Raw genomic sequence first — 56,515 nt, 5'->3', positions numbered from 1 at the left:
GTCGTCGGCGTGCCGCTGCCGTTCATGAGTTATGGCGGCACGGCGCTCACGACGCTCGGCATCGCGATCGGGATGATCATGAGCGTCGGGCGGCAGCGGCGGTTGATGAAGAGCTGACCGCGCGGTACGCATCGCAGAAAGAAAAACGGCGCCGCGGCGCCGTTTTTTTTCGACTGTCCTTGCCGAACGCGGCCGCGCGGCGCGGTGTGGCGCGACCTCCGTTCACGGCGCCGGCGCGTGCGTCCCGCCCGGCTCAGCGCCGGCGCCCGACGCCGGCCCCTGCGCCTTCAGCCGCGCACTCAGCTCCTTGAATTTCAGCCCGGCCGTCTCGTCGCCCTGCGCGGCCGCCGCCGCGTAATACGCCCGCGCGATGTTCAGGTTCTGCGCGACACCGTCGCCCCCGCGCTCGTAGAACGACGCGGTCACGTACTGCGCGGTCGGCTCGCCTGCATCGGCGGCCTGCTTGTACCACGCGAATGCCTGCCGGTTGTCGCGCGGCGTGCCGCGCCCGTCGAGGAACTGGTTCGCGAGCGACAGCGCGGCCTGCACGTGCCCCTGCTTCGCCGCCCGCAGGAACCAGCGATGCGCTTCGGCCGGATTGCGCGCGACGAACTCGCCGTCGTCGAGCATGCGCCCGTACACGTACTGCGCATGCGACATGTTCGCGTCGGCCGCGCGCTTCAGCCAGCGCAGCCCTTCGTCGACGTTCGCCGTCACGCCTTCGCCCGTCAGCAGCATCATCGCGTAGTTGAATTGCGCGAGACGGTCGCCGCGCTCGGCCGCGTCGTGGAACTGCACCAGCGCCGCGCGATAGTCGCCGGCGTTGTAGTCGGCGACCGCCGACTGCGTCTCGCGCGATGGATCGGGCTTCGCTTGCGGCGCGCCCGGTGCGCCCGCTGCAATACACACGCCATAGACGCCGCACACGCACCACAGGCCGAGCATCGCGCCGATCCGCCTGCGCGCCCCGGCCCCACCCTGCACGCGCCTACGGCACGCGCCGTCGCCATCGTTCATGACCGTACCTCCTGCAGCGCCTGCCGCGTGGCGCGCAACAGCCAGCTGACGTCGGCCGACAGCGTGATCATCCGGTAGCCGGCCTCGCGATACTGGCGCGCGGCCGCCGTATCGCCCGCGAAGATGCCGACCGCGACGCCGGCCTGCCGGCCGGCCGCGAGCACGCGCGCCATCGCGGTTTCGACGTCCGGGTGGCGGATATCGCCGAGATGTCCGAGGCTCGCCGCGAGATCGGCCGGACCGACGAACAGGCAGTCGACGCCGGGCAGCGCCGCAATCCGCTCGACTTCGTCGACGCCGCGCGCCGATTCGATCTGCACGATCACCGCGACCTGCGCGTTCGCCGTCTGCACGTAATCTCGGCGCATCCCGAACGCTGCCGCGCGCACCATGCCCGCGACACCGCGCAGCCCGTCCGGCGATTCGGGCGACGGATAGCGCGTCAGCCGCACCGCGTGCGCGGCGTCGTCGACCGTCTCGATGCATGGAAACATCAGCGTGCGCGCGCCGGCATCGAGCGCGCGCTTCACGAGCCACGGCTCGCGCGCCGGCACGCGCACGACGGGTTCGCTCGGCAGATGGGCGGCCGCGATCGCGCGCAACTGCGATGCAACATCGCGGCTGTCGTTCGGCGCGTGCTCCATGTCGATGCAGAGCCAGTCGTAGCCGGCATGCGCGAGCGCTTCCGCGGCCGAGTCGCTGCCGAGCGACAGCCACAGGCCGTACAACGGGTCGTCGCCGTCGTGCAGGCGTTGTTTGAGGGAATTGGTGAGCGTGCTCATCGATACGGCCTCCTGGACGGAACGGCAATCGAACGGGACAAGCAACGGGCAAAGCGGAGCGCGACACGCCGGGCAGCGAAGCACGGCGGCGCCAGGACCGGGCCCTGGATCGTTGGTCGGCCGTGGATGGCCGATCTGACAGCGCCGGCCGCGCGATCGCGCACGGCCGCGTTTTCCGGCGCCACGCAACGATCATAGCGCGGCGTTACGCGGAATGTGGGAACGGACGGGGGCGGGACGAAGCCGCGGGGTGCGGCGTCAGGCAGCCCGCGCCGGCTGGCGGGGCTGCCGGGAAGGCGGGATCAGCGGCCGGGCTGGCGTTCGACGTCGGCCCAGCAGTTCGGCGTTTCGTACAGGCGCACGCGCTCGAGCCGCAGGTTCACGCCGTAGTGCGCGTCGTACACGTTCGCGAGGATGTCGAACGCGATCGCCGCGAGGTTCTCGACGGTCGGGATCCGGTCGATCACGACCGTCTTGTGGTCGGCCATCTGCTCGAGGAACGAGCGCACGACCTCGTCGCGGGCGTAAACCAGGAACGCGTGGTCCCACTTGCCGACCAGGTGCTCCATCGCGAGCGCCTTCACGTCGGCAAAATCCATCACCATGCCGCGGTCGGGCGCCCCCTCGGTATCGACGAGATCGCCGCGCAGCGTGACTTCGAGCACGTAGCGATGACCATGCAGGTTCCGGCACTGGCTGCGGTGATCGGGAATGCGGTGGCCCGCGTCGAATTCGAGTTTTCGGGTAATCAGCACGATGTCAAAAGCCGTGGCTCAGGGAATGTTCAGATATTTGTGGGTCTGCATCGACAGCCGCCACTGCGGATGACGCTTGCACCAGTCGATTGCGAGCTTCGTATTGAGGTCGCGCGACGGGCCGTCCATCGGCTGGACGAGGAAGTATTCGAAGTCGAGCTTCGCGTAGTCGGCCAGCCGCTGGTTGTCCTGCGGGATCACGACCTTCAGTTCGTTGCCCTTCGTGACGACGAGCGGCGCGTCGGCCTTCGGGCTCACGCAGATCCAGTCGATCGATTCGAGCACCGGCAGCGAACCGTTGGTCTCGATCGCGATCTCGAAGCCGGCCGCGTGCAATGCGTCAACGAGCGGCTGGTCGAGTTGCAGCATCGGCTCGCCGCCCGTGCAGACGACGAAGCGGTGCGCCTCGCCCTCCGGCCACAGGCCGGCGATCGTCGCGACGAGCGCTTCGGCGTCCTTGAACTTGCCGCCGTTCTCGCCGTCGGTGCCGACGAAGTCGGTATCGCAGAAGCGGCACACGGCCTCCGCGCGATCCTCTTCGCGGCCCGACCACAGGTTGCAGCCGGCGAACCGGCAGAACACGGCCGGCCGGCCCGCGTTCGCGCCCTCGCCCTGCAACGTGTAGAAAATTTCCTTGACCGCGTAAGTCATCGTGCTTCGTCCGGCTCGCGCCGCTCGTTGTCGATCAGAATCCGTTATTCATCCAGCGCTGCCGGCGCACCCGCGTCACAGCGGCGCTTCGGTCACCCGCTCGCCCTTCAGGTAAGCCTCGTAGCCGCGCTTGCGCAGCTTGCAGGCGGGGCATTCGCCGCAGCCGAAGCCCCATTCGTGCAATTCCGCGCGCTCGCCCACGTAGCACGTGTGCGTCTCGACGCGGATCAGTTCGACGAGCGCTTCGCCGCCGAGCTGCTCGGCGAGCTGCCACGTCTGCGCCTTGTCGAGCCACATCAGCGGCGTCTCGAGCACGATGCGCGTGTCCATCCCGAGGTTCAGCGCGACCTGCAGCGCCTTCATCGTGTCGTCGCGGCAGTCGGGGTAGCCCGAGAAATCGGTCTCGCACATTCCGCCGACCAGCACACGCAGCCCGCGGCGATAGGCGATCGCCGCGGCGATCGTCATGAACATCAGGTTGCGGCCCGGCACGAACGTGTTCGGCAAGCCGTTCGCCGCCGTCTCGATCTCGATCGTGCGCGTCATCGCGGTATCGCTGATCGCGCCGAGCACCGACAGGTCGATCATGTGATCGTCGCCGAGCCGGTCCGACCATGCGGAAAAATCGCGCTTCAGTGCTTCGCGCACGCCTTCGCGACACTCGAGCTCGACGCGGTGGCGCTGGCCGTAATCGAAGCCGAGCGTCTCGACCGTCTGGTAGCGTTCCAGAGCCCAGGCCACGCATGTGGCCGAGTCCTGCCCGCCGGAAAACAACACGAGCGCGCCGTCTTTAGCGTCTGTCCGAATCACCGTGATACTCCGTGAATGTGTAGGCTCGCGTCGCGCTGCGCCCCGGGGCCGGCTGCCGCCGGGCGGCCCGACGCGTGCCGGCCTGGGCCGGCTCGACCAGTATAGGCAGCGCAATCGGCCGCGAACGCGGCGGAGCGCTTATACCGCCCATCGCGCGGCATCGTTGCCGCGCGCCACGGCGGCGCCACGCTGGCAGCCTGCCGTGCGCATGAAGCGATGCGCTAAGTTATTGAGCGGACACGGATTTTATCATGCCATCTCGAATACTGCCGGGCTCGCGGGCCCGCGGACCTCATCACGCCAACCCCACCACAAACGAAAAACCCCAAGAACCTTCCGATTCTTGGGGTTTTAATTCTGGTGGCCTGGGACGGAATCGAACCATCGACACGCGGATTTTCAATCCGCTGCTCTACCAACTGAGCTACCGGGCCAACGAAGAATGAAAGTATATCGAGCTATTCGTACCCGAGCAAGTGTTTTCGCAAAATATTTTATACGGCGCCTTCGGACGGTTTCTTGCCGAGCTCGACACCGAGCTGCTTGAGCTTGCGATACAGGTGCGTGCGCTCGAGGCCCGTCTTCTCCGCGACGCGCGTCATGCTGCCGTTTTCGCGCGCGAGATGATATTCGAAGTACGCACGCTCGAACGCATCGCGCGCTTCACGCAACGGAATGTCGAACGGGATCGCGGCCGTCTGGCCCGCGAGGCCGAGCGCCGAAGCCATGTCGTCGCCGAGCGTCGGCAGCGCGGCCGCGGATGCGACCGCCGCCGGGCCCGCCGGCTGCCCCGCACCGGCCTTCGCCGCCGCGTTCGCGGACACCGGCGCCGCACCGCGTGCGAGGCCGTGCTCGACGGACTTCAGCAGCTTCTGCAGCGCGATGGGCTTCTCGAGGAAATCGAGCGCGCCGATCTTCGTCGCCTCGACGGCCGTATCGATCGTCGCGTGCCCGGACATCATGATCACGGGCATCGTCAGCAGCCCCTGCGCCGCCCACTCCTTGAGCAACGTCACGCCGTCGGTATCGGGCATCCAGATATCGAGCAGCACGAGATCGGGCGCCTGATTCAACCGGTATTCCCGCGCGGCCTGCGCGTTCTCCGCTGCCTCGACGACATGTCCTTCATCGCTGAGGATCTCCGAGAGCAATTCCCGGATGCCCATTTCATCATCTACCACCAGGATGGTTGCCATTTACGCTGCCTTTGTCTGCTCACTTGCTTTTGTCTTGGCGGGAGCCGTCCCGTCCTGCACGCCCGATTCGGCGCCTGGCGCATCGCTCGCCATCTGCAGGAACAGAATCGACACCTGCGCACCCTCGACGGTCTCGCCGTGCATGCGATTGCGCAGATCGATCCGCGCACCGTGCTCATCGACGATTTTCTTGACCGTGGCCAACCCCAGCCCCGTGCCCTTCGCCTTCGTCGTCACATAAGGCTCGAACGCGCGGGTCAGGATGCGCGCCGGAAAACCGGGCCCGTTGTCGGACACGGTAAGACGTACCGCGACGCGTGTTTTGCCCTCGGCGTCGGGATCGCCATATTCTACTGTCTTGGTTTCGATCAACACACGCGGATGCGCTGACTCCGCGACCGAATCCTGCGCATTCTGCAGCAGGTTGTGAATCACCTGGCGCAATTGCGTCGCGTCGCCGCGAATCACCGGCAGCGACGGCGCGAGCTCGGCGACGATCGCGCTCTTGCCTTCGCCCACCCCGTAGAGCCCGAGCACCTCGCTCGCCAGTTCGTTCAACTGCAGGTTCGCGAGCACCGCCGGCGGCGTGCGCGCGTATTCGCGGAAATCGTCGACCATCCGCTTCATCGCGGCCACCTGATTGACGATCATCGTCGCGCCGCGCTTGAGCACATCGGCGTCGGGCGGCGCGAGCTTGTCGGACAGCTTCATCTGCAACCGCTCCGCCGACAGCTGGATCGGCGTCAGCGGATTCTTGATCTCGTGCGCGAGCCGGCGCGCGACCTCGCCCCACGCGACCGAACGCTGCGCGGAAATCACGTCGGAAATGTCGTCGAACACGACGACGTAACCGGACGTCTGCGGATCGTCGGCCTGCCCCTCGATCGTCGATACGAGGCGCGTGCCGCGCACGAGCAGCGTCAGCGGATCGGCTTCGCCCGGCACCTCGATCGCGAACTGCTGCTGCCAATGGCCGCGATCGCCGCTGCCGCCGTCGGATGCCGCCTCGCGATCGGCGAACGCCTTGCGCACCATCGCGCCGAACCCGGCGGCCACGCCGATCCGGTCGAGCGTCGTGCCGATCAGCGCGTTGAACGGCTGCCGGAAGATCCGCTCGGCGCCGCGATTGGCCGTCGTCAGCCGGAACTGGCGGTCGAGCACGAACACGCCGGCCGTCAGGTTCGCGAGGATGCTCTCGAGATACGTCTTCGAATGCTCGAGCGCGATGCGGTTCTTCTCGACCGCGAGCCGCGCCTCGGACAACTGGCGCGTCATCGCGTTGAACGACTGCGTGAGAAAGCCGAGCTCGTCGCGCGTCTTGATCTCGCGCTTCGGCGTGTAGTCGCCTTCCGTGATCTCCTTCGTGCCCTGTGCGAGCAGGAACAGCGGCCGCGCGAGCTGCTGGCCGAGCGCAAGCGCGAGCATCATCGCGATGAAGGTCGCGAGGAACAGCGCGAGCGTCAGCGTGCCGATGTACATCTTGCGCAGCCCCGTGCGGCCAAGCGCCTTTTCCTGGTACTCGCGATACGCGCGCTGCACGGCATCCGCGTTGTGCGCGAGCGTTGGCGGCACCGGCTGCGTGAGTTGCAGGAAACGCTCCGCCGGCTGCAGCAGCGATGTCGTCGCATCGGGAATCGGACGCACGACGCGCAGCCGCAGCGCGCCCTTCGCGCCGTGCGCGCGCGGGTCGCCGTCGACTTCGCCCTCGATCGCCGCATACGCGCCGTGTTCGCGCGCCTGGCTCAGCATCAGCGGCGTCGGCAGGTCGTCCGGAATCAGCGCCGCGAAATTGCCCGACGCCTGCGCGACGATATGCAGGTCGGGTGCCGCGCCCGAGCCGCCGCGGCTCGGCTCGACGATCGTCGCGTCCTGCACGCCGAACTGGTCGCGCAGCCGCAGCAGCGTGAGCGTCGTGCCGTTCGTGTTCGCGTCGGCGCTCGCGAGCTGGTCGGACATCAGCCGCGCCTTCGTCTGCAGATCGGACAGCGACGCATCGAGCATCCCGCGGCCGAGATTCAGGCCGGCCGTCAGCGCCGTCTCGACGTTCACGTCGAACCACGACTCGATGCTGCGCGACACGAACTGGTACGACACGATGTAGATGATCCCGCCCGGCACCACGCCGACGAGCGCGAAGAACACCGCGAGCTTCGCGAGCAGCCGCGTGCCGAACTTGCCCCTCCTCAGGCGCACGACGATCATCCCGATCAGCCCGAGCACCACGAGCAGGAACACGAGCGCGACGACGATGTTCGTCGCGTACAGCCACGAGTAGTAGCGATCGAAGAATTCGGTGTTCGCGCTCGCGGCCGCGAGCAGCACGAGCAGCAGCAGTGCGGTGAGCGCGACGGTCGAGACGATCACGCGAACGAGGAGGCTCTTCCCGCTGGCCGCGCGGCGCACTTTATTTAGCACGTTCGGTCACCGTGAAAGTGAAGCGCTTCCAGTCCGACCCGAGCGTCCAGTCGCGGTTGTTCACCGCATCGACCTGGAACGGCTTCGGCATCAGCGCCGTATCGAGCTGCATCCGCACCGATGCCGTGTAGGTTTCGCCCGAGCGCACCTGGCTGCGGTCGATCACGTGCCACGACGTGATGTGCCTGATGACCGCAAGCGCATCCTTCAGCGACGGGAAACCGAGCTGCAGGCCGCCCGTCGACACGCGATACTCGCGCGTGAGCGGCTGGAACGACAGGCGGATCGTCTGCGACACCGATACCGGCTGTTCGTCAAGCCAGTACCAGCGCGCACGGCTCAACTCGAAATCCGTCGTGAAATACACCGGAATGCCTTTGTTGACGGCATCCTCGAGGCTCGGGTTCAGCTCGAAATCGAAGCGGGCATCGAGGCTCCAGCCGCTTCCGTCGGCCTGGAGCGACGCGCGCTGCACGGCGATCGACTCGGCATGCGCCGGCCGGACGACAGCCAGGCACAGCGTCAACGCGACCATCAGGACGGCCGCGAGCCGAAGTGGAAAAAGGTGTTTGATCGTCACCGTTTCTGAAACCGCGCGTAGAAAAATCCGTCGTGATCGGTGTTCTGGTCGAGTGCGCCGGCGGCCGCCCCTCCCTGCACTCCGCCCGGCAGCAGTTGGCCGGGGGCGTCCAATCGTACCGCATCTTCACAGGCCGCTTCAAACCAGCGGGCCTGCAATTCGCCTTCTTCGGGGAAGACCGAACAGGTCACGTAAAGCAGTTCGCCGCCCGGCTTCACGAGCGGCCACAACGCCGACAGGATGCGACGCTGTTCCGTGACGAGCGCCGGGATGTCGGCCTCGCGACGCAGCCAGCGGATGTCCGGGTGACGACGCACGATACCGGACGCCGAGCACGGCACGTCGGCCAGGATACGATCGAACGGGCGCCCGTCGTACCACGCGTCGGGCGCACCCGCGTCGCCGACGCGCACGTCCGCCGCGAGCGACAGCCGCACGAGGTTCTCGCCGATCCGCGCCGCGCGCGCGGCGTCGCTTTCCAGCGCAACGACTTCCGCATCGGCGAGTTCGAGAATATGACCGGTCTTGCCGCCGGGCGCCGCGCATGCGTCGAGCACGCGCATGCCGTCACGCGCGCCAAGCCATTCGGCTGCGAGTTGCGCACCGGCATCCTGCACCGACACGACGCCGTCGGCAAACCCCGGAATGCGATCGACCGGCAGCGCCGACGCGAGCCGCACTGCATGCTTGCCGATCGCGGTCGCTTCGATTCCGCTCGCCCGCAGCGTATCGAGATACGCGTCGACGCTCGCGCGGCGCGCATTCACGCGCAGCGTCAGCGGCCCCTGGCGCTCGCCGGCCGCGAGGATCGCCTGCCATGCGTCGGGCCATGCGCGCTTCACCGAATCGACCCACCACGCGCGGTAATTCCAGCGCGCGACGACATCGTCCTGCAGCGCCGCGACGAGCGCGTCGCGCTCGCGCAGGAAACGGCGCAGCACCGCGTTGACCATCCCCTTCGCGAACGCGCATTCGCGGCGGGCGCCGATCACGGTCACGGCCTGGTCGACCACCGTGAACGGCGGATACGCGGCCTCGTCCGCCGGATCGAGCAGCAGCGCGAGCGCGCCGGCAAGGACTGCGTGCACGTGCGCGGGCGGCGCCTTACTGATGAGCCGGCCGATCAGCCAGTCCGCACTGCCGAGACGGCGCATCGTCCGGTAGGCGACGTCCTGCGTCGCCCCGCGCGCAAGGGCCCGCGTACCGGACGCCATCTGCGCGAAAACCGCCGAGAGTGCCGCCGGCAGCGCGGTGCCGCGTCGTACCGCATCGACCGCCTGCGCGGCCGCGTCGAGCGCGAAGCCGAGCGAATCGGGCGCGAGATGCAGCGCGGACAGGCGCGCCGGGCGGCCGGAAGAAGACGGAGCGGTAGAACGGGTTCGTGTCATCGGAGCAAATTCGGCAAACAAGCGCGGCAAGCAAATACGGCAAACGGCAGGATCGCGGCACTCGCATGGCCCGCGGTCCCAAACCGGGCATTGTAGCGTGCGACGTTGCAGCCCCTTTGGCCCCTTTACGGCACGCACAAATGAAAACCCCGCAGCGCGAAGCGTGCGGGGTGGCGTGGCGGCCCCCGAGCGGCAACTGCCGCACGGGGTGCCGTGGCTCAATCGAAGCGGCCGGTACGCGCCATCTCCATCAAGCGCGCGATGCGCTCCTCGGTGGCCGGGTGCGTCGAGAACAGGTTCTGCAATCCGCCACCATGCAGCGGATTCATGATCATCATCTGCGCCGTGGCCGGATGCGCTTCCGCCGCCTGGAACGGAATGCCTGCCGCATAGCGATGGATCTTGTCGAGCGCGGTCGCGAGCGACTGCGGATCGCCGGAAATCTGCGCGCCGCCGCGGTCGGCCTCGAACTCGCGTGCCCGCGAGATCGCCATCTGGATCAGCGCGCCGGCGATCGGCGCGAGCAGCGCGACCGCGATACCCGCGATCGGGTTGGCCGGCCGGCCGTTCTCGTCGCGCCCGCCGAAGAACATCGCGAAGTTCGCGAGCGCCGAGATCGCGCCCGCCATCGTCGCGGTGATCGTCGAGATCAGGATGTCGCGATGCTTCACGTGTGCAAGCTCGTGCGCCATCACGCCGCGCATCTCGCGCTCCGACAGCACGCGCAGGATGCCCGTCGTCGCGGCGACCGCCGCGTGCTCGGGGTTGCGGCCCGTCGCGAACGCGTTCGGCGCATCCTCGTTGATCAGGTAGACGCGCGGCATCGGCAGGTTCGCGCGCGTGGCCAGCTCGCGCACCATCCGGTAGAACTGCGGCGCCGTGTTCTCGTCGACTTCCTGCGCGTTGTACATGCGCAGCACCATCTTGTCGGAGAACCAGTACGAGAAGAAATTCATGCCGAGCGCGAACAGCAGCGCGATCGTCATGCCGCGCGAGCCGCCGATCATCCCGCCGATCACGATGAACAGGGCCGTGATCGCGGCCATCAGCATCGCCGTTTTGACCCAATTGAACATACCCACTCCTTATCCGTCAGGGGACCCGCCGCACATCACAAGGCACGGCGGAAAATTGTAAGCGATTTGTTAGATAAGGTCTTGCCGGAAAAATTCAATCTCAGCGTTGCGATGCCGCAAGACGAAGGCCAAGGCCGACGAAAGCGCTGCCGACCGTACGGTCGAGCCACTTCCTGACACCCGGCTTGCCGGAAAAGCGCGCCGTGACACTGCCCGCAACCCAGGCGACGAGGCTGGTCCACACCGTGCTCATCGCGACGAACACGCCGCCGAGGGTCAGGAACGCCAATGTCTTGTGCGGGCTGTCGGCCGACACGAATTGCGGGAAGAACGACACGAAGAACAGCACCACCTTCGGGTTCAGCACGTTGGTCCAGAAACCCTGCATGAACAGCTGGCGCAGTGGCTTCGCGGCTTGCGCGGCCGCCTTGCCCGACGGCTCGCCCGCCTGCTTCGCGATGATCATCCGCACGCCGAGGTAGATCAGGTAGGCGGCGCCAACCAGCTTGATCACCGTGAACGCGGCAGCCGATGCCGCGAGCAGCGCGGTCAGGCCGAATGCGCAGGCGAGCGCGTGCACGCAGCAGCCGGCCGAAATGCCCAACGCCGACATCAGCCCCGCGCCACGGCCCTGCGCGACGCTGCGGCCGACGATATAAGCCGTATCGGGGCCGGGCGTGACGTTCAGCAGGAAGACTGCCAGCACGAAGAAGCCGAAATGGGTGATGCCGAACATGAAAACCTCGAAACCGGAGAGCGCAGGGAAATTCTACGCGCGCCTGCCGCACCGCGCGACTCGGCCGTCCGGCCGATTGCGCACGCCCGGCAGGCCGTGTCGAATAGCGGTCAGGCCGCCTCAGGCAACGTCGGTCAGCGCAAAACGCTGGCCCGCGGCGAGCGGCGAACCGGCCAGGAACTCGCGGGCGGGCAGCCGCTTGCCGCCCGGCTTCTGCAACTGCGTGACGCGCAGCGCACCGCTGCCGCACGCGACGACCACGCCTTCCGGCGCGGCTTCGACGATCGTGCCGGGCAGCGCGTCACCGCGCGCCGCCACGGGCTCGGCCGCCCACAGCTTGATCGCCGCGCCATCGAGCGTCGCGACGCCGCCCGGGAACGGATCGAACGCACGCACCTGGCGCGCGAGCACGTCGGCCGGCTTGCGCCAGTCGAGCGCCGCTTCATGCTTGCCGATCTTTTCCGCGTAAGTCACACCGTCGGCCGGTTGCGGCGTGGCCGGCAGCACACCGTCGCGCTCGAGCTGCACGAGCGCGTCGACGATCAGTCGCGCACCTTCGGCAGCGAGCCGGTCGTGCAGGGTCGCGGTCGTCTCGTCCGGCGCGATCGCGATGCGCGCCTCCTCGATCATCGCGCCGGTGTCGAGGCCGATGTCCATCTGCATCAGCGTGACGCCCGTCTCGGCGTCGCCGGCCTCGATCGCGCGGTGGATCGGCGCGGCGCCGCGCCAGCGCGGCAGCAGCGATGCATGAATGTTGATGCAGCCGCCACGCGGAATGTCGAGCACCTCCTGCGGCAGCAGCAGGCCGTATGCGGCGACCACCATCACGTCATGCGGAGTCGAGCGCAGCAGCTCGATCGCGTCGGCCGCCTCCGCCGGGTACTTGCCCGCGCGGCGCAGCGACGGCGGCTGCGCGACGGGCATCCCGTGCTCGACGGCGTAGCGCTTCACCGCGCTTGCCTGCAGCTTCATCCCGCGCCCGGCAGGACGATCGGGCTGGGTCAGCACGAGCGGCACCGGAAAACCGGCCTCGTGGATCGCGGCCAGGGCAGCCGCGGCAAATTCCGGCGTGCCGGCAAAAATCACGCGCAACGTATGGGTCATGACAGCTTTCAGGGTCGGGCAGGGCGAACGCGCGTCACATCGCGCGTTCGAGTTTCTTCATCTTCGTCTTGATGCGCGTCTGCTTGAGCGGCGACAGGTATTCGACGAACACGCGCCCCATCAGGTGATCCATCTCGTGCTGGACGCACACGGCCAGCAGGCCCTCGCAGTCGAGCTCGAAGGTCTCGCCCTGCTCGTTGAGCGCACGTACGCGCACATGATCGGGACGCTCGACTTCGTCGTAGATGCCGGGCACCGACAGGCAACCCTCTTCGTAGATCTGCTTCTCGTCGCTCGACCACACGATCTCGGGGTTGATGAACGCGCGCAGCTCGTTCTTTTCCTCCGAGACGTCGATCACGATCACGCGCTCGTGCACGTCGACCTGCGTGGCCGCCAGGCCGATGCCGGGCGCTGCGTACATGGTTTCGGCCATGTCGGCGACGAGCTTGCGGATCCGGTCGTCGACCTTGTCGACGGGCTTTGCGACCTTGTGCAGCCGCTTGTCGGGGTAATGAAGAATATTGAGTAAAGCCATGGCGTTCGGTATTCGGTGGGGCGGCATGCCGCATCGGCCATCCGGCCAGCTGGCGGTGCCGCCGGGATGCAATGAAGATGAGGCGGACGCGCGGCGAATCAATGCCGCGGATCACGCCTCCTGCAATTGGCCGGGCGCCTGCGCGCGCGGCCCTGTCGAGTATTTCGGATGATGAAAATTTTATCATGGCGCCACGCGGTCCGCTGGCCGCCGCATTCGAGGAGCGTCTCATGTCGCCGCAAGTGCTGACCACCTCCGCGCTGCGTGCGTGGTTGCAGCTCGCGCATGCGCCCGGCCTCGCACCCGCCGTGCTGCAGGCACTGCTCGACGCGTTCGGCTCGCCGGATGCGCTGCTGCGCGCGTCCGGCCAGGCGATCGCCGCAGCAACCAGCCCCGCCGCGGCCCAGGCCGTGCGCGCGAGCGAGCGCGGCGACCTCGACGCGCGCACCGACGCCGTGCTCGCCTGGCTCGACGCGCCGGGCAACGCGCTCGTCACGCTCAACGATCCGGCCTACCCGCAGCGGCTGCGCGACCTGCACGATCCGCCGCCGCTGCTATATGTAAAGGGCCGTCTCGACCTGCTGCACGCGCGCGGTCTCGCCGTGGTCGGCAGCCGCCACGCGACGCCGCAGGGTCTCGCCGACGCGACGCACTTCGCCCGCGAGCTGTCCGACGCCGGGCTTCCGATCGTGTCGGGCCTCGCGCTCGGAATCGACGGCGCCGCGCATCGCGGCGGGCTCGACGGCCGGTCAGGCACGGTCGCGGTGATCGCGACCGGCGCCGATCTCGTCTATCCGGCGCGACACCGTGCGCTCGCCCACGAAATCGCCGCTCGCGGCGCGATCGTGTCGGAATGGCCGCTCGGTACACCGGCCCGCGCCGCACACTTCCCGCAACGCAACCGGCTGATCGCCGCGCTCGCGATCGGCGCGCTCGTCGTCGAGGCCGCCCCGCGCTCCGGCTCGCTGATCACCGCGCGGCTCGCGAACGAACTGGGGCGCGATGTGTTCGCGATGCCGGGCTCGATCCACGCGCCGCTCGCGCAGGGCTGCCACGCACTGATCCGCGACGGCGCGAAGCTGACGGCGGCGCCGCTCGACGTGCTCGAGGAGTACGGGCTGGGCGAACCGGCGGTTCGCGCGGCGGGCGATGCATCGTGCACCGGAAATCAGCTCGCCAGCGCCGCCAACCTCCGCGGAACCGAGGCCGCTAGCGTCGCGCAGGCCGATCCGCTCGTTGCAACCGGCCCGCCGGCGCGAATCGAAGCATCGCCAGCGCGACCCCACAGCCCGTCCGAACAGGCCGTACTCGCCGCACTGGGATACGGCCCCGTCACCTACGAATGGCTCGCCGAACACAGCGGCCTGGCCGACGACGTGCTGCACGGCGCGCTGCTCGCGCTCGAGCTGGCCGGTCGCGTCGCGAGCGTCCCCGGCGGACGCTTCGCGCGCCTTGACGCAGCGCCCACCCCGGCCGCGCACGGCGTGCTACATTCCCCCGCATAGGGGCGGCCACGCCGCCAACGATATCCAAGGAAATCCATGCCCGCGCTGAACCTCGACACCGATGCGGATCGGATCGCCGAGCGCCTCGCCGATCCCGGCACGTTGCTCGTCGCCTGCCTGTGCGCCGAGTGGTGCGGCACGTGCCGCGACTACCGGGCGGCCTTCGACCAGCTCGCCGACGCGCATCCGGACGCCTGCTTCGCCTGGATCGACATCGAAACGCATGCCGACCAGCTCGACGACCTCGACGTCGAGAACTTCCCGACGATCCTGATCGAAGATACCCACACCGCACGTTTCTTCGGCACGGTGCTGCCGCATGCGGCAATCGTCGAGCGGATGCTGTCCGACCTGAGTGCGGTACCCGGTGCGCCGCACGCACCGAAATTGCGCAACGTCCTGACCGTCGAAGCCTGAATTCACGAGCCGGCCCGGTGGTTTTGCGCCCGTTCGCGCGCGCCGCCGCGCCGGGCGCTTGCCGCCGTTGCAGGCCCCCTCTATGATGAGCCGCTTTTTGCACGCCGAGCCGCCGTCGCGTCGGCGTGTGCTATAAAGCGGTCGTTAAAGGGACCCACAACCGGCGAACCCGGTCTACCAACACACACCTGTCATGTCCAAAGCACTGATCATTGCGGAAAAGCCTTCTGTCGCGAACGACATCGCACGCGCTTTGGGCGGCTTTACCAAGCATGACGAGTATTACGAGAGCGACGATTTCGTCCTTTCGTCCGCTGTCGGCCACTTGCTGGAAATCGCCGCCCCGGAAGAGTACGAGGTCAAGCGCGGGAAATGGAGCTTCGCGCATCTGCCCGTCATCCCCCCGCATTTCGACCTGAACCCGATCGCAAAAAGCGAGTCGCGCCTCAAGGTGCTCACGAAGCTGATGAAGCGCAAGGACGTCGACCGCCTGATCAACGCATGTGACGCGGGGCGCGAGGGCGAACTGATTTTCCGTCTGATCGCGCAGCACGCGAAGGCGAAGCAGCCGGTCCAGCGCCTGTGGCTGCAGTCGATGACCCCGCAGGCGATCCGCGACGGCTTCGCGAACCTGCGCAGCGACACCGACATGCAACCGCTCGCCGACGCCGCACGCTGCCGCTCGGAAGCCGACTGGCTCGTCGGGATCAACGGCACCCGCGCGATGACCGCGTTCAACAGCAAGGGCGGCGGCTTCTTCCTGACGACAGTTGGCCGCGTTCAGACGCCAACGCTGTCGATCGTCGTCGAACGCGAAGAGAAAATCCGCCGCTTCATCCCGCGCGACTACTGGGAAGTGAAGGCGGAATTCGCGTGCGCGGGCGGCTTCTACGAAGGCAAGTGGTTCGACCCGAAATTCAAGCGCGACGAATTCGATCCGGAAAAGCGCGACTCCCGCCTGTGGAGCCTGCCGGCCGCCGAAACGATCGTCGCCGCGTGCCGCGACCAGGTCGGCACGGTCTCGGAGGAATCGAAGCCGTCGACACAACTGTCGCCGCTGCTGTTCGACCTGACGAGCCTGCAGCGCGAAGCGAACAGCCGTTTCGGCTTCTCCGCGAAGAACACGCTCGGTCTCGCGCAGGCGCTGTATGAAAAGCACAAGGTGCTGACCTACCCGCGTACCGACGCTCGCGCGCTGCCGGAAGACTATCTGTCGACGGTCCAGTCCACGCTCGAGATGCTCAAGGAGAGCCACAACTACCTGCCGCATGCGAAGCAGGTGCTCGACAAGGGCTGGGTGAAGCCGAACAAGCGCATCTTCGACAACTCGAAGATCAGCGACCACTTCGCAATCATCCCGACGCTGCAGGCACCGAAGTCGCTGTCCGAGCCGGAGCAGAAGCTGTACGACATGGTCGTGAAGCGCTTCCTCGCCGTGTTCTTCCCGGCCGCCGAATTCCGTGTCACGACGCGGATCACCGAAGTCGCCGGCCATCACTTCAAGACCGAAGGCAAGGTGCTCGTCGAGCCGGGCTGGCTGCAGGTGTACGGCCGCGACGCCGAAGGCGCGGATGCGAACCTCGTGCCGGTGCAGAAGGACGAGAAGGTGAAGACGGACGAAATCGCCGCCGTCGCGCTCGTCACGAAGCCGCCCGCACGCTATTCGGAAGCGACGCTGCTGTCCGCAATGGAAGGCGCGGGCAAGCTCGTCGAGGACGACGAACTGCGCGAAGCCATGGCCGCGAAGGGCCTCGGCACGCCGGCCACGCGTGCGGCGATCATCGAAGGCCTGCTCGGCGAAAAGTACCTCGTGCGTGAAGGCCGCGAACTGATCCCGACCGCGAAGGCGTTCCAGTTGATGACGCTGCTGCGCGGGCTCGGCGTGAAGGAACTGACCGCGCCGGAGCTCACCGGCGAATGGGAATACAAGCTGTCGCAGATGGAGCGCGGCAACCTCGGACGCGACGCCTTCATGCAGGAAATCGCCCGCATGACGCAGCAGATCGTCAAGCGCGCGAAGGAATACGATTCCGACACGATCCCCGGCGATTACGCGACGCTCGAGACGCCGTGTCCGAACTGCGGCGGCCAGGTGAAGGAAAACTACCGCCGCTTCGCGTGCACGAAGTGCGAGTTCTCGATCTCGAAGATCCCGGGCAGCCGGCAATTCGAGATCGCGGAAGTCGAGGAGCTGCTGCGGGAAAAGACGATCGGTCCGCTTTCCGGATTCCGCAGCAAGATGGGCCGCCCGTTCTCGGCGATCCTGAAGCTCTCGTTCGACGACGAGACGAAGAACTACAAGCTCGAGTTCGATTTCGGCCAGGATACGGGCGGCGAGGAAGGCGAGGCGCCCGACTTCTCGACGCAGGAGCCGGTCGGCGCGTGCCCGAAGTGCAAGGGCCGCGTGTTCGAGCACGGGATGAGCTACGTGTGCGAGCACTCGGTGGCCAACCCGAAGACGTGCGACTTCCGCTCGGGCAAGGTGATCCTGCAGCAGGAAATCACGCGCGAGCAGATGGGCAAGCTGTTGGCCGACGGCCGCACGGATCTGCTGCCGAACTTCAAATCGTCGCGCACCGGCCGCAACTTCAAGGCGTTCCTCGTGAAGCAGCCGGACGGCAAGATCGGCTTCGAGTTCGAGAAGAAGGAACCGAAGGCTGCCGCCGCGAAGAAGACTGCGAAATCGGCGACGAAGGATGCCGAAACCGTGACGGAAGGTGCAGAAGAGAAACCGGCACCGGCTCGCAAGACCGCCTCGAAGACTGCAGCCACCAAGACGGCAGCTCGCAAGACGACGGCCCGCAAGACGGGCTCGTAACAGCCTGGACGCCGGGACGGGCTTTCTCCCGGCGCGTCCTGCTTCGGCAGGCAGCTATAAAAAACGCGGATCGACTGCTCGATCCGCGTTTTTTCTTTGTGCCGGCGGTAACCGACGCCCGGTCGCCCCGGCCGTCGCGCCGTTACAGCGGCGACGGCGCCGCGACGCGCGTGCGCGGCGAACGCGGCAGGCGCGGCGACAGGTTCGGGTCGGCCGATTCCGGTTGCTCGGCACGCGTCTCGACACCGATCGGCGCGAGCGCGGAGCTCTGCGCGGCCCACTGCTCACCCATCGTCGCGTCGGTCGCGTGGCTGAAATGCTCGACGAGGTGGTCGATGAACGTGCGCACCTTCGCGGGCAGATGGCGCCGGCTCGGGTAAGCGATGTTGATCTCGACCTGCGGCAGCCGGAAATCCGGCAGCAACCGCACGAGCGCACCGCGCGCGATGTCGCTGCCGATCAGGTAACTCGGCAGGATCGCGACACCCATCCCGAGCAGCGCGAACTGGCGCAGCATCGCGGTGTTGTTCGCGACAATCACGTTGGTCGGGCGCACACGCACTTCGCCGTCCTGCCCCGTGAACACACGCTCGTCGCCCCAGTATTCGGTCGGCAGGCTCAGGCTCGGATGCTCGGCGAGATGCTCCGGATGGGTCGGCACGCCGTGCTTCTCCAGATAGCTCGGCGTCGCGCACACGGTCATGCAGCCGGTGGTCAGGCGCCGCGTGACGATGCTCGCGCTGCGCATCTGGCGCGTGACGACGATGCCGACATCGAAACCTTCCTCGACCAGATCGACCTGCCGGTCGACCAGCGTGAGATCCGGCACCACTTTCGGGAAATTCTCCGTGTACGACTGCAACACGGGCGCGAGGTTATGCAGGCCGAACACGACCGGCGCGACGATGCGCAGCGTGCCGACCGGCTCGTGATTGCGCGCGACGACCATCTGCTCGACGTCTTCCAGCTCATCGAGGATCTGGCGGGCACGCTCCAGATAGACCTGGCCTGACTCCGTCAGGGAAAGGCTGCGCGTGGTGCGGTTCAGCAAACGCGTTCCGAGCCTGCCCTCCAGATCGGCGACGTGACGCGTCGCGACCGCGTTGGAGATATCCATTGCACTCGCGGCCCGCGCGAAACTGCCGAGATCTGCAACCTTGACGAACACGCGCATCGACTGCAAATGATCCATAAACGACTCCTGCCGCTGTTACAACTTCAAAAAGATGAAGCAAATGCGTAATTCTCCTACGACAGCGGAAATGATGCAGAGTTGCTCAACAAGGCCCCGGTTGACGATAAAAATAGTCAAAAATCCTCGCCCTCTGCGGATAGTTGATCCAATTATTCCGATTGGGACAACAATTGGGTGAACCTCGTCGTGTAAGCGGCCGAATCAGGAAGGACGTATTTGATGCGACACAACAGCGCACCCTTCTGCCCTTCCCGCGAGCGGCGCCGGGTCAGGCCGCCGCCAATTGCGGCGGAGCGTAACAACCTGTTAAAAAGACACCACGAAGGCGGCTGACATAGCATCATGTCGGCCCCGGCCGGGCGGGACGGGTGCGCGAGGTGCGCCGCCGCCACCGCCGCTTTCAACGCGCGACACCCGCTCATCATGAAAATTGCCATCCTCGACGACTACCAGGACGCCGTCCGCAAGCTGAACTGCTTCGAGATGCTTGCCGGCCACGACGTGAAGGTCTTCAACAATACGGTGCGCGGATTGGGACAACTCGCCAGCCGTCTGGCGGAAGTCGAGGCGCTCGTGCTGATTCGCGAACGGACCCCGATTTCGTCGCAACTGCTCGCGAAGCTGCCGAACCTGCGCATGATCAGCCAGACCGGCCGCGTGTCGAGCCACATCGATCTCGAAGCCTGTACCGACCGCGGCATCGCGGTGCTCGAAGGCACGGGCTCGCCGGTCGCCCCCGCCGAACTGACCTGGGCGCTCGTGATGGCCGCCCAGCGCCGCATTCCTCAGTACGTCGCGAACCTGAAGCAGGGCGCCTGGCAGCAGTCGGGCCTGAAGACGTCGGCCATGCCGCCGAACTTCGGCCTCGGCCAGGTGCTGCGCGGCCAGACGCTCGGCATCTGGGGCTACGGCAAGATCGGCCGGCTCGTCGCCGGCTACGGCAAGGCGTTCGGGATGAACGTGCTGATCTGGGGCCGCGAGCATTCGCTCGAGGCCGCGCGCGCCGACGGCTATACGGCCGCCGAAAGCCGCGAAGCGCTGTTCGAGCAGAGCGACGTGCTGTCGCTGCACCTGCGCATGCATGACGACACGCGCGGGATCGTGAAGCAGGAAGACCTGATGCGGATGAAGCCGACGTCGCTGCTCGTCAACACGAGCCGCGCCGAACTGCTCGAGGAAAACGCACTGGTCAACGCACTGTCGCACAACCGTCCGGGGATGGTCGCGATCGACGTGTTCGAGAGCGAGCCGATCCTGCAGGGCTACAGCCTGCTGCGAATGGAAAACGTGATCTGCACGCCGCACATCGGCTACGTCGAGCGCGAGAGCTACGAGCTCTACTTCAGCGCGGCGTTCCGCAACATCCTCGCGTTCGACGACGGCGACATGTCGAGCGTTGCCAACCCGGAAGCGCTGACGCCGATCCGCAAGCGCTGACCGCGCGGGCCGCGCATGCCGCGGCCCCGCTCCTCCATTCCCGATCGTCAGGCGGCCACGCGGCCGCCCGTCATCGCATCGACGCGCGTGAGGAAATGCTCGCCGTCGCGCCGACCGAGATCGTACGCATGCCGCATCTGCGACGGGCTCGTGTAATCCCAACTCGAAATCGGCACCTTGCTCGAAGGCTGGACGTACAGCCGACGCTGCTCGCCATGCGCGACCGTGAACATCTGCGGGCGCGGATACAGCCGCGTGACGAGCACCAGCACGTCGCCCGGCGTCGGGTCGAGCGCGTCGACCGGCACGTTGTCGACCATCCCGCCGTCGAGCACCGGCCGGCCGCCGCGGCGCAGCACCGGCGTGAACGGCGGCGTGCAGGACGACTGCAGGATCAGGTCGGCGAGTTCCTCGACTTGCGTGCAGGCCTGCGCACGCACGAATTCGGGCCGAAAACCGAGCGTGCGCCCGAGCGTCGGGTGCAGCGTCTTGCGCACGTACTTCTCGATGTTGTACGCGACGAGACCGGCGGCGACTGCGCTGCGCGCACCGAGCCAGCGCGGCACATGCGACACGCCGATGCGGATCTCCGGCGCCGCGGCAAGCTTCGCGAACGGTTCGCCGTAGATGTCGAGCAGCGCCTGACGATAAATCCGGTAATGCGGAAACACGGGCTCGCGCCCGAACAGGTTGCCCCAGTACGCGTTCTTCCGGTTGTGGCGCAGCGCCTCTTCGTAATAGCGCATCACCCAGGCGGCGTCGCGTGTATACAGCATGCAGGCGGTTGCCGCGCCGGCCGAGATACCGGTGATCACGCGCGGGCGCAGGCCGAGCGCCGGCTGTGCGACGTCCCAGAAGCCGGCCTGCCACCAGCAGCGATTGCCGCCGCCCGCAAAGACGATCTGGTCGAACATCGCGCCGCTCAGCTGACGAGCGCGTAGGTCGACGTCGCGTGAACGGCCATCTTGCCGTCTTCGTCGAACAGCTCGACTTCGCCGAATACGAGATTGCGGCCCATCCGCAGCACGCGCGCGGTGACGAGCACGTCGCCCTTGCGCACGGGACGCATGAAGTTCGTGTTCAACGACACGGTCGTCATCGGCCGGAACTCGCCGAGCGCGGCCGAGATCGCGACCACCATCGCGGTATCGGCGGCCGCCGTGAACACCTGGCCGCAGATCACACCGCCCGAATGGCGGAATTCGCCGGAAAACGGCAGGCGCAGCGTGACGCTGTCGTCGCCGATCGACACGGGGACCAGACCAAGCGAGCGGACCCAGGGGGCCAGCAGGCGATCCAGCAATTCGCGGACTGCGTTTTCGTCCATCTTCGAAAGCCCAGAAAGCGTTGCGCGACCGCCGCGCAACACGTGTGGCGTCATCATACCGGGAGCACGAAAACTGCGATCGCTCGTTATCGGGCCGGCAGCCACCGTTGTCGTGACGAAATATTCTCAGGAAATTTGCAGAAAGGACTTGCCAAGCCTGAAATGCTCGTGCATAATCTTTCTTCTGTTGGGGGCGTTAGCTCAGTTGGTAGAGCAGCGGACTCTTAATCCGTAGGTCGAGTGTTCGAGTCACTCACGCCCCACCAGGAATTTCAAAGGCCGGTCAGCGCAAGCTGACCGGCCTTTTCCGTTTACGCCGCTTTCCTGCCGTTGTTCATTTACGCCGCCTCGCTTCGCGTTGCGCGCCCCCCGTGGTACGCGAGCGCACCCATCTTCCGCATCGTTTCCGCTAGAATCGTCCGACAAATATCACACGACCGGCGCAGGGGCACTGTCGTTCGCCCGCCGGCACTGAGAGAGCATGGGACGTCAGACATGGAAGCATGTGAACGGGACGCGACCATTCAGAGGGCCTGGTTGCGCCGATATCGGCCGGTTCGGCGGGTCACGCCATCCCCCCGATCAGGCCGGAATCCGCAGTGCGAAGCACGAAGAACCGGATCCGGTCATGCCGGGTAGGGACGCACTCGTCGCGATGGCGCTCGGCGTCGTGCTGCTCGTCCTGGCCGGCATGCTTGCCGTGACGGCCGGGCAGGCGACCGGCCAGCTGGTCCGCGCACCGGGCACGGTCGTGCGCATCGTGCAGGACAGCGACGCGATGCGCGCGTACCGGCCGATCGTCGCGTACCTCGCGAACGACGGCCAGCGCCGCGAAGTGGCCGGCAATACCGCATCGACCGTCCCCGCCTACGACATCGGCGAGAACGTCGAGGTATGGCTCGACCCCGGCCACCCCGAACGCCCCGCGCTGATCGACGATTTCGCACAACGCTGGTTTCCGGCGATCGTGCCGGCGCTGCTCGCCATCGCATCGTTCGCGATCGGCGGCCTGCTGATCGCCGGCGAGCGCCGCCGCCGGTCGTCCGCCCCGCCGCCGGCCCGCCGCGCCCGCAAGCACGTGCGCAGCCGCTGGGATATCGCGATCGTGCTGATTCCGATCGCGATCGGCACGGGCTTCATCGCCGGCGCCGGCGCGGCCGGCCTGCGCCAGTGGCAGGTCATCCACCACTATGCGCGTTCCACCGGCCATGTCGTCGAGATCGCGAAAAACGCGCACTCGCCCCGCGCGCGCACGTCGCTGTATTCGGCGATCGTCGCGTTCACGACCGACAGCGGACGCCAGATCAAGTTCGCGCAGGGTTCGGCGTCGTCGCATCCGGGCCTGCACGAAGGCGAAGCGGTCGACGTGCTGTACGACCCCGTCACCCCCGAGCGCGCGGTGGTCGACCGCTTCTGGGATCACTGGGGCCTCACGGCCATCCTGTTCGCGATCGGCGCGCCGTTCCTCGCGGCCGGGCTGTTCATCGCCGCGACGCTATGGCCGGAACACCCGCCGCACGAAGCCGCGCCATGACGTTCGCGTGCCGGCCGCGCACCGCGCGGCACGACGACCGGCTCGGCGCGCGCGTCACCGCTCCCTGAACGCCTCCACTTTCGCGCGGTTCCCGCAGGTGCGCATGTCGCACCAGCGCCGCCCGACGCCGCGCCCGCGATCGACGAAGAACCACGTGCAACGGCCGCACTGGCGCACGCGCGCAAAATCGTCGCTGCGCAGCAGATGCTCGAACCCGAGTGCGGCCGCGTCGACCCAGCGCGACGCGACGCGTGCGTCGGGCCGCCACGCGAACCGGCCGTCGGCCGCATCGAACGCGCTGCGCCCGATCGCCTCGCGGATCGCAACGGCGAGCCGGCCCGCCGCGCGCGCGCCGGCAGTGCCGCCACTGCCGGCCGTCAGGTGTGCGATCGCGGTGTAAGCCTCCTCGCGAAAGCGATGCAGCGCGACCAGTGCGTCGGCGTCGTCCTGCCGCGCATGACGCAGAAGCCGCGCCAGATCGGCCGGCGCCAGCAACCCCGATCGCTCCGCCCACGCATGCACGGCCGGCCAGTCGACGAACTTGTCCGCGTCGCGCGTCTTGCCCGTGTCGGCCACCGTGTTGAGGAAGTCGAGCGCCGGATGGCCGCCGACAAAATCGGCTGCCCCCCATTCATGCGCATGTCGCACGGGTTCGTGTCGAGTAACCATTTATTTTCACCTATCGGTTTCACGCCCGGACGATCCGGAGTAACCTGTTAACAACCAAAACAGGTTAGCACGGAGATGCCGATGCTCGAACTCGCCAACCGCTTCATTTTCGAAGGCCACCGGATTGCCTGGGGAACGTTCGGCGAAGGCCCGCCGCTCGTGCTCGTGCACGGCACGCCGTTTTCGTCGCAGGTGTGGCGGCGGATCGCACCGTGGCTCGCGCGCCGTCATCGCGTGTTCTTCTACGACCTGCTCGGCTACGGTCAATCCGACATGCCGGATGCGGACGTGTCGCTCGGCCGCCAGAACGCGCTGTTCGGCGCGATGCTCGACGCGTGGAACATTTCGCGACCGCACGTACTCGCGCACGACTACGGCGGCGCCACCGTGCTGCGCGCGCACTTCCTCGACGGCGTCGCCTATGCGGATCTCACGCTCGTGAACCCGGTCGCGATTGCGCCGCAGGGTTCGCCGTTCGTGCGCCACGTCGCGCAGCACGAAGCCGCCTTCACCGGATTGCCCGCGTATGCGCATCACGCACTCGTGTCGGCCTATCTCGGCAACGCCGTCGCCCGGCCGCTGAGCGACGAGGCGCTGTCGATCTACCGCGCGCCGTGGCTCACGCCAGCCGGCCAGGCCGCGTTCTATCGCCAGATCGCGCAGATGCGCCAGCACTACATCGAGGAAGCCGAGGCCCGTTATGCGCCACCGGACTTTCCGGTGCGCATCGTGTGGGGCGAGGACGACGCGTGGATTCCGCTCGAACAGGGGCAGGCGCTGGCCGATCGCATCGCCGGCGGCCAGCTGATCAGGGTGCCGCGCGCGGGCCACCTGGTGCAGGAAGATGCGCCGGAAGCGATCGTCGCGGCGGTGCTCGACCGGCCAGGGAAAGGTTGACGCCGCCTGTACCGCGTGTCGCTTGTCGCGTGCCGCGTCAGAACACCGGCACGCCCTGCGCGAGCGTCGAGATGAACTTCGCGGTGCGCGGATCGCGCGGGCCGCCGAACAGGTCGCGCGATGCACCGGCCTCGACCACGCGCCCTTCCGCGAGAAACACCGCGTCGTACGCGATCGACGCGGCCAGGCGCAGGTCGTGCGTCGCCATCAGCATCGTCGTGCCTTCGCGCGCGAGCTGGCGCAGCACCTCGACGACTTCGACGGACAGCTCCGGATCGAGTGCCGACGTCGGCTCGTCGCACAGCAGCACCTGCGGCGACGGCGCAAGCGCACGTGCGATCGCGACGCGTTGCTGCTGGCCGCCCGACAGCGTGCCGGGCCACGCGTCGGCCTTGTTCGCGATACCGACCTTCTCGAGCAGCGCGAGCGCGCGTTCGCGGGCCCGTTCGCGCGGCCAGCGCTGCACGGTGACGAGCCCTTCCATCACGTTCTGCACGACGCTCAGGTGCGGAAACAGCTGAAAGTTCTGGAACACCATGCCGGTCTGGCGGCGCACCGCGAACACGGCGTCGCGCGCCGGCCGGTGCGCCGGCGAGAAGTCGATGCGGGCGTCGCCGACCGTCAGCGCACCTGCCTCGGGTACTTCGAGCAGGTTCACGCAACGCAGCAGCGTGCTCTTGCCGCTGCCGGACGGCCCGATCAGCGCCGTCACGCTACCGGGCTGCAAGGCGAGGTCGATCCCGTGCAACACGCGCTGCGTGCCGAACGACTTGTCGATGCGTTCGAGCCGGATCATCGCAACTCCGCCTGGAACAGCGCGTGACGGCCGAAGCGGGTTTCGAGGCGACGCTGCAGCGTGGACAGCACCGAACTGAGCAGCAGATAGATCAGCGCGGCTTCCGTATAGAGGATCATCGGTTCGTAGGTCACGGCCGCGATCCGCTGCGCGGCCTGGAAGATCTCCGGCACGGTCAGCACGGCCGCGAGCGACGTGTCCTTCACCAGCGAAATGAACGAATTCGACAAAGCCGGCAGCGCGACGCGCGCGGCCTGCGGCAGGATCGCGCGGCGCAGCGCCTGCGGGCGCGTCATCGCCATCGAGTACGCGGCCTCCCACTGCCCCTTCGGAATCGATTCGATCACGCCGCGGATCACCTCCGCGTTGTACGCGCCGACGTTCAGCGAGAAGCCGATCACGGCGGCCGTCAGCGGATCGAGCACGATGCCGACGCTCGGCAGGCCGTAGAAGATCACGAACAGCTGCACGAGCAGCGGCGAGCCGCGAAACAGCCAGATGTAGAACCGCACGGCGGCCTGCGCCCAGCGCGGCCCGAACAGCCGCACGAGCGCCGCGCCGAACGCGAGCAGCAGACCGATCGCGAACGACGCGAGCGTGAGCGGAACCGTGAACACGAGCCCCGCGACGAGCAGGGGCTTCAGCGATTCCGCCATCAGGTGAAGCCAGGCCGGCATCGTTCAGCCTCGCGTCACGGCTGCGACACGTCGCGGCCGAAATACTTCTGCGAGATCTTCGCGTAGGTGCCGTCGGCCTTGATGTCCGCGAGCGCCTTGTCGATCGCGGCCACCAGCGCGGGGCTGCCCTTGCGCAGCAGCACGCCCGATGCATCGCTGGCGCCGCCCGCGTCGGTCGCCGCGATCTTCAGTTTCGCGTCCGGCTTGTGCTTGCGGAAATCGAGGTACGACAGCGAATCGTTGATCGTCGCGTCGACGCGCCCCGAGCTCAGCAGGTCGATCGATTCGTTGAAGCCCTGCACCGGCACGACGTCCGCGCCATGCGCGGCCGCGAGCTTGCCGAAATTGCTGGTGAGCGTGTTCGCGGACTTCTTGCCCTTCAGGTCGTCGAACGAGCGGATCGTCGTGTTGTCCACGCGCACGATCAGCACCGCGCGCGACGTGATGTACGGCGTGGAGAAATCGTATTTCGCCTTGCGTGCGTCGGTGATCGACACTTCGTTGACGACCGCGTCGTAGCGGTTCACGTCGAGGCCCGCGATCAACCCGTCCCACTTGCCTTCGACGAACTGCGGCTTCACGCCGAGACGCTGCGCGATCGCGGTCGCGATGTCGACGTCGAAGCCCGTCAGCTTGCCGGTCTCGTCGTGGTACGTGAACGGCGCGTACGTCCCTTCGGTACCGACCCGGAACACGCCGGACGACTTGATCTGCGACAGGTCGTCGGCCGCCAGTGCGCTCGTGACCGAAACGGCCTGCAGCATGGCGACGACCAGGATGGAGCGAAGGATTTTCATGGTGCGGACCCCGAATGATTGGAGGGATTGATCCCGCGGCACGCGCGTGCCGTTCGAGAAGTCCGCGAATTCTACCGACGCGTCGAGGCACGGCAAAAACGCAAATCGGCTATCGATATGAGCCGATCGAATAACGCGTCGATCAACGCGCCGCTCAACGCACCGATCGACGCGCGCACCGGCCGCGAAACCGGTGCGCGCGGCTTACACACCGCTTACCACGGCAGCGAATACGTCTTCGTGTTCGTGAAGCTCTTCATCGCTTCCTGCACGCCTTCCTTGTACCCCAGCCCCGAATCCTTCACGCCGCCGAACGGCGTCAGTTCGAGCCGGTAGCCCGGCACTTCGCGCACGTTCACGCTGCCGACTTCCAGCTCGGTGATGAAGCGCGTGATGTGATCGAAGCGGTTCGTGCACACCGACGACGACAGCGCATAGTCGGTGCTGTTCGACATCCGGATCGCTTCGTCGATGTCGCGGAAACGCATGATCGGCGACACGGGCCCGAAGGTTTCGTATTTCACGAGCGGCATGTCGGGCGTCACGCGATCGATCACCGTCGGCGAATACAGCGCGCCGTCGCGCACGTTGCCGACCAGCAGCCGCGCTCCGCGCGCGATCGCGTCGTTCACCTGCCGCTCGCAGAACTTCGCGGCCGCTTCGTCGATCACCGTACCCATGTCCACCGACGGATCGGCCGGATTGCCGTACGGCCACGCGCGCGTTTTTTCGACGACCAGTTCGGTGAAGCGATCGGCCACCGACTCGTGCACGAGCATCCGCTTGATCGCGGTGCAGCGCTGCCCCGAGTTCCTGTACGAACCCGATACCGCGAGCGTGCTCGCTTCGTCGAGATCGGCGTCTTCCATCACGATGATCGGGTCGTTGCCGCCGAGTTCGAGCACCGCGCGCCGGTAGCCCATCCGCGCCGCGATCGACTTGCCGATCGATACGCCGCCCGTGAACGTGATGAGGTCGATCGCCGGGTTCGTGATCAGCTCGTCGGCGATTTCCTTCGGGTCGCCGGTGAGCACCTGCAGCATCTGCGGCGGCAGGCCCGCTTCGTACAGGATGTCCGCGAACAGGTAGCACGACAGCGGCACCTTCTCGGACGGCTTCACGACGATCCGGTTGTTGGTCGCGATCGACGGCACGATCTTGTGCGCGACCTGGTTCATCGGGTGGTTGAACGGCGTGATCGCCGAAATCACGCCGAGCAGCGGGTCGCGCTGCGTGTACACGCGGCGCTTCTTGCCGTGCGGGGTCAGGTCGCACGAGAAGATCTGCCCGTCGTCCTTCAGCACTTCGCCGGCGCCGAACGTCAGCACGTCGGCCACGCGGCCCGCCTCGTACGTCGAATCCTTGATGCACAACCCGGCCTCGGCCGTGATCAGCGCCGCGATCTCCGCCGTGCGCGCACGCACGATGTCGGCCGCGCGGCGCAGGATCGCCGCGCGATCATGGCGCGTGAGCGCCGGCCGGTATGCATGCGCGGCCGCGAACGCGCGCCGCACGTCGTCGAGCGTCGCCTTCGGCACGGTGCCGACCAGCGCGCCGTCGTACGGGTTGCGCACTTCGATCACCGCGTCCCGATGAATCCGTTCGCCGTCGATTCGCAGTGCTTCGCGACGAATCTCGCGGACGTCCGTCGATGCTGCAATGGCGTTCATGAGTGTGTCCCCTTGCGGATGCGTACGCATCACTGCAGATGGTTGAGCGCGATGTCGATGATGTCGAAGTTGCGCAGCCGCGCACGGCCCGTGACGTCGCCGGCGACCGGCTTGCTGAAGATCAGCGGCACGATCTGCTCGGAGATCCCGCCGTGCGAACGCAGCGGCACGTCGAGGCCCGACAGGTCGTGCTTGATGCGGCGCGTGCCGAGCACGACGTCCTGCTTCGAGATCACGATCAGGTCGCCCATGCGCGCGGGTGGCAGCTCGAAGCGCGCGCAGCCCTCGGCGCCCGTCAGCACGACCTCGATGCCGTCGACCGCGGCGAGCCGCGCACGCAGCGCCTCGGCATCGGCCGACGCCGGCACGTAGACGGTCGCGAACGAGCCGAGCGCGCCGTGGTGCACGACGTACGGATCGGTGATCGGCAGGATCACGCGCGCCGCGTCGTGACCGAGCCACTCGTCGAACAGCTCCTGCAGGTAGATCACGTTCGGCTCGCCGGTTTCATCGTCGTGCTTCGCGTTCATCCCGTGGTCGGCCGTGATCGCGACGATCGCGCCGAGTTCGTCGAGGCGCTGCAGGTACGTGTCCATCATCGCGTAGAACGCGTTTGCGCCTTCCGTGCCGGGCGCGCACTTGTGCTGCACGTAGTCGGTGGTCGACAGGTACATCAGGTCGATCGGGCGCGTCTCGAGCAGGCGCACGCCGGCCGCGAACACGAATTCCGACAGGTCCGCGCTGTACACGCTCGGCACGGGCTTGCCGACCAGCTCGAGCACGTTGTCGATGCCGTTTTCCTCGACGGTCGCCTCGTCGGCCTTTTCCGACGAGAAGCAGATGCCCTTCAGCCCCTTGCCGAGGAGGCGGCGCAGCTTGTCCTTCGCGGTGACGACCGCGACGCGCGCCCCCTGCTCGGCGAAGGCCGCGAGCACGGTGGGGGCGACCAGGTACTTCGGATCGTTCATCAGCACCTCGGCGCCGGTGTCGCGATCGTAGAAATAGTTGCCGCTTATCCCGTGCACGGCCGGCGGCACGCCCGTCACGATCGACAGGTTGTTCGGGTTCGTGAAGCTCGGCACCACGCACTCGCCCTTGAGCGCCGTGCCCGGTTTCAGCAGCGTGCGCAGGAACGGCGCGACGCCAGCCTCGGCGGCTTCCTCCAGGTATTCGTATGCGCAGCCGTCGACACAGACGACCACCACCGGCCGGCTCATCCAGTTGTAGCGACGGCCGTTCACTTCCACGGACACAGGCGTTTCAGTCATGACGTTCATTCCTTTCGGTTCGAAGGGTAGAGCCGTCGGCGCCCGCGCCGCGCCGAAGGGAGGTGCTTTCCATGCTCGACATTAAAATTGATGATATGTTGATTGTCAACAACATGCAGACGACAGAAAGCAAAACAACGCAGCAGCAAGAGGGCTGGTCTCCACTCATCCGCCGTGTGCCGCGGCGCCACTGTCAAGGGGTCTGAAGATGAACGAAGTGCCGGTAAACAGGCGTTTGGATGCATGGCCGGCGGGCGCGGCCCGTCTCGCGCTGGCCACGCTGATGTCGCTGTTCCTGCTCCTGCCGCTCGCGCTCGTCGTGCAGAAATGCTTCGTCGATGCCGACGGGCGATTCGTCGGCGCGCACAACTTCGTCGATTACCTCAAGGACAGCGGCCTGCTGCGCTCGATGCTGCATTCGCTGACGGTCGGCGCGCTCGTCACGATGATCGTCGTGCCGATGGCGTTCATGTTCACGTTCGCGTATGCGCTGACGCGCTCGTACATGCCGCTGAAGAACGCCGCGCGCCCGATCGCGCTCTTGCCGCTGCTCGCGCCGACGCTGTTGTCCGCGACGTTGTTCATCTACCGGTTCGGCAACGCGGGGCTGCTGAAGCCGCTGCTGCACGGCCATTCGATCTACGGGCTGCCGGGCATCGTGCTGAGCAGGGTGTCCGCGTCATTCCCGCACGTGCTGATGATCCTCGTCACCGCGCTGTCGCTGGCCGACGGCCGGCTCTACGAGGCCGCCGACGCGATGGGCACGCGCCGCCTGCGCCACTCGAAACGCCTGATTGGAATCCGACGATATCCCAAAAAATGATGCGCCTTCTGTTATTCGCCGCACTCACCATGACGATCGGTGCGTGCTCGAAATATAAAGACGAGAAGTGGACAGCGCTTCAGAACATGCCTGCGTTTGCCGAGCCAAACGACGATAGAACCCAGCCGATCTTTACGGTCAGGAAAGGTGAATCCTGTGTTCCATTGACGGATCGTGTTGCCAAAATTTACGCATACACACAAGTGCACTGCGAATCCGGCACGGGCTGGGTTCTGGACGATGCCTTTGATAAACGACGCGGCAAATGATCGCCTGCCGGCGATCCTTGCATTCAGCCCGCGCGCCCTCGATTTCGACCGGAGCTACGCTTGTCCCATGCGACAAGCAAGCCAGCCGAAACTCGCCATGCAAGAACGGAAGGCGGTGAGCGCCCGGTCAACGCTCTTTCGTCATCAATGTGCGATGACGCGCACCGCCCCCACTCACGCGCCGGCCTTCTCCCGCGCCGCCTTGCCCGTCGCGGGCAGCCCCTGCTCGTGCGTACGGCGCATCCGCGCAAGGCCATGCGAAACGTGCTCGCGCACCAGCGCGACCGCCTGCTCCTCGTCGCCCCGCGCGAGCGCCTGCACGATCTTGTCGTGCTCGGCGGCGGACACCGCGATCGCGTCTTCCTCGGCCTCGATCGCTGCCTGGCGCAGCAGCCCGAGCTGGCGCACCAGCCGGCGGTAGGTATCGGTGAGGTGCGTATTGCCGACGCCGACGACCATCGCGTCGTGGAACTGCACGTTCAGCTCCGTATAGCGCGTGACATCGTGGGTCTTCGCGGCGTCCTTCATCGACTGGATGATGCCCTTCAGCACCTTCAGCGTGTCGGGCGAGATGCGCTTCGCGAGCGCGCGCGCGACCGACTCGTCGAGCATCGCGCGCACTTCGTAGATCTCCTCGGCCTCGCGCAGCGGCACGACGCGCACCGTCACGCCGCGGTTCTTCTCGTTACGCAGCAGGCCGGCCTGTTCGAGCGCCCGGAACGCTTCGCGCACGGGGCCGCGCGACACGTTCAGCCGGGTCGCGATCTCGACTTCGTTGAGCTTCTCGCCGGGTGCGTATTCGCCGGAGACGATCGCGCGCTCGAGCATGTCCTGGACGATCATCGCGAGCGACTGGCTTTGCAGGAGTTCGATGGCGCTGAGCGCGTTCGGGGCTGTCATGGTCGGGCAGGCAGCAAGGCTGCGGTAGGGAACGAGGGCGCCATATCGGCGAATGATCCTTGTATACCCTCGGCCCGACACATTGTCAACAGTTTTCAGTTTCCAAAAGCCAATCCCACGTACCGGGATGCAATCGGGATGCAATCGGGATGCAGCCGGCAGGCGGTGCTCGCGCGGCGGGCCGACCTCACCCGCATCGCGCGACGCGTGACGGCCGTCAGGCCGTCGCGTGCTTCACCGGCCCCGGATCGCTGTGGCTCGGCCGGCCCGTCTCGACGTGGCCCGCGAAGCGGCGCACGACCTTGTCGTCGCCGCCGCGCAGCGTCGTCGCGGTAATCGTCAGATCGTACCAGCCGTGGCTCGACGACAGCGCGAAGTGATCCTCGACGCGTTCGCCCGGTTCCAGCGTGTAGGTGCGCGCATGCGCATGGCTGTACGCGTTGTCGACCGTCACGCGGCAGGTTGCGCGCCCGCTGTTGCGCAGTTGCAGGTACACGTGACGGTTGCGCACGTCGTAGCCGATCCGCGCTTCGGGGTTCGCGTGCCGCCCGTCGGCCGCGAGCCGCGTGTTGCCCTGGAACTCGCACAGATAGCCGTTCGGGCCGTATGCCGCGAGATGGTAATCGCCGCGTGCAGCCGACGTGTTCCACGTGTCGACGAAGCGATCGTGCGCGGACACCGCATAACGACGCGGCGGCGTTGCCGGATTGCGGCGGTCGTACACGTAGAACGCCGCACCCGCGTCGCCAGTGTTCGCGAAGTCGAGCGACACGCTGTCGTCATGGCCGCTCACGCGGCTGTGCACGAACAGCTCGTACGGCAGCGCCCGCGCCGGCCGCGTGCCGGGTTCCTGCGCCGGCATCGCCTGCTGCGCGGGCACCTGGTACGCCTGGCCAGCCGTCGCGATGTGCTGCGGCACCGTGAAGCTCACCGTGCGCGTGTCGGGGCGCGCGGAGAAGTCGAACGCCGACGTGAGGTCGCCGCAGATCGAGCGGCGCCACGCGCTGATATTCGGCTCCTTCACGCCGAAGCGCGCTTCGAGGAAACGCAGCACCGACGTATGGTCGAACGTCTCCGAGCAGACCCAGCCGCCCTTCGTCCACGGCGAGATGATGATCAGCGGCACGCGCGGCCCGAGGCCGATCGGCTGGATGCCGCCCGGGTCCGCGCCCGGCACGAGCGGGCTCATTTCGCCCGGGTACCTGTTCAGGTCGAGCAGCTCGTCGCCGAGATTCGACAGCAGGTTCGACGACACGATGCCCTGGCCGCCCACGCCGCTCGTGACCGGCGGCACCGGCGGCACGACGTGGTCGAACAGCCCGTCGTTCTCGTCGTAGTTGAGGATGAACACCGTCTTCGCCCACACCTCCGGGTTCGACGTCAGCGCCTCGAGCACCATGTTGATGTAGAACGCGCCGTCGGTCGGCGACGCCTGCGGGTGCTCGCTGTACTTGTACGGCGCGACGATCCACGACACCTGCGGCAGCCGGTTCGCCTGCACGTCGGCCTTCAGCTCGGCGAGCGTGTGGTCCGACGCGCCCTTGTCGACCAGCGGGCCGCTCGCGCCTTCCTTCACCTGGAACTTCTTGAAGAACATCAGCGAGTTGTCGGTGTAGTTGTCGGTCGGGTCGCCCGGGATGCCCGTGCCGCCCTGGTACACCTTCCAGCTGATCTTCGCGTGCTCGAGGCGCTCGGCGTAGGTCGTCCACGTGTAGCCGTTCACGTCGTCGCGCTCGCCGATGCCCGGGCCGTTCGGCGGGGTGCCGTAGATGTTGCGCGGGTCGACCGTGCCGGTCCACAGGTAGATGCGGTTCGGCGCGGTGTCGGCGTGCGCTGAGCAGAAGTACGAATCGCAGATCGTGAACGCGTCGGCCAGTGCGTAGTGGTACGTGAGGTCCTGGCGCTTCAGGTAGCCCATCGTCAGCACGTCCTGCTTCTGGTTCACCCACTGGTCCCACTGGCCGTTGTTCCAGGACAGGTGGCCGCTGCTCCAGCCGTGGTTGGTGCCCGGCTGGAATTCGGTCGTCTGCTTCGGATCGAGGTAGAACGGCAGCACGTACGGCGCCGACGGATCGAGGCCGCGCGAATGGTAGTTCTTCGTGAACACCGATGCCGGCGGCTGCTGCCACACCGGCGCGCCGCTCGGCAGCAGATGCGGGCGCGGGTCGTTGAAGCCGCGCACGCCGCGCAGCCCGCCGAAGTAATGGTCGAACGAACGGTTTTCCTGCATGAAGATCACGACGTGCTCGACGTCGCGGATCGTGCCCGTGCGGTAGGCGGCCGGCATCGCCAGCGCATTGCGGATCGCGGGCGGGAAGCCCGCGTAGGCGGCCATCGCACCGGCCGACTGCGCGGCGAGGCGCAGGAAATCGCGTCGATTGTTCGAAGACATGAAGGGAACCCTGTTGTCGGTAGGAATGGGGTGCCGGTCGAGCGGGGCCGGCGGTCGGTGTGTTACGCGCTATTACCCCGCACCGGCATGTCCCGGCCGTGACCGGTTCCAGCAGGTTTCTTGCGCTCACCCCCAGCTTTTTTTCGAAGCGGCGCACGACGCGCCTTTCATGCGGCCGACACACGCATGCGCTACGCTGACGCGCGATGAAGAGGGGAGAAGCCGAGTCGTGTTCGATCAGCTGAAGGCGTTCCACGCGACCGTCCGGCAGGGCAGCATCACGCGCGCCGCGCGCCACCTGGGCGTGAGCCAGCCGACGATTGCCGCGCAGATCCGGCAGGTCGAGCAGCTGTACGGCGTCGAGCTGTTCTACCGCAGCGGCCGCAAGCTCGAGGTCACCGAGACGGGTATCGAGCTGCTGCCGCTCGTCGAGAAGATGATCGCGCTCGAGGCGCAGGCCGACATCATGCTGCGCAACGTCGGCGGCCTGTTCGAAGGTCATCTGCGGATCGGTGCGACGGGGCCGTACTACATCATGGACGCGGTCGGCCGCTTCTCGAACGCGCATCCGTCGATCGCGCTCACGTGCCGGATCGGCAACTCCGAGGAAATCCTGCAAGCGCTGCAGGAATTCCGCATCGATCTCGCGGTATCGTCGCAGCGCAACGACGCCGAAGGCCTCGAACGCAAGGTGATCTCGACCGACCCGCTCGTGCTTGTCGTGCATCGCACGCATCCGCTCGCGCGTTTCGACGCGATCGATCCGGCGCAGCTCGCCGACGTGCGGCTGCTGATTCGCGAGGAAGGCTCGGTGACGCGCCGCTGCACGGAGACGATCCTCGCGGCGGCCGGTGTCGCGGCCGTATCGATGGCCGAGATCGGCAGCCGCGAAGCGATCCGCGAGGCGATCCTGCACGGCGTGGGCGGCAGCCTGTTTCCGCTCGGCGAGGCCGAGCGCCATCCCGACCTGCGCGTGATCGCGCTGCGCGGCGTCGACACGACGATCGACGAATACGTGTACTACCTGAAGGCGCGCCGCCAGAGCCCCGCGATCGACGCGTTTCTCGCGTGCATCCTGCCGGCCGACGGCAACACGGCTGCGGCGACCGCGGCGGCCTCCGCAGCCGGGGCGGATGAAGCAGGACGAACGGCGCGGCCGGCGAACGCGCGCTGAACTGCCGCGCGTTCGCCGGTTCCGCACTTTGCCGGCGCTTTTCCCGCGCCTTCCCTCGTTTTTCCTCGTGCCTTCCTTCTGTCGTTGCGCTCACCTCATTTCGGCAGTGCCGGAATCATCCACGTCAGCACGTGCTGCTGCAGGAACACCAGCACGCCGAGCAGCAGCGTGAGGATCACGCTGTGCCAGAAGGTGCGCGCAAACACGACACCTTCCTGCCCTTTCAGGTCCGTCGTCGACACGCCCGTCGCGATGTTCTGCGGCGAGATCATCTTGCCCATCACGCCGCCCGACGAGTTGGTCGCGGCCATCAGCACCGGATCGAGGCCGAGCTGCCGCGCGGCCACGACCTGCAGGTTGCCGAACAGCGCGTTGCCCGACGTGTCGCTGCCGGACAGGAACACGGCGATCCAGCCGAGCGACGCGGACACCAGCGGGAACAGCGCCCCCGTCGACGCGACGCCGGTGCCGAGCGTATAGCTGATTCCCGAGTAGTTCAGCAGGTACGCGAGCCCGACGATCATCATCACCGTGACGATCGCGATCCACGTCTGCCGCCAGGTCTTGACCACGCACTCGAGGAACGCGCCGGCGCCGGTGCGCGTCAGCGCGGCCGTGATGATCGCCGAGAGCAGGATCGCGGTGCCCGTGCCGAGCGGCTGGAAGTCCCAGATCGCCGCATACGGCTTGTGGTACAGCGACACGAACACCGCGTTGTGCAGGCCCGGCCACTTGATCTTCACGTCGCCGATCGCCGCGACGTTCGCGTGCACCCACACGATCACGACCACCGACACGACGAGCCACGGCAGCCAGCCGCCGAAACCCGCGCGGGCGGCACCGGCCGTTGCAGGCACGCTGCGCGCGAGCGCGTATTGCGGATCGGGTTGCGGCTTCCACACCTGGAGGAAACCGATCGTGACGATCAGCGACGTGAGCGACGACAGCACGTCGGTGAGCTGGTAGCCGAGGAAGTTCGACGTGACGAACTGCGCGATCGCGAAACTGCCGCCCGACACGAGCAGCGCGGGCCACAGCTTCGAGATCGAGCGCAGCCCGCCGTACGCGCCGACCACGTAGAACGGCAACAGCAGCGCGAAGAACGGCAACTGGCGGCCGACCATCTGCGCGAGTGTCGCGGGCGGCAGCGACGTCACCGCGCCGAGCACGGTGATCGGCACGCCGAGCGCGCCGAACGCAACCGGCGCCGTGTTGAACAGCAGCGTATAGGTGAGCGCTTCGAGCGCGGGGAAGCCGAGCGCGATCAGGAGTGCGCTCGTGATCGCGACCGGCGTGCCGAAGCCGGAGATCCCTTCGAGCAGGCAGCCGAACGAGAACGCGACGACGAGCAGCACGAGGCGCCGATCGTCGGGCAGGTTGTCGAGCATCCACTGCCGGAACTGGTCGAAGCGGCCCGACTTCACCGCGATGTTGTACAACAGCAGCGCGTTGAAGACGATCCACATCACCGGCACGACCGCGAGCGCCATGCCCGCGCCGACCGCGTTGAACGCGAGCCCGGCCGGCATCCCCCATGCGCCGATCGCGACCGCGAGGCCGGCGACCAGCCCGGCGAGCGACGCCTGCCACGCGGGGCGGCGCAGCACGCCGAGCGCGATCAGCGCGACGGCGATCGGAATCGCGGCGACGAGGAAGGACAGCAGCAGCGAGTTGGCGACCGGCGTCAACGGCTGCGCGAAGACAATGCCGGGCGGCAGGGCGTCGGTGGGATTCATCGCGTCTCCAAAGTCGACCCCGGGGCTGGCGCGGCGGCGCCCCCGGATTCGGTGCAAAGCGGTCCTTCCGCAATCGCGACGGCGCTCAGGCGCTTGTGCACGCAACGACGTCGCACGGCCAACCGACCGGTCGCTTAAAAGAGGTTAGGAGGCGCGGGGCGCTTGTACAAGGAGGACAAGCCCGATGCGTGCCGACCCGATACGGGCCTGCCGCCGCAGGCTGACAGGCAGCGGGCGGGCCGCTGTCGCGTTCGACAGGATGCCCGTCACGCGCGGCTCACCCGCGCAATGTTGCACATGCGGCAAAGGTGCCTGACGGCGGGCGGGATGTTTCGTCTGGCGTCCGAAGCCTAGACTGGCTGCATCGATTCCGCCCGCGCCGGCCACGGCACGGCACCGGAACCTCACGGAGTGAACACGATGAAGACGATGAAGACGATGAAACAAGCCGTATGCGCATGCGTGCTGATCGGCGCGGCCTTCGCCGCGCACGCGCAGGCCGCGTCGACGCTGACGCGCGCCGAGGTCCGCCAGGAACTCGTGGAGCTGCAGGCCGCCGGCTACCGGACGAGCCTGGCAAGCAGTCCCGACTTTCCGGAAAAGATGCAGGCGATCATGCACCGTGCCGCGCAGGCACGCGGCGGGGACGCCGGCTACGGCAGCGACGGCAGGGCAAACGTGGAATCGGGCAAGCCGGCGCTGCCGCACGCGATCGATCGCGGCACGTACGCACACCACTGACGGTGGATCGACCCGGATCGGGGGCGCCACGGCGCACACCGACCGGCGACGGAGGACGCATCGCGCACCGCGCCGACCGACGCGGTGCGCGTGCGCCAGGCATCACACGCTGAAGCGGTTCAGCGTATATGCGCGATAGGCCGCGACGAATGCGTCGAACGATCCGGCCTCCTTCGCTTCAAGCTCGGCCTGCTCGGCGAGCGACTTCGCGGCGAGCGCCTGCTCGGTGCGCAGCGTCTCCGCCGACGGCGGGTGCGCGCGGAAATGCGCGGCATGCGCTTCGCTCTGCGCCAGCGCGAACCCGAGGAACGACTGCCCGTGCTCGCGCATCGTGCGCAGCACGCGTGCGGACGGCGTGCGCTCCGGATCGGCGAGCTTCTCGCGCTGCGCGGCGATCGCGCGCGCATGTTCGTCGCCGCCGCGGATTTCGTCGAGACGGCGGCCGACGGTTTCGATATCGGTCATCAGCTCGTCCGCCCACGCCTGCAGCGTGATCGGCGCGCCGTCGCGCTGCAGCGTGAGCCCGGGCTTGCGCCCTTCCATCGTCACGCTGCCGAAGTTCGCGTTCGCCTCCTGGTACGCGGGGCAATCGAGCACCGGGCTCTCGTCGAGCGCGCACGCGAGCAGGAAGGCGTCGATGAAGCGCGCGGTTTCCAGTGCGATGCCGGTCGGCTCGAACGGATCGATGTCGAGACAGCGCACCTCGATGTACTGCACGCCGCGCGACGCGAGCGCATGCAGCGGCCGCTCGCCCGAATACGTGACGCGCTTCGGCCGGATCGTCGAATAGAACTCGTTTTCGATCTGCAGCACGTTCGTGTTGATCTGGATCCACTCGCCGTCGCGATGCGTGCCGATGGCCTCGTACGCCGGATACGGCTCGCTCACGGCCTTCGACAACGCGTCGAGATAACCGGGCAGCGTGTTGTAGTCGACGTGCAGCGCGGCCTGGGCAGTCGTGTTCGAGTAGCCGAGATCGCTCATCCGCAGGCTCGTCGCATACGGCAGGTACAGCGTATCGGCGTCGAACGTGTCGAGCTTGTGCGGTTTGCCGCGCAGGAACTTCGTGTCGAGCGCGGGCGATGCGCCGAACAGGTACATCAGCAGCCAGCTGCGGCGACGGAAGTTGCGGATCTGCGCGAGATAGCGCTCCGACTGGTAATCGACGAGCGTGGCCGTCGATCCTTCTTCCGCATGCAGGCGCCGCCACACTTCCTCGTGCAGCGAGTAGTTGTAGTGGATGCCGGCGATGCACTGCATCGTGCGGCCGTAGCGATACGCGAGGCCGCGCCGGTACACCGTCTTCAGGCGACCGATGTTCGACGTGCCGTAGTCGGCGATCGGGATCTGGTCGTCGGCCGGCAGCAGGCCCGGCATCGAGTCGTTCCACAGCATCTCATCGCCGAGCGATGCATAGACGTAGCGATGCAGATCGTCGAGGCGTTCGAGCGTGATCGCGGCGTCACGTTCCGCGGGCGTGATCAGCTCGATCAGCGCTTCGGAATAATCGGTCGTCAGTGCCGGATGCGTGAGCGCCGAACCGAGCGCGCGCGGATGCGGCGTGAACGCGATCATCCCGTCGCGCGTCACGCGCAGGCTTTCCTTTTCGATGCCGCGCAGGCCGTCGGGCAGATGCTGCCGCGTCGGGCCCGAGCTCAGTGCTTCGAGGCGATTCAGCAGCAGTTCGGACTGGCGGTGAGTCATGGTGTTCGACATGGAGACGCAAGTGCGTGACGGCCGCGCGCAGAACGCCGCGCGCGGCCGGCTGGATTGTTGGTCGCTTCGTTGGTAGCGGGCACTTTAACATCTCGCCGAAACCCGCGCTTGAGGTGGCGCCGGGCATGGTGCGCGGGCCGGAGCGGGCCGCCGGACGGGCCGGCCGCGGCGATCGCCGCATCTCCCGACGGTTCCAGGCGGCGACGACGGGCACGCCGGTTGAGCGCATTCGTCCGACGGAACGTGACGCGCGAACGGGTGACGGCAGGTGCAACCGTGCCGCCGAATCGGCCGCGGAGAGAGGCGAAAGTGTGCGTCGTGCGCCCTGCATCGGGCGGACGACGGATTCGAGAAATGGCTGTGACGGCCGAAGTCCGGCCGGTCGCCTGCGAACACCGGCACGGCCCGCGCGACGGGTTGCATCGCGGCTACGCCGGGTCGCACCCGGCCGCGAAACTCGGTGATCGGCAGTTGCCCTCACCCGCCGCGCGCGCCGCCCGCCCGGTCGGCCACTTCGTTCCACAAATGCAGCGCCGCGTACGCGCGCCACGGCCGCCAGCCTTCGGTGCGGCGCTTCTGGGTCGCGAGCCGGTCGAGCGCCGGATCGCGCGCGGCGATCGACTGCATCAACACGAGATCGGAGGCCGGCCAGGCATCCGGATCGCGCCACGCGCGCATCGCGATGTATTCGACGGTCCACGGGCCGATGCCGGGCAGATCGAGCCACGCACCGCGCAGCGTCGCGAGATCGGCGTGCTCGCGATCGACCGGCACGTCGCCGGCCGCCACCGCGCGCGCCGTGCCCGTCAGTGCCGCCACCCGCTTGCCGGGCATCCCGATCTTGTCGAGATCGCAGGCGGCCAGCGCCTCCGGCGTCGGAAAACGCCATGCGGGCGCACCGTCGTCTTCATGAACCACGCGCTCGCCGGCCCGCTCGACGAGCCGGCCGACGATCGTCGTCGCGGCCTTCACGCTCACCTGCTGGCCGACGATCGCGCGCACGGCCAGCTCGAACCCCGACCATGCACCCGGCACGCGCAGCCCCGGCGCGGCCTCGACGAGCGGCGCGAACCACGGATCGCGCGCCAGCCCGCTGTCGATGGCGGCCGGATCGGCGCCGAGGTCGAACATCGTCGCGACGCGCGCGGCGAACGCGTCGTCGACATGACGCGCGACCGCGCCTTCGACCGTCGCGACCAGGCAATGCTTGCGCGGATGTTTCGCAACCGTGAGCCGGCCGGCGTCGCCGTGCAGGTCGACGATGCGGCGATACACGCCGTCCGCCACCTGCTCGACGCCCGGAATCGCACGCCCGCTGAAGAAGCGCAGGACGCGCGCCCAGTCGTAAGGCGCATTGAATCGCAGTTCCATTTGCGCGGACGGCGGCACACGGCCGCCGTTCACGATGGACGTAATCGTCGTTCTTGCGATGCTCAAACTGCGCTGCCCTCCGCAACGGATTCGGTTTCATCGTCGTGCACGTGACGCGCCTCGGCGGCAAGCAGCGTCGCCTTGCGGCGCACGCCCCAACGATACCCGGACAGCGCGCCGCCCTTTTGTACGACGCGGTGACACGGAATCGCGAGCGCGACCGGGTTCGACGCGCACGCGGACGCGACGGCGCGCACCGCACGCGGCGCACCCAGCGCCTCGGCGATCTCCGAGTAGCTGCGTGTTTCGCCGTACGGAATATGCGTCAGCGCTTCCCACACGCGCTGCTGGAAGGCGGTCGGCGCGATGTCGAGCGGCAGGTCGAACGCGTGCCGCGTGCCGTCCAGGTACGCGCGGATCTGCGCGACGAACGGCGCGAGCCGTGCCGACGCTTCGACCAGCTCGGCGCGCGCGAACGCGTCCTTCAGCTCGCCGACGAGCGCGGCCGGTTCGTCGCCGAACGCGATCCGGCAGATGCCCTGCCCGGTCGCCGCGACGAGCACCGTGCCGAGCGACGTCGAGGCGGTCGCAAAGTCGATCCGCAGGCCGGCGCCCTGGCGGCGGAACGCCGACGGCGCCATCCCGAGCTCGCGCGGTACCGACGCATAGAGTCGCGACGGCGAGTTGAAACCCGCGTCGACGGCCGCCTGCGTGACCGGCTGCCCGCTTTGCAGCGCCTGCCGCAGCGCGGCGCCGCGCTGCGCGGCCTGGTACTGCCGCGGCGACACGCCGACCACGCGCTTGAAGAGCCGCTGAAGATGAAACGGGCTCACGTGCACGGCATCGCTCAGCTGCTGCAGCGTGAGCCGCTCGGCATGCGCGTCGAGCACCGCGCACGCGCGGTTGACGATCTCGAGCTCGCGCGGCAGCCCTTCCGGCTGGCAGCGCTTGCAGGGCCGGAAACCGGCCGCGCGCGCGGCGGCCGGATCGGCGAAGAAGGACACATTTTCGCGACGCGGCAGCCGCGACGCACAGGTCGGACGGCAGAACACGCCGGTCGTACTCACGGCATAGAAGAACGCGCCGTCCGCATGCGGATCGCGCTCGGTCACGGCGCCCCAGCGGGCATCATCGGTCGGATAGGCGGTTTTCATCTGAACCTCGCACTCTCTAGTGTAGATGGTGCCTACTCTAGACATCGGCACGTGCCGTCGCGCCCTGAATCTTGCTCTGTGATTCGCCCCGGATAATCAGGGGCGCATCACCCGGAAATAAGTCCGGCGAAACGCGCGCGCCGGCTGCTGCAGCGCGGTTTTCGTCACCGTCCCGTCACCCTTTTGCTGCACTGCGGATGCGACAAATCGCCGTCCTGACGTTTTTTTGCATTCGGAATATTGCGCCGCACCATCGCCGTGTGTATAGTTGGAACTGTCTCCTCCATGTCTCCTCCTGATATGGATTAAGCCCGTTCCGCTCCGCGTGAACGGGCTTTTTTTCGTCCGTCGATTGTGCCGCGTTCCGGCAGGCGGCGCAGGCGCGATGCGTCTACACTCGATGCTCGTCGACTGCGAAGGAGCGCCTGTCCATGAAACCCACCATCCGCGCGATCGATCACATCGTGCTGCGCGTGACCGACATGGCCGCGATGACGCGCTTTTACTGCGACGCCGTCGGCTGCCATGTGGAAAAGGAACAGCCCGACCTGGGCCTCGTGCAACTACGTGCCGGTGATGCACTGATCGACCTGCTGTCGGTCGGCGGCCCGATCGACCGCCCTGACAGCGGCCCGCCCGGCACGGGGCGCAATCTCGATCACCTGTGCCTGCGCGTCGAGCCGTTCGATCCCGACGCATTGACCGCCCATTTCGCCGCGCATGGCGCACGGCCGGGCGCGCCTGCGGAACGCTACGGCGCCGGCGGCTACGGACCGTCGATCTACCTGTTCGACCCGGAAGGCAACATGCTCGAATTCAAGGGGCCGCCGGCCGTGATCGGCTGAACGCGGCCGGCGCGCGGGCCGTCATGCATCCGCGCGCGCCTTCAGCACCGTCCATTCGACCGCGACCGGATCGTGGTCGGCGCTCGAGATCCACGCGGTGCCGTCCTGCACCGTGCACTGCAAGCGCATCGAGCGCTCCGCGAGCCGCCCGAGCGCGGCCGCGACGCCGTCGGCCAGCGACAGCACCTGCACGTTGCGCAGCCGCTCGACCTTGCTGCGCACGCCCTGCCACCAGATATCCGACGTCTTGCCGCCATACGCGATCACGGTGACCTGCCCGGCGCGGCCGGCCGCCTTCGAGATGCGCCGCTCGTCGGGCTGGCCGGCTTCGATCCAGACGTCGATCGCGCCCGTCAGGTCCTTCTGCCACAGATCGGGCTCGTCGACGTCCGACAGCCCCTTGCAGAATTCGAGCCGCTCGTGCGCGAACAGCGCGAACGCGACGATGCGCACCATCATCCGGTCGTCGGTTTCCGACGGATGGCGCGCCACCGTCAGCGCGTGATCGGCGTAGTAATGCCGATCCATGTCGGCGATTTGCAGTTCGGCTTTGTAGATCGTGGATTTCAGCGCCATGCGGATGCGGCCCGGGCGGGCATTCGGTTCGGTCGGGCCGTGATGATACCGAATGCGCGCCGTCCGGCGCGTGTCATGCGTCACCCACAGCGCAACGGCCCGGCATGAGCCGGGCCGTGTTCGGTTGGCGCCGCCGGCTCATCGGGCCGGCGCGCTCGCGCGTCGTGCGACTGCGCGGTGAATGAGCGGTCACTGCTTGACGAAGCGCGAATCGGTCCAGAGACCCTGCTGGTCGCTGTTGTCGGCGCTGACGAACTGCACGTCGCCCTGGTCGACCGACACGACGCGAAAACGCTGGCCTTCCGGTACCGACAGGCAACGGTAGTCGTCGAAGTATTGCTGCTTCGCCTGCGACTTGCCGTCACGTTCGTGACTCAGTACGGAATCCAGATTGTCTTTCGACAGGCAGCCCCATGCATTCTTCGTCAACTGGATTTCCTGCGTCGGCTTGACGGCCGAATCGCCGCCCGCCTGGGCAACCGACACCGCGCAAAATACGCCGACGAGGCCAAAAAGGATACCGGTACGCTTCATCATGTTCTGTCTCCAGGCTTGCGGGCACCAGGCTTGGGTTAGCTATGTGTTTAAAGGTGATCGTGAACCCGCGTTTTTCACTTTAGAAGACCGGCAAGCGATAGCAAGCACATTTGTTGTGCGACCGCAATAGCGGCGGATTGTCGCACCCCGTGCGCAGCCTGTTTTTCGCGCGGCACGCGCGGCGGGCAACACCCGTTGCGTGGCGGGCAGGCCCGTCACGCCGGGCGGAAAGCGTTATCCGGCAGGGCTTTCATCCAAGTTACATTGCGGCGATTGAACGGTTTGGATAATCCATTTCGCCATCCGGATCATTTTGATGCGCCGCACATAAAGTCATTCGAAACGAATCGACTTTACCGCAGCGCGGAATCGCAAATACCTGATACAAGAAAAATGCCAGGTATAAGCGAATCCGTATTTATCCGTAGTTCCCCGAATGTATTCGGTGCCCGCGAAAACCCGCTGCAAGCGCCTTTCGCCAGCGCGTTTACCCTGCCTTGTTCGGACTGGATTGCTGGTGTTCGAAATAATCGCGTTGAAAGATGCACATGCGATAAGCGTTGTGATACGCGCCGTTTCCGAAAAATTCTTCCTTCAACTCGGCCTCGTGCTGGAATCCGCATTTTTCGTACACATGAATCGCCGCCGCATTCGACGTATCGACGATCAGATACAGCTTGCGCATGTTCAGCACCTTGAACGCGTACTCGATCGCGAGGCGCGTCGCCTGGCCCGCATAACCGCGCCCCTGGCATTGCGGCGCGATGATGATCTGGAACTCGCCGCGGCGATGGATGTAGTCGAGCTCGATCAGTTCGACGAGGCCGACCAGTTCGCCTTGCGCGTCGACCGCGACGAAACGGCGCTCGCGCTGGTCGTGCACGTGGCGGTCGTACAGTTGTGACAGTTCCGAGAAGGTTTCATACGGCTCCTCGAACCAGTAGCGCATGATCTTTGCGTCGTTGTTCAGTTCGTGGACGAAGCGCAGGTCCTGGCGCTCCAGCGGCCGCAGCGCAAGCGTGTTGGTATCGTTCTGGAGTTGCATGTTCATGTCCTTTTTGATGCCGGCGCATGTGCGGCAAGGCCGCTTCCGCGGCCTGTTTCGCACTGTAAGAAGTTGAACGCGGGCGAAGTTCAGAGCCTAGAATGGGAGCAAGGGTTCCTGCCACCGCAAGGAGGCTATCGTGATCGAGCAAGTGATACTCGGAATTTTCCTCGTGCTACCGCTCGTGATCGTGGCGGCGCTGTTTTCCGACGAACTGTGGCAGGAACATCGGCGCCAGCATCCGCGCGACGAAAACGCACCGCACATCGACTGGAAGCATCCGTGGCGCCGCGTGCGACGCGGGCATTGAGTCGACTGGCGTTCATCCGCGGGGCGCGCCGGCCTGGCCGCCCTGGCGTGTGAACGCATGACGCGCCCCGGTACGCATCCGGTTACACGCCCGAATTCCGCCTCGATCCGATTCCCGCTCAACCCGCTCACTCAGCGAGACGCCGCCGTGAACGACCAGCCCGCCCAGCCTCCGCACGACATTCCCAACGAAACGATCGACCTGCAGATCGCCGACGTGCTGGCGGCCGTCCGCTATCCGGCCAACAAGGATGCGATCGTCGATGCCGCGCGCGACGCGGGCGCCAGCAACGAAGTGCTGTCGATGCTCGACGGCCTGCCCGAACAGGACTACGCGGACGTCGACGCCGTCACGCACTGGGTTGCCGGCAACTTCGGTCCCGGCCTCGGGGTTTGAGCGCGCAACCATAACGCGATAGGATCAGGCCGCACCGGTCGCGCAGCGGCCGGCTGCCTGTCGCCCGGCGCAAGACCGGGCGTTTCCGCGTACGTGCCCGGGGAACTCCATGGAAGGCATCCTGATCCAGCACACGACACGCCGTCAGCTCTGGTTCGGCACACTGACGGCGCTCGTCATCGTGCTCGCGCTCGGGATCGCCGCGCCGCACGCGAACGTCGCGCTGCCGGCCGTCGAGCCGTTCATGCCGATGTGCGCGCTCACCGTGTTCACCACCGCGAGCATCGCGGCGTTCTTTCTCGGCGCGCAGTTCACCGTGACCCGCCAGCCAGTGCTCGGCGCACTCGGCGGCGCCTACGCGTTCACCGCGCTCGCCGTCGCGCTGCAGCTGCTCACCTTTCCCGGCGTATTCGCGCCGCACGGGCTGTTCGGTGCGCAACCGCAAAGCGCCGCGTGGATGTGGATCTTCTGGCATGCCGGCTTCCCGAGTTTCGTGATGGTCGCGCTGCTCGCGCGCGCGCGGCTGGCGCGCGCACCGGTCGGCGCACGGCAGACACGGTGGTGGACGCTCGCACTGATCGGCGGGCCGGCTGTCGTCGCGGGATTGCTGTGCCTGTTCGCGCTGAACGTGTCGCTGCCGCCCGCGTTTCATCCGCCGGGCGACGCGGCCGTGCTGCCCGTCAACGCCGTCGCGCTGGTCGTGTGGCTGCTCAATGCGCTGGCGCTCGTTGCCGTGCTGGCCACCGGCCGGCTGCGCACGACCCTCGACCTGTGGCTCGCGATCGCGGTGCTCGCGTGCCTCACCGACACCACGCTGAACCTGATGAGCACCAATCGATTCACGGTCGGCTGGTATCTCGCGCGCGTGTTCAGCATGTTCACGCCGGGCGTGCTCGTTTGCGTGCTCGCATGGGAAGTGACGATGCTGTATCAGCGGCTGTTCGAGGCGCACGCGACGCTGATCCGTTCGTCCGCGCGCGACGGCCTGACGGGCGCATTCAACCGCATGCACTTCAACGATCACTTCCACACGCTGTTCCTGCAGTCGCGACGGCAAGGCGAACCGCTGTCGCTGCTGATGGTCGACGTCGACCACTTCAAGGCATACAACGACGCGTTCGGTCACGTGAAGGGCGACGCATGCCTGATTGCCGTCGCGAACGCGTTGGCCGGCGCGGTGAGGCGGCCCGCGGACATGGTCGCGCGTTACGGCGGCGAGGAGTTCGCGATCGTGCTGCCGAACACGGGCGCGCGCGGCGCGCGGGTCGTCGCCGAGGAAGCGCGCGAGGCGGTATTGCGGCTCGATCTCGCGATGCCGACATCACCCGCCGGGCGCGTGAGCGTGAGCGTCGGCTGCGCGACCGTGGCGGCCGACGATCTCTCCACACCCGATGCGTTGATCGAAGCCGCCGATGCCGCGCTTTATCGCGCGAAGGATACCGGGCGAAACAGGGTCGTCACTGCCTGAAAACGTCTGCTGTTTGGGGATTTGTTACGGTCATTGTGACCGGAATAATCCGCCGTTACGGATTGCGGAGCAGGGAAACGATCGCTTACAGCCGGTGTTGCGGGCGCTCGCTATGCTGGGTTTCATATTGAACCCGAGCAGGTGAACCCGATGAAGAAGACCCTTTTGCTGATTGCCGGCGTCGCCGTGTTGCTGAGCGGCTGTATCGTGGTGCCTGACGGCGGCGGGTATTACGGTGGTGGCGGGTATTACCATCACCGGCATTGGGATTGAGCGTCGACGGGCATCGCAGTGTCCTCAGCGCGCGTGATGCCGACGCAGGATTAGCCTGACGGTAGCGGGGATAAACACACCCTCTGCGTGTGTTAACATGCCCCGCTGCATACCGATTCAAGGGCCCTTCCCCGTGACGAAATTTTCAAACGGCAATCAAACGCCTCGTATCGCAACTCGCGATCGCGACGTTCGAACCGCTGTCATGAAAAAGGTCCTTGCAGAGCCGCTGTCGAATCCGAACGTGCTCGTCGTGGAAGAGCTGGGGCTTGAGCACGGCGCATGCCGGGTCGACATCGCGGTGATCAACGGCGTCATTCACGGGTATGAGCTCAAAAGCGATGCCGATACACTGCACCGTCTTCCGTTGCAGATCGACGCCTACTCGCGAGCCCTCGACAAGGCGACTCTGGTCGTGAGCGAACGGCACTTCGTCGAAGCTGCGAATCTGCTTCCGCCGTGGTGGGGTATCAAGGTGTCGCATGTCGGCCCTCGCGGAGCGGTTCACATCGAAACCGAGCGCGCCGCGGCAATGAACCCGGACATCTCTCCCTTCCATGTCGCCCACCTTCTGTGGCGTGACGAAGCACTGGCCATTCTGGAAGCCCTTGAAACTGACAGGAAGGCGCTGCGCGGCAGCAGGCAAGCACTGTATACGCTGCTCACGCAACGCCTTTCCCCTTCGTCGCTTCGCGCGCAGGTCAGGGAAGCGTTGAAGCGCCGAACAAAGTGGCGACATCCCTCACAACCTTCGTGACGTGGTGGTTGCTCCCGACCATCGGCCAGGTTGACGCGCCACCGGTACTTCCAGTGCCGCTCGCGCAGTCCTCGATGAATTGGTCACCGTGTGAGTACGCGCCACCCATGAAGATCGGCGGCCTGGCGGATACGATGCTCCGGCAAATGTCCGCGTATTGCGCGCGCCCATGTTTCTTGACCTGCACGCCCATCGCGATGAACCACTCGTCGTCGATCGTGTACTTTACCTTGGCATTGGGATCGAGCATGCGCGGATCGATGAGTTCGGTCTCCGGATGCGCCACGGCGTAGTCACCGAAAGTCGGCATCCGCGCGCCGGCAGGAAGCATTGCAACAAGTGATTTGTAGCCGAGCCAGTCATGACGCTTGATCAGGCCCGACGGTCGATACGACGCCGACGGCAATGTCTGCGGGAACGACGTCCCGGCAATCGTGATGGATCGCCACGCATCGAGCTTGGGCAGTTCGTCGAGCAGCCCCTTCCATACCAATGCCTGCATCTTCGGGCTGGTTGCGATTTCGGCCGCACAATCGAGTACGAGATCGCACGCGTCTTCCCCTATCCCGATCCCGTTCAGCACCGCATTCATTTCTGCATGCATTGAAACACCGAAGTCTTCCGGCGTCAGTCGAAGGCAGGCGCCTCGTCCGTCACGATCGGCAATCGCACGCACCGCGGTCATGTACGCTTTGGAACGCCCCAACCCAAACACCGGAACAGGCATGGCCCCAGCGACCCGCGCCAGGTCGAAGATATGGGCCAGATGATGCGTGCCGCTCTCGACACATGCGTCGCCGTCGATAAAGGGGGAATCAACAAGACAACGTCGCGCGTCCCATTTTTGTTTGAGCCGCACGCCAAATTTGCTCAAGTGCTCGTCTAGGCTCTTGGCAGGCGCTTCGGCTTCGAAGTCCCAAGCCTCCGTCGGCACCTCAAACAGCGGCGTCACCCAATCCATGACGGTCGCTGTCAATCTGGACAGCGCAAGATATTCTCCCTGACGCCATTTCAATACTGGAACGTAGTGGTTGTGATCGAACATGCTTTCCTCAAAGTAGAACTCATCAAAATTGAGAACTCCCGCCACTCCGAAACGAATGGCTCTATTTGAGGATTACAGTACCGATTCAGTATCGCAAGGGCACTCACGAGATTTTCATAATTTGCACTGGATATCTCAATTTATCGACAGCTGGAATTGATGCACATTCCGCATCATCCAATGAAGACATTGAGAAAAATCTTCCCCAGTGAAAAGGTATCTTCGCCTTTTCGGCCCGGCATGTGTTGCCAGTCAAGAAAAGGCAGGCACCTCACCCGGGCGACCTGCGGCCCAAGACATTGATCTTTGTCTCATGAAGGATGACGACAAACACGCAATCAATGGATTGCATCTAAAAATGTCATAAAACGTATATTTTTAGCGTCGTCGAACGCGAGCACCCTTCACTATCAGCGCACGAGATTTGCCACTCAGTTGCTTTTTTCAGTTACAAAACAATATGGCGTTTTATTTCCCGAGGCAAAACCGGTGTTCTGAGCACCATGCCCTTGTCCTTCGGGAGCCTCGCCTAGCGAGCCGGCAATTTCACTAACCGATTCGATCTCAGAAAGCAGGACAAGACACAAGGCCCTGGAGGTACGCTATGGATGATTTGACCTACGGGTTGCGGCAGCTTTGCCGGCGCAACAAGGATGTCAGCCACACCACCCAGGCCGACCGGCTGCGCGCGCTGACCTTGGTTGCTCGCCAACTGAGCGAGGCAGGTTTTCGGAGGATGGGCGCGTCCTCGATCAAGGGCAAGCATATGGCGCGCTGGTCGAGCGCTGGCAGGCCGAAGGCTTGTCGGCCGGCACCGTGAAAAACCGCAGGTCGCATCTGCGCTGGTGGGCCGAGAAGGTGGGCAAGGCCGGGGTGATTTCAGCCGATAACACGCGCCTGGGTATCCCGGAGCGCCAGCATGTGACCAACACCGACAAGTCACAGCACTTGGATGTGAGGTTGGATCAAGTGCGCAATGCACACGTGCGCATGAGCTTGCAACTACAGGAAGCCTTCGGCCTGCGGCGGGAAGAATCCATCAAATTCCAGCCAAGCTACGCCGATCGGGGCGACCATATCGCGCTTAAAGGCTCTTGGACCAAGGGCGGGCGCGAACGCAATGTGCCGATCACCACGGCCGCGCAGCGCGAGGTGCTGAACCAGGCGCGGCAACTCGCTGGCGTGGGTTCGCTGATCCCCGCGCACAAGAGCTACTCCAACAGCGCCACACCTACGATGGGCAGTGCAAGGCGGCGGGCCTGAGCCATATGCATGGGCTGCGGCATCGCTATGCGCAGGATCGCTACGAAGCACTGACGGGCTGGAAGGCTCCGGCCACTGGCGGCCTCCCAGCGCGATCACTGACGCCTGCGCAGCGCGCCTTGGATGCGCAGGCGCGGCAGGCGATCAGCCGCGAGCTGGGGCATGAGCGCACGCAGATTACGGCGGTGTATCTGGGGCGATAATCACTGCTCTTTCAAACCGATCTCACGTTCGAACTTGTGCAGTTCATTACGTTCTTTCCCATCTTTTGGCATAAAAAGGGATAGAACATCTGCTCCGAATCGAGCAATGAATTGGGAGTGTTTCTCACCCGAGGCCCACATCCGGCGGAAAGCGTCCAGTGCAACTTGGACGGGGTACTTTCGAGCGATCATATCCCCAACAGAGAAGCACAAATTCTCATCACCATACCCTTTTGAGTTATTAACCAAGGCTTCCAATAGGATGCCTTTTTGATCGATGGTGAGCTTCTCAAAGTCGTTGTAAATTCCAGAAATGAAGCTCTCTATACCTTGCCTAGAGAAAATTAGAGGATCCGACAACACCTCCAGATACAGTGACAATATATCCACGGACAGTGGAGAAACCGTTAGCGACAGGTACTCTAACGAGAATGCGATTTCGGCTACCTCTTTTCGTCTGGAGTTAGCCGGCAAGGCGTGTATACGAAGCCGCAGGTCGTTAGCAGTTGTCGTCATAGTGCCGCCACATTAGTTGGGATATTCCACCGTAGATGTGGCACCAAGGATGGAATCATCTGAATAGCTCGATATGCGGCAATATAGAAACGGAATCAGTGAGTCATTCTGGAAGCTAGCGCGCTGTCAAGTGCGCTAGATATAGCCACCTCCGCCTTTAATGCTGCCAATGATTTTTGAGTAACAACAAAATCCGAATCAGGAAGCATTTTTACCTCAGGCTTTCCTTTCGCATTTGCCAGCATTACCGCATATCCATTGGTTTTACCTTTTATCGGAAATCCAATTGCCGTCAAATCTGTTTCAAGGGCCTTACGCAAAACAAAATAAGGATTTTCGTTTTCTTTATTTTTATATTGATACTCAACCGACTGGAGCACAGAGCATTCACGCTTGTTGATGGCTTCATTTTTCACGCCCCCTCCATCGCATCCGCAAAGAATAGCCGCTATAAACATCCAATACTTTTTAATCATCTCAACCTCACGGCCTGTTAAAAACCGAGAAGATTTCAGGGACCGCCCCTCTTTTTGCAATGTCAATTACAGTCGAGGCATTTCTTTGAGCGATGACGCCCGTACATATTGGGAAGGGACTTATAAACGGAACGAAAACAGATTTAACCCCACCGGCTTCAAGGGCGTTCTGAGTTCGCGTTGCACATGTGTCCCGCGCAGCCGCACTTGGACTTTTCATTGGATCCGGCAGGGGAGTATTTCTGTACTCTTGAATCTTTTCTAACATTTCAGCCTCTTGCTGTGGCGTGGTTTTGATCGTGTATACGGTCGTATCTCGATACTTGGCTTGCTTCTCAAGATAATCAGTCACGCCCCCCCCGAGTGGTGTACCCGTGCCATAGCTATAGACCCTTTGCCCCGGAAATCCGATTGCAACGTGGCCAAACGGATTGCTTAATATGCCTCGACCATGAATAACAACAGTATCCAGCCCCAGTGGATCGAGTGAAGTTAGCGGATTCCCGCCCGCGTAAAGATAAAGATTAAGGCCACCAGCGAAACCAAGCAGGTCTTTAGTTATATAGCGAGCACCATGTGGATCGTAGTACCGATGCCGGTTGTAGTGCAGTCCCGTCTCATGGTCGAAGTACTGCCCCGGGAACCGTATCGGATTGTCAACGGCATGTGCCAGCCGTCGGTTCGTACGGCCATACGCACTCAGATCCGTCGCCCACACCACTTCACGCTGTCCGTCGTACAGTTCCTGCGGCGTCCCGAGGTGATCCGTTACGCAGTGCCATGCCTCACCGTCCGCCAGCCGCGTCAGCGGCGCTTCATTATCCAGATGCGGTACGTACGTGACAGCCCGAACCTCATGCGACGTGCGCCCGATCCGCACCTCCTGCATCATCCATGAACAGCGCCGTCTGTCGTACACCACCCGCCTGCGTGTGATGTTTTGCTACCCGTCGGCCCAGTGCGTTGAGTTCGTATTCGCTCCACGCATCTCGACGTACTCATCCGCACTTCTATACCCTTAAGCAAGGAACCCAGCCTCTAATAGCATTCACACTCATAGTTCATGGCGGTTTGTCGAGGAGAAGTGTTAGCCGGGGCATTCAATCGACCAAATAGCCCACGCTTACCGCAAGCATCAGCGCATCGCTGCCTAGCGTCACCAATACTTGGTATGCTGCACTTCGTTGAAATAAAAACCATAACCAACAAGGCAAACCCACAATACACAAATACCTTAATATTAGTTTTCATATATTTAATACGAAATAAATTTAATTTTTGAGCAAGTGAATTTACGCTCGTCTCGACCCTTCACGGAAAATGATTGCCCGTTTGTCCGTGCTCTGGACTTACAACTCCACCCGGAATTATCTGTCATCTGAATGTCAGACAAAGGATCGTCTCCATAATAGCCTGACGCACAATACGTATCGGGCAATGTCCACGGCACATTCACACCAATCCATTCGCCAGGCAACTGAGGGGCAGGCCAAGGAAAATTAGATACCTCCCCGAGAACGCCACTCAAAGAAGAATTTTGAGTCATCCTAGGTATAGTCGGCAAAATATCAGAGCGATAAAGATGCCCCATTCCCAGCAAAGCCGGCCCCGTGGCCTGTAACCCAAGTGGATCAATCCAGACAATTGGATTCTTGACGTAAGCGTAAACGTTGATGCCGCCTTCGATGCCAATCGGGTCCTTGCTGATGAACCGTCCCGAGTTCGGATCGTAGTACCTGTGCCGGTTATAGTGCAGTCCCGTCTCCTGGTCATGGTACTGCCCCTGGAACCGGATGGGGTTGCGTAGCTCGACACGACCATCCGACGCCTTGTGCAGTGCCTCTTTCACCACACCCCAAGCCCGGTATTCCGCGCTCCACGCAATCTCGCTCTGTTCGTCCGTCAACTCCTGCGGCGTACCCAAGTGATCGCACTGATACCAGGCTAAGCCGTCTATCGGTGGCGCGGGCGGCGGTGGCATCCACAGCGGGTCTTCGTCTTGCCGGTAGTAGTCGCCGTAGTCAGGCTGGTCGAGCAGTTCGATAGCGTCATCGCGCACCGCCTGCGCCACCGGCACGAAGCTGCCCGGCTCGTAGACGTAGTGCGTGGTGCGCGCACCAAAGCCGTCCTCGTCGGCGATCTTGCTTTCCCACGCCAGCGTGTCGCCGTCCCAGCCGTACAGCGTGAAGCCGCATTGCAGTTCGCGGTCACGCTTCACCCGTTCGGCACGGTTCCAGTGCGGGCCGGCCTCGCGACGTTCCTCGTAGTGGGCCTTGCTGTATTTCGACAGGCGTCGGCCGAGGGCGTCGTAGGTGTAATCGACCGCAAGGCGCTCATCCTCGTAGTGTGTGAGCCGGTCGAACAGGTCCCAGGTGTAGCGGCTCTCCTTGCCCTGGTGCCAGCGCTTGCTGAGGTTGCCCCACGCGTCGTACTGGTAGTGGGTGCCGGCGTACTGCTTGAGCAGGTTGTCCAGCGCCTTGATGCGCGGCATGCGCTGGCGCTCGGCCTCGCGCTGTTCGGCCGGATCGATCAGGTTGCTGGCAGGGTCGAACGCGAAGGTTTCGTGGTCCAGGCGGCTTTGTGCCTCCAGCAGCCGGCCCACCGGATCGTAGCGGTAGGCCAGTTGGCCGCGCCGCGTGTCGTTGATGTCGGTGAGCTGGCCGCTGGCGTCGTAGCGGTAGCGGCGCACCAGCAGGCGACTGCCGCCAGCGGTTTGCGTGGCCGGCTCTTTGGCCTCGTGGGCAAGTACCTGCTCGCTCAACCGCCCCATGGCATCCCACTGCTGCTTCTGCAGCAGGCGATTGCCCTGGGTGCGGACGACTTCGCGGTGCAGGTCGTTGCGCTCGTAGCTGACCAGTTCGCGCTCGTCCAGTTGCAGGGCCAGCAGGTGGCCGCTGCCGTAGGTGAGCCAGCTCACCCTGTGCCCGTCCGGGCGCACGGTGGCGATACGCTGGTTGAGCGCGTCGTATTCGTGCTGCCACACGCCGACCAGTGGCTTGCCGAGGCAGGTGTAGTGCTGGTGCTCACGCACCAGGTTGCCGGCCGCGTCGTGAAACCATTGCAGTCGGCTGTCGGCGTTGGTCGCCAGCGCCAGGTTGCCGTTGAGGTCATACGCGAAGCGTTCCACCTGCCAGTCCTGCTCACGCGGCGGCGTCTCGCCGGTTTGCAGCGCCGCGCGGCGTTCTGCAAGACGGCCCATGGCGTCGAAGGTATAGGCGGTGATGCGCTGCCCGTCCACCGCGCGCGCCAGCTTGCCGGTTTCTTCCTCGTACTCGTAGCGCGTGGTGGCGCCATCAAAGCCGGTTTCGGCGAGCAGTCGCCCTACCGGGTCGTAGTGAAACTCGGCGTCGCGGCCGTTCTCGTTGCGCAGCGCGGTGAGCTGACCGATCTTGTCCCACTGGTAGCGCAGGATCTGGCCGGCCGCGTCCACCCGGCTGGCGAGCAGCCCGGCCTCGGTGTAGTCCCATTCGGTACGCCGCCCCAGGGCATCGACGTGGGTCAGCAAACGCCCTTCGGCATCGCGCTCGAAGTGTTCTTCGCTGTTGTCGGGGTGGCGGATGACGGCGAGCTGGCCGGCCTCGTAGCGGTAGCGGGTGACGTTGCCCGCCGCGTCGGTGAACTGCACGAGCTGGCCGCGCTCGTCGTAGGCCCATTGGCTGGCCTTGGCGGAGCAGTCGACGTAGCGCGTGAGCTGCCCATTGACGTTGTACTCGAGCTGCTTGGTCTTGCCGCTGGCGTCGATGATACCGATCGGCAGGCCCATCGGGTTGTACGCGTATTCGGTCTTGTTGCCGAGCGGATCGATATTCTCAGTCAGGCGGCCGCGCGTGTCGTAGTCACGCAGCCAGAGCCCACCCTCGGCATCGCTGATCTTGATGAGCTGGTTCTTCGTATCCCACGCGTAATGCACCGAGCTGCCATCTGCGCGGATGTATTCGAGCAGGTTGCCGTTCTCGTCGTAGGCGTAACGGTCTTCGCTGCCATCGGTGTGGATGTGGTGCACGACGTTCTTGGCAGCATCGCGGAACAGCCATTCCTGCCGCTGGTCCGGGTGGATGATGCGGTAGGTGTAGCCGAGGCTGTCGTAGTAGTGCCGCGTTTCCTGTCCGTGGGCGTCGGTGACGTAGGTGAGGCGAATGTTCGGGTCCCACTCCAGGCGCACCTCGAAGCTGCCGTCGTCGGCCCATTCATGCACGGCGCGCGCATCGGGGCCTTCGCCCTGCCATGCGAGGTTCATGCCCCGGCCGGTGCGGTCGGTGTAGCGGGTGATCAGGTGGTGTTGGTACTGGTAGGTCCAGACCTCGGCGTTCTCGTCCTGGGCCAGCGTGAGGTCGCCGGCCTCGTCGTAGCGATACAGGCTCAGACGTCGCAGGGGCTTGTCCTCGCCCATCAGCCACAGGCCGATGATGCGGCCGGCCTCGTCCACGTCGGTGCCGAGGTGGGTGTGCGGCTGGCTGGGGTCGTCCTGGTAGGT

At 65.6% G+C, this 56,515-nt stretch carries 53 protein-coding genes, 2 tRNA genes and 2 pseudogenes (1 of these 57 cut by a window edge); 20 read left to right on the top strand and 37 right to left on the bottom strand.

Annotated features, from left to right (window positions below; translation table 11 throughout):
* Window positions 1–117 carry the end of a rod shape-determining protein RodA gene (gene rodA / locus ABIC51_RS29310; RefSeq protein ID WP_027788855.1) on the top strand. The gene continues 1,032 nt to the left of window position 1, outside the view, so the window shows 117 of its 1,149 coding nt (coding positions 1,033–1,149); the start codon falls outside the window, past its left edge; it ends in the stop codon at window positions 115–117.
* 105 nt (window positions 118–222) lie between these two features.
* On the opposite strand, the gene ABIC51_RS29305 is transcribed toward rodA, so the two are convergent.
* From ABIC51_RS29305 to def, 14 genes are all read right to left on the bottom strand, one after another.
* A complete protein-coding gene (locus tag ABIC51_RS29305; RefSeq protein WP_175900833.1) occupies window positions 223–1,017 on the bottom strand; it encodes a tetratricopeptide repeat protein in 795 nt (264 codons plus the stop codon).
* Window positions 1,014–1,799: an HpcH/HpaI aldolase family protein gene (locus ABIC51_RS29300; protein ID WP_021163974.1), complete on the bottom strand. Its 786-nt coding sequence runs from the start codon at window positions 1,797–1,799 to the stop codon at window positions 1,014–1,016. The genes ABIC51_RS29305 and ABIC51_RS29300 overlap by 4 nt, the downstream gene beginning before the upstream one ends.
* A gap of 302 nt (window positions 1,800–2,101) precedes the next feature.
* Window positions 2,102–2,554 (bottom strand): 6-carboxytetrahydropterin synthase QueD, encoded by a 453-nt coding sequence (queD, locus tag ABIC51_RS29295; RefSeq protein WP_021163975.1) that lies wholly within the window; start codon window positions 2,552–2,554, stop codon window positions 2,102–2,104.
* 18 nt (window positions 2,555–2,572) lie between these two features.
* Complete coding sequence (gene queE, locus ABIC51_RS29290) at window positions 2,573–3,205, bottom strand: 7-carboxy-7-deazaguanine synthase (RefSeq protein WP_021163976.1); 633 nt, start codon at window positions 3,203–3,205, stop codon at window positions 2,573–2,575.
* A gap of 75 nt (window positions 3,206–3,280) precedes the next feature.
* Window positions 3,281–4,015 carry a 7-cyano-7-deazaguanine synthase QueC gene (gene queC / locus ABIC51_RS29285; protein ID WP_027788853.1) on the bottom strand — a complete coding sequence of 245 codons (735 nt, stop codon included), beginning with the start codon at window positions 4,013–4,015 and terminating at the stop codon, window positions 3,281–3,283.
* Window positions 4,016–4,373: 358 nt separating this feature from the next.
* Window positions 4,374–4,449 (bottom strand) — tRNA-Phe (locus ABIC51_RS29280).
* A 60-nt stretch (window positions 4,450–4,509) separates the two neighbouring features.
* Window positions 4,510–5,211, bottom strand: a complete 702-nt coding sequence (esaR, locus tag ABIC51_RS29275; protein ID WP_059700485.1) for a response regulator transcription factor EsaR — start codon at window positions 5,209–5,211, stop codon at window positions 4,510–4,512.
* A complete protein-coding gene (esaS, locus tag ABIC51_RS29270; RefSeq protein ID WP_175900840.1) occupies window positions 5,212–7,626 on the bottom strand; it encodes a sensor histidine kinase EsaS in 2,415 nt (804 codons plus the stop codon).
* Window positions 7,616–8,206, bottom strand: a complete 591-nt coding sequence (locus ABIC51_RS29265) for a DUF4390 domain-containing protein (protein WP_027789300.1) — start codon at window positions 8,204–8,206, stop codon at window positions 7,616–7,618. Before ABIC51_RS29265 ends, esaS begins: the two co-directional genes overlap by 11 nt.
* The gene (gene rsmB, locus ABIC51_RS29260; protein WP_175900843.1) at window positions 8,203–9,594 is read right to left on the bottom strand and encodes a 16S rRNA (cytosine(967)-C(5))-methyltransferase RsmB; all 1,392 of its coding nucleotides are present in this window, start codon (window positions 9,592–9,594) and stop codon (window positions 8,203–8,205) included. Before rsmB ends, ABIC51_RS29265 begins: the two co-directional genes overlap by 4 nt.
* Before the next feature lie 218 nt (window positions 9,595–9,812).
* The gene (gene htpX / locus ABIC51_RS29255; RefSeq protein ID WP_006485774.1) at window positions 9,813–10,670 is read right to left on the bottom strand and encodes a zinc metalloprotease HtpX; all 858 of its coding nucleotides are present in this window, start codon (window positions 10,668–10,670) and stop codon (window positions 9,813–9,815) included.
* 100 nt (window positions 10,671–10,770) lie between these two features.
* The gene (locus ABIC51_RS29250; protein ID WP_027788850.1) at window positions 10,771–11,406 is read right to left on the bottom strand and encodes a LysE family translocator; all 636 of its coding nucleotides are present in this window, start codon (window positions 11,404–11,406) and stop codon (window positions 10,771–10,773) included.
* Between the two features lie 120 nt (window positions 11,407–11,526).
* A complete protein-coding gene (gene fmt, locus ABIC51_RS29245) occupies window positions 11,527–12,510 on the bottom strand; it encodes a methionyl-tRNA formyltransferase (protein WP_027788849.1) in 984 nt (327 codons plus the stop codon).
* 34 nt (window positions 12,511–12,544) lie between these two features.
* Window positions 12,545–13,048: a peptide deformylase gene (gene def / locus ABIC51_RS29240; protein ID WP_011353573.1), complete on the bottom strand. Its 504-nt coding sequence runs from the start codon at window positions 13,046–13,048 to the stop codon at window positions 12,545–12,547.
* A 185-nt stretch (window positions 13,049–13,233) separates the two neighbouring features.
* Between def and dprA the strand changes: the two genes are divergently transcribed.
* The 3 genes from dprA (at window position 13,234) to ABIC51_RS29225 (ending at window position 17,788) form a co-directional block, all read left to right on the top strand.
* Entirely contained in the window at window positions 13,234–14,553 is a 1,320-nt protein-coding gene (gene dprA / locus ABIC51_RS29235; RefSeq protein WP_226129205.1) for a DNA-processing protein DprA, read from the top strand.
* A gap of 36 nt (window positions 14,554–14,589) precedes the next feature.
* Entirely contained in the window at window positions 14,590–14,970 is a 381-nt protein-coding gene (locus ABIC51_RS29230; RefSeq protein ID WP_146254471.1) for a thioredoxin family protein, read from the top strand.
* A 193-nt stretch (window positions 14,971–15,163) separates the two neighbouring features.
* Entirely contained in the window at window positions 15,164–17,788 is a 2,625-nt protein-coding gene (locus ABIC51_RS29225; protein WP_060082945.1) for a DNA topoisomerase III, read from the top strand.
* A 142-nt stretch (window positions 17,789–17,930) separates the two neighbouring features.
* Here ABIC51_RS29225 and ABIC51_RS29220 read toward each other — a convergent pair whose 3' ends face one another.
* Window positions 17,931–18,980, bottom strand: a complete 1,050-nt coding sequence (locus ABIC51_RS29220) for a transcriptional regulator GvmR (protein WP_027788845.1) — start codon at window positions 18,978–18,980, stop codon at window positions 17,931–17,933.
* 426 nt (window positions 18,981–19,406) lie between these two features.
* Here ABIC51_RS29220 and ABIC51_RS29215 point away from each other — a divergent pair, with 426 nt between their 5' ends.
* Complete coding sequence (locus tag ABIC51_RS29215; RefSeq protein ID WP_027788844.1) at window positions 19,407–20,420, top strand: D-2-hydroxyacid dehydrogenase family protein; 1,014 nt, start codon at window positions 19,407–19,409, stop codon at window positions 20,418–20,420.
* 47 nt (window positions 20,421–20,467) lie between these two features.
* Here ABIC51_RS29215 and ABIC51_RS29210 read toward each other — a convergent pair whose 3' ends face one another.
* The gene (locus ABIC51_RS29210) at window positions 20,468–21,334 is read right to left on the bottom strand and encodes a patatin-like phospholipase family protein (protein WP_021159859.1); all 867 of its coding nucleotides are present in this window, start codon (window positions 21,332–21,334) and stop codon (window positions 20,468–20,470) included.
* A gap of 8 nt (window positions 21,335–21,342) precedes the next feature.
* Window positions 21,343–21,747, bottom strand: a complete 405-nt coding sequence (locus ABIC51_RS29205; protein ID WP_027785770.1) for a PaaI family thioesterase — start codon at window positions 21,745–21,747, stop codon at window positions 21,343–21,345.
* Window positions 21,748–21,937: 190 nt separating this feature from the next.
* On the opposite strand from ABIC51_RS29205, the gene ABIC51_RS29200 reads away from it, so the two are divergent.
* Window positions 21,938–22,013: transfer RNA gene (locus ABIC51_RS29200), tRNA-Lys, on the top strand.
* 215 nt (window positions 22,014–22,228) lie between these two features.
* Entirely contained in the window at window positions 22,229–23,281 is a 1,053-nt protein-coding gene (locus tag ABIC51_RS29195) for a DUF3592 domain-containing protein (RefSeq protein WP_354006730.1), read from the top strand.
* A gap of 54 nt (window positions 23,282–23,335) precedes the next feature.
* Here the strand turns inward: ABIC51_RS29195 and ABIC51_RS29190 are convergent, their stop codons facing one another.
* Entirely contained in the window at window positions 23,336–23,950 is a 615-nt protein-coding gene (locus ABIC51_RS29190; protein ID WP_027788827.1) for a CGNR zinc finger domain-containing protein, read from the bottom strand.
* Window positions 23,951–24,031: 81 nt separating this feature from the next.
* Between ABIC51_RS29190 and ABIC51_RS29185 the strand changes: the two genes are divergently transcribed.
* Window positions 24,032–24,847, top strand: coding sequence for an alpha/beta fold hydrolase (locus tag ABIC51_RS29185; RefSeq protein WP_027788826.1), 816 nt, complete (start codon window positions 24,032–24,034; stop codon window positions 24,845–24,847).
* A gap of 37 nt (window positions 24,848–24,884) precedes the next feature.
* Here the strand turns inward: ABIC51_RS29185 and ABIC51_RS29180 are convergent, their stop codons facing one another.
* The 5 genes from ABIC51_RS29180 to phnA form a co-directional block, all read right to left on the bottom strand.
* Entirely contained in the window at window positions 24,885–25,643 is a 759-nt protein-coding gene (locus tag ABIC51_RS29180) for an amino acid ABC transporter ATP-binding protein (protein ID WP_354006729.1), read from the bottom strand.
* Complete coding sequence (locus ABIC51_RS29175) at window positions 25,640–26,320, bottom strand: amino acid ABC transporter permease (RefSeq protein WP_027788824.1); 681 nt, start codon at window positions 26,318–26,320, stop codon at window positions 25,640–25,642. Before ABIC51_RS29175 ends, ABIC51_RS29180 begins: the two co-directional genes overlap by 4 nt.
* A gap of 14 nt (window positions 26,321–26,334) precedes the next feature.
* Window positions 26,335–27,117 carry an amino acid ABC transporter substrate-binding protein gene (locus tag ABIC51_RS29170; protein WP_226129199.1) on the bottom strand — a complete coding sequence of 261 codons (783 nt, stop codon included), beginning with the start codon at window positions 27,115–27,117 and terminating at the stop codon, window positions 26,335–26,337.
* 215 nt (window positions 27,118–27,332) lie between these two features.
* Entirely contained in the window at window positions 27,333–28,787 is a 1,455-nt protein-coding gene (gene phnY, locus ABIC51_RS29165; protein ID WP_226129197.1) for a phosphonoacetaldehyde dehydrogenase, read from the bottom strand.
* Between the two features lie 29 nt (window positions 28,788–28,816).
* Window positions 28,817–30,055 (bottom strand): phosphonoacetate hydrolase, encoded by a 1,239-nt coding sequence (gene phnA / locus ABIC51_RS29160; RefSeq protein WP_027788821.1) that lies wholly within the window; start codon window positions 30,053–30,055, stop codon window positions 28,817–28,819.
* A 71-nt stretch (window positions 30,056–30,126) separates the two neighbouring features.
* Here phnA and ABIC51_RS29155 point away from each other — a divergent pair, with 71 nt between their 5' ends.
* From ABIC51_RS29155 to ABIC51_RS29145, 3 genes and pseudogenes are all read left to right on the top strand, one after another.
* The gene (locus ABIC51_RS29155) at window positions 30,127–30,261 is read left to right on the top strand and encodes a hypothetical protein (protein ID WP_264165598.1); all 135 of its coding nucleotides are present in this window, start codon (window positions 30,127–30,129) and stop codon (window positions 30,259–30,261) included.
* Window positions 30,262–30,314: 53 nt separating this feature from the next.
* Window positions 30,315–30,833, top strand: a pseudogene (locus ABIC51_RS29150) (putative 2-aminoethylphosphonate ABC transporter permease subunit); the annotation flags it as partial.
* A 41-nt stretch (window positions 30,834–30,874) separates the two neighbouring features.
* Window positions 30,875–31,147 carry a hypothetical protein gene (locus ABIC51_RS29145; protein ID WP_124547066.1) on the top strand — a complete coding sequence of 91 codons (273 nt, stop codon included), beginning with the start codon at window positions 30,875–30,877 and terminating at the stop codon, window positions 31,145–31,147.
* A 174-nt stretch (window positions 31,148–31,321) separates the two neighbouring features.
* Here the strand turns inward: ABIC51_RS29145 and ABIC51_RS29140 are convergent, their stop codons facing one another.
* Both ABIC51_RS29140 and ABIC51_RS29135 read right to left on the bottom strand, forming a co-directional pair.
* Window positions 31,322–32,047: a phosphonate utilization associated transcriptional regulator gene (locus ABIC51_RS29140; RefSeq protein ID WP_048025648.1), complete on the bottom strand. Its 726-nt coding sequence runs from the start codon at window positions 32,045–32,047 to the stop codon at window positions 31,322–31,324.
* Between the two features lie 217 nt (window positions 32,048–32,264).
* On the bottom strand, window positions 32,265–34,439 hold the full coding sequence (locus ABIC51_RS29135) for a phosphocholine-specific phospholipase C (protein ID WP_027788818.1): 2,175 nt from the start codon (window positions 34,437–34,439) through the stop codon (window positions 32,265–32,267).
* Between the two features lie 229 nt (window positions 34,440–34,668).
* On the opposite strand from ABIC51_RS29135, the gene ABIC51_RS29130 reads away from it, so the two are divergent.
* Complete coding sequence (locus tag ABIC51_RS29130; protein WP_175852347.1) at window positions 34,669–35,613, top strand: LysR family transcriptional regulator; 945 nt, start codon at window positions 34,669–34,671, stop codon at window positions 35,611–35,613.
* Between the two features lie 95 nt (window positions 35,614–35,708).
* Here ABIC51_RS29130 and ABIC51_RS29125 read toward each other — a convergent pair whose 3' ends face one another.
* A complete protein-coding gene (locus ABIC51_RS29125; protein WP_027788816.1) occupies window positions 35,709–37,349 on the bottom strand; it encodes an L-lactate permease in 1,641 nt (546 codons plus the stop codon).
* 429 nt (window positions 37,350–37,778) lie between these two features.
* On the opposite strand from ABIC51_RS29125, the gene ABIC51_RS29120 reads away from it, so the two are divergent.
* Window positions 37,779–38,090, top strand: a complete 312-nt coding sequence (locus tag ABIC51_RS29120) for a DUF4148 domain-containing protein (RefSeq protein ID WP_027788815.1) — start codon at window positions 37,779–37,781, stop codon at window positions 38,088–38,090.
* 102 nt (window positions 38,091–38,192) lie between these two features.
* Here ABIC51_RS29120 and gshA read toward each other — a convergent pair whose 3' ends face one another.
* The 3 genes from gshA to ada form a co-directional block, all read right to left on the bottom strand.
* A complete protein-coding gene (gene gshA, locus ABIC51_RS29115) occupies window positions 38,193–39,806 on the bottom strand; it encodes a glutamate--cysteine ligase (protein WP_060206884.1) in 1,614 nt (537 codons plus the stop codon).
* 477 nt (window positions 39,807–40,283) lie between these two features.
* A complete protein-coding gene (locus ABIC51_RS29110) occupies window positions 40,284–41,243 on the bottom strand; it encodes a DNA-3-methyladenine glycosylase family protein (protein ID WP_175900868.1) in 960 nt (319 codons plus the stop codon).
* The gene (ada, locus tag ABIC51_RS29105; RefSeq protein ID WP_027788812.1) at window positions 41,240–42,331 is read right to left on the bottom strand and encodes a bifunctional DNA-binding transcriptional regulator/O6-methylguanine-DNA methyltransferase Ada; all 1,092 of its coding nucleotides are present in this window, start codon (window positions 42,329–42,331) and stop codon (window positions 41,240–41,242) included. The genes ABIC51_RS29110 and ada overlap by 4 nt, the downstream gene beginning before the upstream one ends.
* 431 nt (window positions 42,332–42,762) lie before the next feature.
* Here ada and ABIC51_RS29100 point away from each other — a divergent pair, with 431 nt between their 5' ends.
* Window positions 42,763–43,176, top strand: a complete 414-nt coding sequence (locus ABIC51_RS29100; protein WP_059650106.1) for a VOC family protein — start codon at window positions 42,763–42,765, stop codon at window positions 43,174–43,176.
* Window positions 43,177–43,197: 21 nt separating this feature from the next.
* On the opposite strand, the gene ABIC51_RS29095 is transcribed toward ABIC51_RS29100, so the two are convergent.
* The 3 genes from ABIC51_RS29095 to speG form a co-directional block, all read right to left on the bottom strand.
* Window positions 43,198–43,752 (bottom strand): YaeQ family protein, encoded by a 555-nt coding sequence (locus ABIC51_RS29095; protein ID WP_021157976.1) that lies wholly within the window; start codon window positions 43,750–43,752, stop codon window positions 43,198–43,200.
* Window positions 43,753–43,941: 189 nt separating this feature from the next.
* A complete protein-coding gene (sap1, locus tag ABIC51_RS29090) occupies window positions 43,942–44,289 on the bottom strand; it encodes a surface attachment protein Sap1 (RefSeq protein ID WP_175900871.1) in 348 nt (115 codons plus the stop codon).
* 487 nt (window positions 44,290–44,776) lie between these two features.
* The gene (gene speG / locus ABIC51_RS29085) at window positions 44,777–45,334 is read right to left on the bottom strand and encodes a spermidine N1-acetyltransferase (protein WP_059700557.1); all 558 of its coding nucleotides are present in this window, start codon (window positions 45,332–45,334) and stop codon (window positions 44,777–44,779) included.
* Window positions 45,335–45,473: 139 nt separating this feature from the next.
* On the opposite strand from speG, the gene ABIC51_RS29080 reads away from it, so the two are divergent.
* The 5 genes from ABIC51_RS29080 (at window position 45,474) to ABIC51_RS29060 (ending at window position 48,538) form a co-directional block, all read left to right on the top strand.
* Window positions 45,474–45,644 (top strand): hypothetical protein, encoded by a 171-nt coding sequence (locus ABIC51_RS29080; protein ID WP_006489933.1) that lies wholly within the window; start codon window positions 45,474–45,476, stop codon window positions 45,642–45,644.
* 147 nt (window positions 45,645–45,791) lie between these two features.
* Window positions 45,792–46,040, top strand: coding sequence for a DUF2795 domain-containing protein (locus ABIC51_RS29075; protein ID WP_027788809.1), 249 nt, complete (start codon window positions 45,792–45,794; stop codon window positions 46,038–46,040).
* A 109-nt stretch (window positions 46,041–46,149) separates the two neighbouring features.
* Window positions 46,150–47,508, top strand: a complete 1,359-nt coding sequence (locus ABIC51_RS29070) for a sensor domain-containing diguanylate cyclase (RefSeq protein WP_059700515.1) — start codon at window positions 46,150–46,152, stop codon at window positions 47,506–47,508.
* A 150-nt stretch (window positions 47,509–47,658) separates the two neighbouring features.
* On the top strand, window positions 47,659–47,781 hold the full coding sequence (locus tag ABIC51_RS29065) for a hypothetical protein (RefSeq protein ID WP_021157980.1): 123 nt from the start codon (window positions 47,659–47,661) through the stop codon (window positions 47,779–47,781).
* A 205-nt stretch (window positions 47,782–47,986) separates the two neighbouring features.
* Window positions 47,987–48,538, top strand: a complete 552-nt coding sequence (locus tag ABIC51_RS29060) for a sce7726 family protein (RefSeq protein ID WP_244113498.1) — start codon at window positions 47,987–47,989, stop codon at window positions 48,536–48,538.
* On the opposite strand, the gene ABIC51_RS29055 is transcribed toward ABIC51_RS29060, so the two are convergent.
* Window positions 48,483–49,583: a beta family protein gene (locus ABIC51_RS29055; protein ID WP_146254456.1), complete on the bottom strand. Its 1,101-nt coding sequence runs from the start codon at window positions 49,581–49,583 to the stop codon at window positions 48,483–48,485. The two genes, ABIC51_RS29060 and ABIC51_RS29055, sit on opposite strands and share 56 nt — an antisense overlap.
* Window positions 49,584–50,187: 604 nt before the next feature.
* On the opposite strand from ABIC51_RS29055, the pseudogene ABIC51_RS29050 reads away from it, so the two are divergent.
* Window positions 50,188–51,049 (top strand): annotated as a pseudogene (locus ABIC51_RS29050) (integrase domain-containing protein).
* Here the strand turns inward: ABIC51_RS29050 and ABIC51_RS29045 are convergent.
* The 4 genes from ABIC51_RS29045 to ABIC51_RS29030 all read right to left on the bottom strand — a co-directional run.
* Complete coding sequence (locus ABIC51_RS29045; RefSeq protein ID WP_146254455.1) at window positions 51,050–51,565, bottom strand: hypothetical protein; 516 nt, start codon at window positions 51,563–51,565, stop codon at window positions 51,050–51,052. It lies immediately after the preceding pseudogene.
* Window positions 51,566–51,660: 95 nt separating this feature from the next.
* Complete coding sequence (locus ABIC51_RS29040) at window positions 51,661–51,981, bottom strand: hypothetical protein (RefSeq protein WP_301765983.1); 321 nt, start codon at window positions 51,979–51,981, stop codon at window positions 51,661–51,663.
* Window positions 51,982–52,048: 67 nt separating this feature from the next.
* Complete coding sequence (locus ABIC51_RS29035) at window positions 52,049–52,933, bottom strand: RHS repeat-associated core domain-containing protein (protein ID WP_146254453.1); 885 nt, start codon at window positions 52,931–52,933, stop codon at window positions 52,049–52,051.
* A 363-nt stretch (window positions 52,934–53,296) separates the two neighbouring features.
* Window positions 53,297–56,515: RHS repeat-associated core domain-containing protein (locus tag ABIC51_RS29030; protein ID WP_354006728.1), on the bottom strand; the 3,219-nt coding region annotated here is incomplete at its 5' end.

Source organism: Burkholderia sp. 572 (assembly GCF_040545135.1).
In the GTDB taxonomy this organism is placed as follows: Bacteria; Pseudomonadota; Gammaproteobacteria; order Burkholderiales; family Burkholderiaceae; genus Burkholderia; species Burkholderia cepacia.
Note: the sequence above shows the minus strand (reverse complement) of the source record. Positions and strands in the feature narration are given on the sequence as shown.

Excerpts from the sequence above, each read along its gene's own strand:
- ABIC51_RS29305 (WP_175900833.1), bottom strand. The coding sequence starts at position 1,017 with ATGAACGATGGCGACGGCGCGTGCCGTAGGCGCGTGCAGGGTGGGGCC.
- ABIC51_RS29035 (WP_146254453.1), bottom strand. The coding sequence starts at position 52,933 with ATGATGCAGGAGGTGCGGATCGGGCGCACGTCGCATGAGGTTCGGGCT.
- ABIC51_RS29140 (WP_048025648.1), bottom strand. The coding sequence starts at position 32,047 with ATGACAGCCCCGAACGCGCTCAGCGCCATCGAACTCCTGCAAAGCCAG.
- ABIC51_RS29145 (WP_124547066.1), top strand. The coding sequence starts at position 30,875 with ATGATGCGCCTTCTGTTATTCGCCGCACTCACCATGACGATCGGTGCG.
- ABIC51_RS29065 (WP_021157980.1), top strand. The coding sequence starts at position 47,659 with ATGAAGAAGACCCTTTTGCTGATTGCCGGCGTCGCCGTGTTGCTGAGC.
- ABIC51_RS29045 (WP_146254455.1), bottom strand. The coding sequence starts at position 51,565 with ATGACGACAACTGCTAACGACCTGCGGCTTCGTATACACGCCTTGCCG.
- esaR (WP_059700485.1), bottom strand. The coding sequence starts at position 5,211 with ATGGCAACCATCCTGGTGGTAGATGATGAAATGGGCATCCGGGAATTG.
- ABIC51_RS29205 (WP_027785770.1), bottom strand. The coding sequence starts at position 21,747 with ATGGACGAAAACGCAGTCCGCGAATTGCTGGATCGCCTGCTGGCCCCC.
- ABIC51_RS29220 (WP_027788845.1), bottom strand. The coding sequence starts at position 18,980 with ATGGATCATTTGCAGTCGATGCGCGTGTTCGTCAAGGTTGCAGATCTC.
- ABIC51_RS29070 (WP_059700515.1), top strand. The coding sequence starts at position 46,150 with ATGGAAGGCATCCTGATCCAGCACACGACACGCCGTCAGCTCTGGTTC.
- speG (WP_059700557.1), bottom strand. The coding sequence starts at position 45,334 with ATGCAACTCCAGAACGATACCAACACGCTTGCGCTGCGGCCGCTGGAG.
- ABIC51_RS29170 (WP_226129199.1), bottom strand. The coding sequence starts at position 27,117 with ATGAAAATCCTTCGCTCCATCCTGGTCGTCGCCATGCTGCAGGCCGTT.
- ABIC51_RS29100 (WP_059650106.1), top strand. The coding sequence starts at position 42,763 with ATGAAACCCACCATCCGCGCGATCGATCACATCGTGCTGCGCGTGACC.
- phnA (WP_027788821.1), bottom strand. The coding sequence starts at position 30,055 with ATGACTGAAACGCCTGTGTCCGTGGAAGTGAACGGCCGTCGCTACAAC.
- ABIC51_RS29120 (WP_027788815.1), top strand. The coding sequence starts at position 37,779 with ATGAAGACGATGAAACAAGCCGTATGCGCATGCGTGCTGATCGGCGCG.
- htpX (WP_006485774.1), bottom strand. The coding sequence starts at position 10,670 with ATGTTCAATTGGGTCAAAACGGCGATGCTGATGGCCGCGATCACGGCC.
- ABIC51_RS29190 (WP_027788827.1), bottom strand. The coding sequence starts at position 23,950 with ATGGTTACTCGACACGAACCCGTGCGACATGCGCATGAATGGGGGGCA.
- queE (WP_021163976.1), bottom strand. The coding sequence starts at position 3,205 with ATGACTTACGCGGTCAAGGAAATTTTCTACACGTTGCAGGGCGAGGGC.
- ABIC51_RS29250 (WP_027788850.1), bottom strand. The coding sequence starts at position 11,406 with ATGTTCGGCATCACCCATTTCGGCTTCTTCGTGCTGGCAGTCTTCCTG.
- phnY (WP_226129197.1), bottom strand. The coding sequence starts at position 28,787 with ATGAACGCCATTGCAGCATCGACGGACGTCCGCGAGATTCGTCGCGAA.
- gshA (WP_060206884.1), bottom strand. The coding sequence starts at position 39,806 with ATGTCGAACACCATGACTCACCGCCAGTCCGAACTGCTGCTGAATCGC.
- ABIC51_RS29215 (WP_027788844.1), top strand. The coding sequence starts at position 19,407 with ATGAAAATTGCCATCCTCGACGACTACCAGGACGCCGTCCGCAAGCTG.
- ABIC51_RS29135 (WP_027788818.1), bottom strand. The coding sequence starts at position 34,439 with ATGTCTTCGAACAATCGACGCGATTTCCTGCGCCTCGCCGCGCAGTCG.
- def (WP_011353573.1), bottom strand. The coding sequence starts at position 13,048 with ATGGCTTTACTCAATATTCTTCATTACCCCGACAAGCGGCTGCACAAG.
- ABIC51_RS29230 (WP_146254471.1), top strand. The coding sequence starts at position 14,590 with ATGCCCGCGCTGAACCTCGACACCGATGCGGATCGGATCGCCGAGCGC.
- ABIC51_RS29060 (WP_244113498.1), top strand. The coding sequence starts at position 47,987 with ATGAAAAAGGTCCTTGCAGAGCCGCTGTCGAATCCGAACGTGCTCGTC.
- rsmB (WP_175900843.1), bottom strand. The coding sequence starts at position 9,594 with ATGACACGAACCCGTTCTACCGCTCCGTCTTCTTCCGGCCGCCCGGCG.
- dprA (WP_226129205.1), top strand. The coding sequence starts at position 13,234 with ATGGCGCCACGCGGTCCGCTGGCCGCCGCATTCGAGGAGCGTCTCATG.
- ada (WP_027788812.1), bottom strand. The coding sequence starts at position 42,331 with ATGAAAACCGCCTATCCGACCGATGATGCCCGCTGGGGCGCCGTGACC.
- ABIC51_RS29225 (WP_060082945.1), top strand. The coding sequence starts at position 15,164 with ATGTCCAAAGCACTGATCATTGCGGAAAAGCCTTCTGTCGCGAACGAC.
- ABIC51_RS29055 (WP_146254456.1), bottom strand. The coding sequence starts at position 49,583 with ATGTTCGATCACAACCACTACGTTCCAGTATTGAAATGGCGTCAGGGA.
- ABIC51_RS29155 (WP_264165598.1), top strand. The coding sequence starts at position 30,127 with ATGCTCGACATTAAAATTGATGATATGTTGATTGTCAACAACATGCAG.
- ABIC51_RS29175 (WP_027788824.1), bottom strand. The coding sequence starts at position 26,320 with ATGCCGGCCTGGCTTCACCTGATGGCGGAATCGCTGAAGCCCCTGCTC.
- ABIC51_RS29185 (WP_027788826.1), top strand. The coding sequence starts at position 24,032 with ATGCTCGAACTCGCCAACCGCTTCATTTTCGAAGGCCACCGGATTGCC.
- fmt (WP_027788849.1), bottom strand. The coding sequence starts at position 12,510 with ATGACCCATACGTTGCGCGTGATTTTTGCCGGCACGCCGGAATTTGCC.
- ABIC51_RS29210 (WP_021159859.1), bottom strand. The coding sequence starts at position 21,334 with ATGTTCGACCAGATCGTCTTTGCGGGCGGCGGCAATCGCTGCTGGTGG.
- sap1 (WP_175900871.1), bottom strand. The coding sequence starts at position 44,289 with ATGATGAAGCGTACCGGTATCCTTTTTGGCCTCGTCGGCGTATTTTGC.
- ABIC51_RS29195 (WP_354006730.1), top strand. The coding sequence starts at position 22,229 with ATGGGACGTCAGACATGGAAGCATGTGAACGGGACGCGACCATTCAGA.
- ABIC51_RS29300 (WP_021163974.1), bottom strand. The coding sequence starts at position 1,799 with ATGAGCACGCTCACCAATTCCCTCAAACAACGCCTGCACGACGGCGAC.
- ABIC51_RS29095 (WP_021157976.1), bottom strand. The coding sequence starts at position 43,752 with ATGGCGCTGAAATCCACGATCTACAAAGCCGAACTGCAAATCGCCGAC.
- ABIC51_RS29180 (WP_354006729.1), bottom strand. The coding sequence starts at position 25,643 with ATGATCCGGCTCGAACGCATCGACAAGTCGTTCGGCACGCAGCGCGTG.
- ABIC51_RS29125 (WP_027788816.1), bottom strand. The coding sequence starts at position 37,349 with ATGAATCCCACCGACGCCCTGCCGCCCGGCATTGTCTTCGCGCAGCCG.